Here is a 50,935-nt window from a genome sequence, read left to right as displayed (position 1 = left end):
TACATTCATGTCCGCAATCCACATCGCCGCATCCTTCATCTTCTATCTTAAAGAATGAGTCCTGAGCCTAGAACACAGGACCTCACCAGGGTCGTCAGAGTTTTTCGCGATCCACTTTCTACCTCTATTTTCAACCAATCAGAGCAGCGGCAGATTCTCATCCTGAGGCTACAGGATTCCCAGGTCGTCGGCGCCGCTTTTCTTCAAATAGCTTCAATCCGTGCGTAAAGATTGTCCTCCGGACGAAAGCGCCGATGCGGAGTGACGGATGCTCCACGAACTTGACGGCCGAACCCCAGAGATTTCACCGCACGCAGGCTTCATTGCCGAGAATACCACTCTAATTGGCTCGATCACTATGAGGGCTTACGCAAGCATCTGGTGCGGCGCTGTCTTACGCGACGACACGGAGGCTATTGTCATTGGTTAGGGAAGCGATACCCAAGACAACGCCGTCCTCCGTCTTACTCTGATGTTTCCTTACTCGACATGCCAAAGTGGCAATGGCTCAATGAGCAGCCCGCCGCTCAGTGCGTGCATAGGACACCACAATCTTTTTCGCCGTTTTCAAGGCTCTGATGTCCGAGCAGTATTTCAGGACTGACAACGCGCAAAATTATCACATAGAAACACAATTATTCTTGGAGTATACTTTTTAAAATAACATTCATTTTTGTATAATAGAATAAAAGTGTCTTTGCGTAAAAACGCCTCCCAATTCAAAAACTACCTTTTCAGAAAATCGCCGAAATCGCACACATCGCAATGGCGCACGTCAAGCGGTGAAAAAGTAGCTTAAGCCCATCGCTCTCAATGATCGACGGTAAGCGATTGAACTGCGATCAGCCATCACATGCGCTTCCAGAGCGATGTCGAGCGGGAGATTTTCAGGCTTTTGCGCTTCAACAAGCGCTCGATCTTCCTCGAATACGCGCCGATTGAACTCATAGACTGCATCGACAGACTGATCCGTATCGAAATTCCTGCAAATCGGCGCGAACATTCTCGTCATGCGCGCGGAGACAGGCGATGCCGCGTTCATAATGACCAATCTCCCGTCGCGAGGGAAATGTATCTCCAGCGTGGCGGTGAAGGGCGTATGCAGACGAAAATGCCGCAACCATTCAAATCCCGGCAATCGCCAATCGGAGTGGCCGATCGGGTAATTGCCCACGCTGCTGCGGCACTCGGCCTCGAACCCGTCCTCTGTCAACTTCGGTGTATATGACGGCACGACAGGGTTCTCCGGGTCGGCAAACGTCTCCGTATGGACGAAGGCGAAATGCGCAACGTCGAGAAACCCCTCCACCTGTCGCCCCGCAAAGCCTGCGATGTCGATCGAGGGGCAGGTAATCCGCTGGAACCCCTCATCCTCCCAATGCGGCATTGGAGGAATAGTCGCGACACCTTCATGCGCAAGGCAGGTCCATATCAGCCCGTAGCGCTGAACAGCAGGGTACGTCTTCAGATTCAGCTTCTTCGGGATGCCGCTGTCTGGATGCGCCGGCACGCGAACGCAACGCCCCCCCTCCCCAAACCGGAACCCGTGATAAGCGCAGGCTACGGTTTCCCCATCGCCGACGCCCATACTAAGGGGCACGCCGCGATGTGGGCAGAGATCGTCGGCGATCACGATTTCCTTGCCGGCCCTATAGACCACGAGGGGGGCATCCAGCAGGGTCACACCCAGCGGCTTGGCTCCGATGTCACGAACCAGCGCTACGGGATGCCAGCAGCCGGCGAGTATGCGCCAGTCGGCTGGCTCGAAAGTGCAGCCTCTCGGCAACAGAGGCGCACTCGACGGCGAGGACTGAAGCGTTGCTGACATTGGCGCCCCCTGAGGATATCGGCCTGCCTTGTTGATCGTTACGGTAGTGATCGTAGCAGAAACTTGCCCACTTCATGCCAGAAAGAGAAGAGATCTTACAGAAAAGCTTTCCACCTTGCTCACTGTCGAAAATACTTATCTATAAATTTGGGCCGCAGTAAAAATATAGACCATCGAGATTCGGGGGAGGGCCGCAGACCCTGCTCAGGGGCGCGATTGACAGATGTCCCGACAAACGAATTGTTGCATAGACACGCCGCCAGCCCGACGCTTTAACCTGAACAGCTGCCCCATTCGGGCGACGCCTAAACAGGTGACCAATTCTACAGCCCATCACCCGCAGTAGCGCAGTAAGAGAGGAGTTAATTTTATGGCGCGCTTCGACGCCGTGTCACCGAGCAATCCCGCTCCGTTAGCACATGATATTCTCGCTGGCCGTTGACTGCGGTTTTTCGCACGCAGCCTTTCGAGACGAACGACAGCGTTTCAAAAGAACGACCACCATGGAGCCACAGATTTTGCCCTCGTCACCTGAGTCCCCACTATCCCGACGTGAACAACGTCGCATCGAAACGCACGATGCGCTTGTAGACGCCGCGATGTCCCTGCTCTCCAGTCAGGGCTTTGATGAGACGACTGTGGATGAAATAGCAGCCACAGCGGGAATTTCACGACGAACGCTGTTTCGGTATTTCCCGACCAAGGCAGACATCGTCACCGCCTGGACGTTGCAGATGACGTCGGTTCTGGCAGCCACGGTGGACGCCTGTCCCGACGGGTGTTCCGCTCAAACGTTGATAAGGCATGCGCTGGAAGCTGTGATTCCTCACATTGCGCCTACTGAAGCGAAGGCGCTGGCTTTCGTCGTGCTCATCGAACACACGCCTGCGCTTCAGCCTGTCAGCCTGAGGAAATACGCGCAGTGGGAGGACAGCCTCGCCAATGCCCTGTCTCGACGGCTACCGCCATCAGACGACCGGGCGCTCTCGGCGCGTGTCGCCGCACGTTCAGGGATAGCAGCCTTTCGAACTGCACTCGACGAGTGGATTCGCATCGACGGGAAGCAGCCTCTTGTTCCGATTCTTCGGTTGGTAATGGAACTGCAATCCGACTTGCTATCACCCGCATAGAGCGTTTGCTGACCAAAACTTCCGCCATCTACGATTTTATATAAATACGAAGGAAATTTTCTCGCGGCGACGATCAGTAAAAATAAAGAGAAAATATATCCACGCGATTTGATAACAAGTGCGCACTGTCGTCCAATTGTTCGCGCAAGAGACAACTCTTCACAAATTTTCATAGAATTTGTAAGGAAAATCACAAATTCGGCAATCAACTTTCTCAAAGTCAGTTCCCGCAAAAAAATCTCTGATCAAAAGATATACGAATCACCATGCACACGGCTGCACAGTGACGTCACAATCACGAGCAGGATCATCACCAGCCATCAGCTAAGAAGTTCGGCGACTACGTTCCCCCGCGAGAGCCCTTCCTGCTGGCAGAAGCGAGTTATCTGGCGCGACGACGTCAGTTCAATCGTCGGCGTGGATACCCCCGCCAATATAGACCGATAGCGTCTCCTGTTTTCTCTTCCTGCACCGGCGATATGACGAATCATATCCCATTTGACGCTGTCCGCCCCACCATCCAGTCCACCAATACGATCGCGCTTCCCCCATGATCGACGAAGATAGCGGACCAGACTGGTCACAGTTGAAACATCAAGCAAAATCACCCCGGTAGAACGGGCAAAACGCTGCTGCATGCACCTGGAGTAATTTCCATCCATGACCCAACGCTCATCAGCGATTGCCGCATCGTGAAGGGTCACGAATTCTTCGACAGGCCTCGGGCGCCAATCCGTATTAAGCATGTGATAAAGTTGATCAAGATGAATTGGCGCATGTCCCCGAGAGCGGGCGATCATGTCCGCGAGCGTCGATTTACCGCTATTGGACGGTCCCAGAATGCATATGCGCGGACCAAGATCGCCAAGCGTGACGGGCACGATAGAACCTCAATCTTCGATTGAACCTGCGCGACATGCGCTTACGCTCGCCATTACCACAGTACCGAAAGCTACAATACGGAAATACACTCATTGTGCCTGTATCGATGCAAACACAAAAAGCAATGCGGCGTTCCGCCAGTCAAACCGGACGAAAATCTACACGAAGCGCGCAGAATTACGAAGGTTGGCTTGAGTTTGTCACTGTGAAATTTGGCAAAACGCTGCGACTCAAGCCTTTGATGGCTCTCTCTAAAACTTCATGGGTTTAAAACGTGAGTATCACCTCACCCATCAACATTTTTTATTCTTATCAACTACCCTAAAATGATCCGCTCAACCCAACCCATGCGCGGCATAAAGCCTGTTGGCTAAGAAAATTCTGCCCAACGCCTTACTAAAATAAAAACAGAGACGGCTTCTATTGCGAGGCAAGTAACTCTGGGGCTCGTTTTTTCGGCGAGGGACCAGAAACAACCGCCGAAAGCGCGCTCCGGCCCTCATATGAACCTATTCTCAGTCGCCCCTGTTTCGCATGGCGACGCGCACGGCCTCATCAGCAGCACGGAACAGAGCGCGCGCCTTGTGCTCTGTCTCCTCACGCTCCAGCTTCGGCACGCTGTCCGCGACGACGCCACATCCGGCCTGAACGTGCATCTTCCCGTCCTTGACCACCGCCATGCGCAGGCCAATGCACGTATCCATGTCCCCGCCCGCACCGAAATACCCGATGCAACCGGCATAGGTCGCACGTCGTGAGCGCTCGACCTCGTCGATAATCTCCATAGCTCTGATCTTCGGCGCCCCAGTCAGAGTCCCTGCCGGAAACGCAGCGACCAGCGCATCGAGCGCCTCCAGTTCGGGACGAAGCACGCCTTCGACCGTCGATGATATGTGCATGACGTGACTGAAACGCTCGATCACGAAACTCTCCGTGACCTTCACCGATCCTGGCGCCGCGACACGTCCAACGTCGTTACGCCCAAGGTCGATCAACATCAGATGCTCCGCCCGCTCCTTCTCATCAGCGAGCAGATCCTGTTCAAGGCGCAGATCTTCCGCGGCGTCCGCACCGCGCGGGCGGGTTCCCGCCAGTGGACGCACCGTCATCTTGCCGTCGCGCAGACGAACCAGAATTTCCGGCGACGATCCAACCAGAGAGAACCCGCCAAAATCGAGGTGGAACAGAAACGGCGCCGGATTGACGCGCCGCAACGCGCGATAAAGCGACAGTGACGGCAGCCCGAATTCCGTAGTGAAGCGCTGACTAGGCACAACCTGGAACGCATCGCCGGCAGCGATATATTCCTGAATACGCGCGACGATCGCCTCAAATTCCGCCGCCGAAAACGTCGAACGCGGCGGCTGGATGGCGCTGACATGCGTATCTTGCGGCGGCGTCAGAGGGGCGGCGAGACTGGCCCGCGCGCGGGCGATCAGACCCTCTGCGCGATCAAATGCGGCTTCGGCCGTCGAACCATCGGTGGGACGAATTGGCGCTGCGAGGATCAGTTCGTCAGTCACCGAGTCGAAGATCGCAAACAGACCCGGCCGCATGAGGATCGCCTCGGGCAATCCGAGATCGTCGGGCGGCGCGTCAGGCAGCCGCTCCATCTGGCGAACCATGTCGTAGCCGAGATATCCGAACAGCCCCGCCGTCATCGGGGGCAATCCGTCCTGCAACTCAAGACGGCTCTCATGGATCAGTGCTCGAAGACTGTCCAGCGGCGCGGTCTCCAGCGGCGCGAACGCCTCCGGATCGACGCCCGGCGTCCGATTGATGGAGGCTTTTCCGTCGTGGCAGCGCCATACGAGATCGGGCTCAAGCGCGATCACGGAATAGCGCCCGCGCGATACGCCGCCTTCAACCGATTCAAGCAGCAGCGTGTTGCGTCCGCCCTGCCGGTTCAATGCGACAAGACGCATGTAGGCGGCGACCGGCGTCAACAGGTCCGCCGCTTCCACGGCGTAGATCACCGTGGCCTCGCCTCGTCCCCAGGCCTCCGCGCACTCGACACGGGTGGGAGAAGAAAAGCTCGTCAAACGCATCAGGAGCCGTCTCCAAAGCCCGCCATATCAAGCGCCGCCTTCACCCCGGCGGGAGCAATCTTCGCCTTGTAACGCTCGCCCAGCGACCTGGTCAGCACCCCGGTCAGATCTGACGTCAGCGAGTCGGTCAATCCGTCGCGAACGCGCCCGAACCCGAGTGAGTCGGCGGCGGGATCAGGATGCTGCACGGCCGTCGCGGTCACGACGATGTAGCTTTCCGCATCTTCTCCCATGACGCTACGCCCGGCAGGCATTCTCAGCACCGTCTGCGCCAAATCCTCAGGCAGTCCTTCCGGCGGCCGCGCGCGCGACGCGAAGACACCCTTCTTGAGGTCGGCGCCCGTGGGCGCCACGGCTGCAATGCCGCCCTGCTGCTGAGCCGCCAGATAAAGGCCCGTAGCCTGCTCGTCTGCCGCATGCCTGCGCGCTTCGTCACGCCACGTTGCAAGAACACGAGCGCGGGCCTGATCGAACGGCACCGGCTGGCTCGCCGTCACGTCGTCGACTGAGACGGCGTACCAGCCAAGCGACTGGCCCGGCTGCCCCTGCTTCGCCGGAGCGGTCGCTTCCGTCAGTGTGGGAGGCGCGCCTTTCGCCTGCGAGAAAATGCGCGCCACGACGGCGTCCCGAAGCGGACCCGACGCGGGCAGAGGCGCAGGCTCGCCGTCCTTCGTCATGCCGGTGGAATCCAGCGTGCCCGCAGCGGCGGCCGCCCCGAGGTCGGAAGGAATCGCGTCGAGTCCGCCTCCGGCAATCGCGTCCTGCAGCTTCTTCACGTTGGCGTTCACCGTCTCCGGCGCGCGCGCCTTGACGATCTGATCTTTCAGAGAAGCCTTTGCATCGTCAAAGCTCGTATCCTTGGGCGGCGTGACCTTGACCACATGGAAGACCACCCAGCCGGTATCGACCTTCACAGGCCCCTGCACCGTGTCGGCCGGAGCCGAGAAAACCAGCTTCTGCAGAGCCTCCGACGGCAGGCTGCTTTCGCGCGCATCGTCGAACTCCACGGCGGCGCTGTCCTTCGCCGCCGTCTGTACCTGCGCCCAGGTCGCCCCCCCGCGCCATACGGTGGCGATCGCCTGCGCCTGCGTCTCGTCGGGCGCCGTCACCAGTTGAACGCTGCGTAGCTCCGGCAGATGGAACCGCTCTTTCTGGGCGTCATAGAGGCGGTGCATTTCCTCATCGGTCGCAGACACGGTGGACGCAACCGTGTCGGGCGACAGGACGACAACTCTGGCGTGACGGAGTTCCGGGCTCACGAACAGCCACGGATGGTTCGTATAGAACCGCCGCAGAGTAGCCTCGTCGGGGTCCTGCGGCGTGGGTTCGGACGCGAACGGAATGTGAAGCACGTCCAGAACACGCGTCTCCGTCTCAAAGCCATATGTCCGGCGCACCAGCACGTCGGGGACATGAGCGCCGGAGAGAGCAGCGTCGAGCACGCCACGACCGGCGAGGTCGTCGCGCACGAGACCGATCAGGCGCTGCTCGGTCATGCCCGCCTGCGCCATACGCGAGTCGAACAATTTGCGGTCGAACTTTCCATCTTTGCCCTTGAAGTAGGGCATCGCGAAAATTTCCTCGCGGACGGCGGAATCGGGGACCACGAGACCCATCGCCGCTCCTGCTTCCAGCACCTGCGCCTGACCGATCAGCCGTTGCAGCACCTGCTGCGCCATCTGATTACGGAACTGGGGCGGAAGGTTTTTTATGTCGGGCGCACCCATGCGCTGCGCCATCTGCGGCAGTTCGGCCTGCAGCGCCGTCGCCAGTTCGCGAGAGGAAATCTTGCGCGACCCTACGCTGGCGGCGACGGACGGATCATCTCCGAGATTGCTGATCACGTCGCCCACACCCCAGGTGACGAATGCGATGAAGATCACCAGAGCGAGGACCCGGCCGACCCATGAGTCGACGACGAAACGGCGCAGGAACGAGATCATAAGGGAAGCAGTCCGGGCGGTTTGACGTATCAAGGATGCCGGACGGCTTGCGATGACGCGAAGCGTCCGGGCGGCGCACCTTATTCATCCCTCGCCCCGTTGACCAGAAGCGGGGCTTATGATCTGCGCCACAAGTTCAGGCGGCGCGCATTTACCCCCGGCTTGCCCGATCGCGCCGCAGTGGATTACGCATTGTCGAACAAACGTGACGCGCGGAAAAACGGAACGCGGGAAAGACAGGCGTGCCAGAAAACGAGCGCGCGGAGGGGAGACGTCGGATGAGCAGGCCACTCGTTGTCGGGAACTGGAAGATGAACGGCCTGCGCGCCGACTCCGCCGCCCGCGTCAATGCGCTCCTGGACGGATTGCGCGAGAAACCCGCCGCTGGCGTTGACGTCGCGATCTGCCCGCCCTTCACCCAGTTAGCGTTAGTCGGCTCTCAGCTTGAAGGCGCGCCCGTCGCTCTGGGTGCGCAAGATTGCCACAAGGCGGAGCGCGGCGCGCACACGGGCGACACCTCTCCCGAGATGCTCTCGGACGCGGGCGCCTCTTACGTTATCCTCGGGCATTCGGAGCGTCGTCGCGATCATGGCGAGATCGACGAGACAGTGCGCGAGAAAGCCGTCGCCGCCGCCAAGGCCGGGCTGACGCCAATCGTCTGCATCGGAGAGACCGAAGATCAGCGACAGAGCGGGGAGACGGAAAGCGTCCTCGGCTGGCAGATCAAGGGTTCGCTGCCGGACGGTTTCACCGGCGTCGTCGCCTATGAGCCGGTCTGGGCGATCGGCACCGGCCTCGCCGCGACCAGCGAAGATATTGAGGCGACTGTGGGCTTCATCCGCGCTGAACTGGTGCGCCAGTTCAACGAGAGTGGAAAAACTCTCCGGATTCTGTATGGTGGTTCGGTCGATGCTGGGAACGCCGGATCGATTCTGGCTATCCCCAACGTAGGGGGCGCGCTTGTCGGCGGCGCCAGCCTGAAGCCGGACGCGTTCCTGTCCATCATCCACGCCGCGCCGGGCGCCTGACGCCCGTCGGCCGCAAGGCCGTGCGGACCGTTTAATTTCGAACCGGATACTCCATGACCACCGCCCTGCTCGTCCTGCATCTTTTCGTCACCATCGCCCTCATCGGGACGGTGCTCATTCAGCGTAGCGAGGGCGGCGGTCTGGGCATCGGCAACTCGCAGGGCATGGGCGCCTTCATGTCAGGACGCGGCACGGCCAACCTGCTGACGCGATCCACCTCCATTCTCGCGGCGCTCTTCATGGTGCTGTCCCTGACGCTCGCGGTCATCAACCGCGGCGCGGTCACGGGCGGCGGTCACGACATTCTCGCAACTCCCGCACAGACCACGTCGACCCAGGCGACGCCTGCGTCGAGCGCTACCGTCCCTGCAGCGGCGTCTCCTGCGACCACCGCGCCCGCTACGCCTGCGCCCGACGCCACGCAGCACTGAGCGCCCGACGCTCATTCCGTACTTCCCTCTCCCTACCCTGTCGGTGTAGGGAGAGCGTCCATGACGCGGTTCGTATTCATCACCGGCGGTGTGGTGTCCTCTCTCGGCAAGGGAATCGCATCTGCGGCTCTTGCCGCCCTCCTTCAAGCTCGCGGATACTCGGTTCGGCTTCGCAAGCTCGACCCGTATCTGAACGTCGATCCGGGTACGATGAGCCCGTATCAACATGGCGAAGTGTTCGTCACGGACGACGGCGCAGAGACCGACCTCGATCTCGGTCACTACGAGCGTTTCACCGGCGTCAACGCCACGAAATCAGACAATGCGACGACAGGGCGGATTTACTCCGACGTGATCGCCCGTGAACGGCGCGGCGATTATCTCGGCGGGACCGTGCAGGTCATTCCGCACATCACCGACGCCATCAAGGAACGCGTCGTCGCCGACACCGAGGGGCTCGACTTCGTTCTGGTCGAGATCGGCGGCACCGTCGGCGACATCGAGAGCCTTCCGTTCCTTGAGGCCATCCGCCAGCTTCGCAACGATCTCGGCGTCGAGAACACCATGGTGGTGCATCTCACGCTGCTGCCGTGGATTCCCTCGGCAGGAGAGTTGAAGACGAAGCCGACGCAGCATTCGGTCAAGGAATTGCAGAACGTCGGCCTTCAGCCGCAAATTCTGCTGTGCCGTTGCGATCGCGCGATTCCCGACAACGAGCGGCGCAAGATCGCGAATTTCTGCAACGTGCGTCCGGAAGCCGTCATCGCTGCGCGCGATGTCGACACGATCTACGCCTGCCCGCTGTCTTACCATGCGGAGGGCATGGACACGGAAGTACTCCGGTACTTCCATTTGCCCTACGAGGACGAGCCGGATCTTTCGGGCTGGAAGCGCATCGTAGACGCCATCCGCGAGCCGGAAGGCGAGGTCCGTATCGCCGTAGTCGGCAAATACACGGCCATGCTCGACAGCTATAAATCGCTGAACGAAGCGCTGCTGCATGGCGGCATCGCCAACAAGGTCCGCGTGAAGCTCGACTGGGTCGAATCCGAGACGTTCGAGAGATCGGGCGAAAAATCGGGCGTGTCCCTCGATCGTCTCCGTGAAGCGCACGGCATTCTGGTGCCCGGCGGCTTCGGAGAACGCGGCTCCGGCGGCAAGATCGAAGCGGTGAGGTTTGCGCGCGAGAACAAGGTGCCGTTCCTCGGCATCTGTTTCGGAATGCAGATGGCGGTCATCGAGTGCGCCCGCAATCTTGCCGGATTGCCTAAAGCGTCTTCGACCGAGTTCGGCCCTACGGATGAACCCCTGGTCGGGCTGATGACCGAGTGGGCGCGCGGCAACGAGTTGCTTCGTCGCCGCGAGGGCGGGGAACTTGGCGGCACGATGCGCCTTGGCGGCTATCAGGCCAAGCTGGCCGAAGGCTCGCGCGCGGCGGAAATTTACGGCTCGACTTCGGTTCGTGAGCGGCATCGCCACCGCTACGAGGTAAACGTCCACTACAGGGACCGTATCGAGGCTGCCGGGCTGAAGTTCTCCGGCATGTCGCCCGACGGCATTTTGCCGGAAGTCGTCGAATACCCTGACCACCCCTGGTTCGTGGGCGTTCAGTACCATCCGGAACTGATCTCGCGCCCCTTCGCGCCGCATCCGCTGTTCTCCGGCTTTGTCGCCGCTGCGCTACAGAAAGCACGCCTCGTATGAACACGGAGAACACGTCCACCCCACGAGTGGTCAAGGTTGGCGACGTCGGCGTCAGCAACGCGTTGCCGTTCGTTCTGATCGCCGGTCCCTGCCAGATCGAATCAGCCGACCACGCGAACGATATGGCTTCCGCGCTGGTCGAAATCTGCGCCCGGCTGGGCGTCGGGCTGATCTACAAAAGCTCGTTCGACAAGGCGAACCGCAGCAGCCTTGGCTCCCAGCGCGGCGTGGGCATGGCGAAGGGGCTGGAGATTCTCGCAGGCGTGCGTGAACGTTTCGGCGTTCCGGTGCTGACCGACGTGCATTCGGCCGAGCAATGCGCGCCAACCGCCGAAGCCGTCGACGTGTTGCAAATTCCCGCATTCCTATGTCGCCAGACCGACCTCCTTCTGGCGGCGGGCGAAACGGGCGCTGCGATCAACGTCAAGAAGGGGCAATTTCTTGCGCCGTGGGACATGACCCATGTCGCCGCGAAGATCGCCTCGACTGGCAACGAGCGCATCATGCTGTGTGAACGTGGCGCCAGCTTCGGCTACAACACGCTGGTCAGCGACATGCGCAGCCTGCCGATCATGGCCCACACAGGCTATCCGGTGATCTACGACGCCACGCACTCCGTGCAGCAGCCGGGCGGACTTGGCTCGTCTTCTGGCGGCCAGCGTGAGTTCGCGCCTGTGCTGGCGCGTGCGGCTCTTGCGGTCGGCGTCGCCGGCGTCTTCATGGAAACGCATGAAAACCCGGACAGCGCGCCGAGCGACGGGCCCAACATGATCCCGCTGCGCGAAATGGAAACGACATTGCTGACGTTGATCCGTGCCGACCGGGTGACGAAACCATACTGACGAGGCCTGTCCCGGAGGCGTCACTCCGGGACGATCGTCGCCACAGGCGTCTCCCCGAGACGTGCTTTCATCCCGGCGATATCTCCGGCCAGCGGCCTGTCGTCGGCATACCGGGCGACGCCGCTTCGAACGAACTCAAATATCAGACGAGTGCGCGGAGCCAAGGCCTCTGCACACCCGACCAGGTCGCAGGCCTGCGCCGCTGCTAGCAGTTCGATCGTCAGAATCAACGCGGTTCGATCGAGAATCGCCTGAGCTTTCATGACGGCCGCGGTTGCGTGACACAGCATGTCTTCCTGCAATGCCGACGTGACGCCTCCGTCCAGACTGGCCGGGAGTCCGTCGCGACGATTGGCCGAAACAAGCGCAGAGGCCGTGTACTGCGCGATCATGAAGCCTGATTCCGCACCAGACGCCCCCGCCAGAAAAGCGGGCAGTCCACTCAGCAGCGGGTTGAGCATCCGATCAAGACGACGCTCCGACATCATCCCCAGTTCCGCAATAGCGACGCCGAGTTGATCAAAAGCCAGTCCTATATCCGGACTGACCGCGTGCGCCTCTGACATGGCGAACGGTCCATCGGCGCCGTCAAGAAGCGCCGGATTGTCCGTGACGCTCGCCAGTTCCCGATCCACGCAATCCGCCGCATTCGTCCAGACGTCCCTGACTGCGCCATGAAGGTGCGGAATGGTCCGTAAGCTGAGCGCATCTTGTGTGCGCTTGCCGCGGGCTGCCTCGATCCGCACCGAACCCTCCAGAAGCTTCGCCATGCGCGCGGCGACAAGTTCCATGCCGGGGCGCACGCGCAAAGTCGTGGATTCAGACCGAAAAATTACGTCCTGCCCTTCCAGACACTCGAATGTCAGGGCCGCAATAGCGTCCGCCCAGTCGAGCCACCGCTCCAGCCGCGCCAGCAGAAGCGCGCCCATCCCCGTGGCGCATGGCGTGCCGTTGACGAGCGACAGCCCTTCCTTCGCCTCCAGGCACAACGGTTCCCTGCCGATCCGCGCAAGCGCGGCGACGCCCTCCGTTTCCCGATCTTCGCCGGGCAACACAGCCGCCCCCTCCCCCACCAGTGTGAGAGCGATATGCGCCATGTGGGTCAGGTAACCGACCGATCCGTCTCTCGGGACCGACGGCGTGCAGCCTGCGTTCAGAAGGTCGAGAATCTGCGCAACGACAACGGGGCGGACACCTGATCGTCCGTGCGCAAAATTATTGACCGCAGCGACCATGATCGCTCGCGTTTCGACAGGCGGCAGTGGCGCGCCAACGCCCACGGCGTGGCTACGCAGGATGTTGTGAGACAGCGCGCTTTGAGCTTCCCGCGAGACGACGACTTCGGACAACGCGCCGACCCCTGTCGTGACGCCATAAACCCGGTCGCCGCTGGCGACGATGGCGCGACGGCGGTCGTCTCCGGCAGTCACGCGTGCGAGCGCTGCCGCTGAAAGGATCACGCGCTTTCCCTCTGCGACCGCGGCGACGTCGCGCCAACGCAGACTTTCCCTCAGTTCGATCACGCCATCGGACGATGCATGGGTGTGCGGCATGAGAGGAATTCCTTGCAGGCGTCAGAGTATTATCCGAGCGAACGGAATCATTCAGTCGGATCAGGATGCTCGCCAAAACGATAAGCTGGCGCCATGTCCGTGAATGGTTACGGCTCCAGACGGCGTTCAGAGGGCTGCGCGAAGTTCTCGATGCAGCACAGGATAGCAGAACGGAATCGCAAGTCCGGCAACCACGGCGGCCATCAGCGCCAGAGTCAGAAAGCTGCCGTGATCCACGACCAATCCGCCGAGCGGGGCGCCCAAAGCGAATCCAAGCCTGTCCATGCCACTGCACAAGGTCCCCGCCTTGCCGGTGTCATCAAGAGAGGCGGCGCTCCCCAGCAGATAAGCGTAAGACAGCATCGAAAACACCCAGAATCCCGTAATGGCTATGGCGTAGCTCCATGGGCCCCAGGCTGCGCAGGAAAAGAAACAAGCCGCCGCGACGCCCACCAGGCTGGTAAGCAACACGACGGAACGCGGCAGCATCGTCGCGATGACGGCGCCGCCGAAACTGCCAAGCACGCCAGCGATGATTCCGACAGATGACAGGGTGACGATGAATTTTTCACTCAACGCCAAATGGGCGCCGACACGCCCGGCGAACGACCATGCAACACTTTGACCAAGCGACGACAGTGTCCACATGACGACCAGCGCCACTCCGCCCGCGCTAAGACGCAGCCGAGCGCGTTCATGGGCCGCCGCCGCGTGCGGGGCCTTGCGGAGCATCAGCAGTAACGGCGTTGCGACCAGCATTGGTGCGCAAAAAGCGAGAAAAGCCCCTAAAGGACCGCATAGATGCGTCGCCAGAGGCACCAGCGATATCGCCCCGACTATGACGATCAGGCCGCCGCCGCTAGCAATCGAATACACGCGATCGACATTGCGCGACGCGGAGACTGCCTGAATATAAGAGCGCGCCAAAGATCCTGATGCGACGCCGATCAGAATTGCGCACCCCCAGCAGGCGAGCGTCGAGCGCGCAACACTGAAGAGCAGTATGTTCGCGATTGCGCCAAGGGCCGCTCCGGCTACGGCGGTCACGACCGGCGGGAGTGGGCGATGCAGGCGCGACAGGGCGATCATCGTCAGCGACAGAGCGATGATCTCAAAAAAACCGAACCATCCTGAGTCCGTCGCTGAAAAATTGACGCCCGTCATCAACGCGTCGACCTGAAACGGCATCGCCGAGGAGACGAGATGCGCCGTGCCTGAGCCGATACAGGCGCCAATCAAGACCGGCAGCGGCAAAACAGCCCCCGCCGGGGAGTCAGCCGAAGCGTTTACAGAGGTCTCAGAGAGAAACTCCGCATAACTATCCATCGTCATGCGGATATCACTCCCGAGTTAGCGGTAAGAAAGTCGATTTTCTGCGGAACACGGGCGCGATCGATCACGCCCTGTCTGAATGCGGATCGACTATCAGAACCCAGTGCTGAAGGTCGCCAGACAGGCGAAATTTGGCGCAGCGAGAAGCTGCGCTGTGCCAGCGGTCGTCCCCGGCGAATACACGCCCGACAGATAATGGTGATCGGCCAGATTGATAATATTCAAACGAATAGAAGGAGACTTCATGAACCCGATCTTCTTCATCCGCGCGCCGATCATCATGTCGACCTGCTTGTAACCCTTGATCTGCTCGTCATTCGTGTAGGTGCTGTATTGCTTGTCGACATAGCGAAGCGTCACACTGCCGAACATCGTGCCGTCGTCATAGTTGAGCGCGACGGACGCCTGCCAACGCGGCGCAGACGGCGCGATCTTTCCCTTTGTGTTCAGATAAGTTCCGTCAGAGTCGGGAATGTTGTTATCGGTCGTAGCGTAGAGGTACTCACCGGAGGCGTAAGGCGAGAAGTGATGCCATGGACGCAGGCCCATTTGGGCGTCCACGCCTCGGATCGTCATGCCGCCGACGTTCATCGCGACAGGGAGGGGGTTCGCGCCGTTATAGGCGTTCACCTGATGGTTGGTGAAGTTGTAATTGAACCCGGTGATGGATGCGTTTCCAAGGCTGCCGGAATACCGCGCGCCGACTTCTTCGACGATGCTGTATTCGTTTTTCAGCTTTGTATTGCCTGTGGTGATCTGCGATCCATTCCAGGGATTGTCGTAAGCGTTATACATCGCCGTTCCGACCGGCGTGCGAAAGTTGGTGTTGACGCTGGCGAAAACCATGACATTCGGATTGATGTGGTAATCGATCGACATCCGCGGCAATGGCTCTGCCGTATTGTAGCCCACCTTGTAATACCCCTCGACAGGCTGCCCGAACGTGCCGTCACGCGAGATCATCGCTTCCTTGAAACCTGCCGAAATATGCAGGCGATCATTGAGGAGCGTCACCTGATCGCCGATATAGAGCATATTGGTCATGGTGATCGTGTGGTACGACTGCTCGCTCAAAAGCGTGCCGTCTGTCAGCTTCAGATTGTAGCGACCATCGAAGTTGGCGGCCTGACCGGTCGCAGTCAGCGCGGAGAAAGGCTCGAGAGCCTGCATATCGGTGTAACCGAACCACCAACCGAACGTCAGCTCGTTGTGTTTGGTCTTGTATTTCACCGACGAATTAAGGCCAGCATACCCTTCGGTGCCGAGCCAGTTATACATTGCGTTAATGGCTTCGCCTTGCGCGGTGCTATAGGTAGCAGCGTTGCCGGTCGCGATCGACGCGCCAGTCGTGCCGGTTCCGTTGTAGTTGGAGCCATTGATCGCCAGCAGACCACCGTAATCGCCTGCGCCGTTCGAAAGGCTGCCGGCGCCGAACGGGTAAGCGCCGCTTCCGTGATAGACATACGGCGAAACGTCGAAAGTCAGCTTCGGGCTCGCCTCGAAATGCATCGGTGCGCTGATCAGAATGTCAGCCCAGTTGGTCTGATAGAACTTATAGTAGCTGTTCAAACCGTTGTAGCTGGCGTCGTTAACGTTATACGTGCCCGAGAAATTGTGGCTCAATCCCTCCTGATTCCACTGACTGACGGAATCGTAGGTCGGATAGTAGGCCGTGTTCTCATTGTTGTAGGATCCAGCGACAGAAATGAAACTGTTGCCCCACTCCTTGATCGCTTTGAAATCCATGTGACGTCGGTTGTTTCGCCCGGGACCACGCCACGCCTTGCCGGAAAGATTGGAGTAGGATGCGAACGCACGAACGCCGCTATGGCCGATTTCACCGGTGTCATAACGGATGAACTGTCGATTAAGCTGATGCGTGCCGTAGCTGACGTCGAGTTCGCCGCCATGCTCGTATTTCGGATTGCGCATATTCACGGCCATGATGCCGCCAGCAGAGTTCGTGAGGGGAGAGTTCAACTCGCCCGACCCCTGCTGCAACTGCACATTGTCCATGTTTTCGGAATCGATCCATTCCGAGGAATTCGGCGTGTAATCGTCGGGATCGTTCATCGGCGCACCTTCGAAGGTGTATCCGATCTGCTGCTGGTTCATGCCGCGCACGGTGATCATCGATTCATCGCTGACGCCGAACGGATCGCCCATGGCTACGTTCGCGCCCGGGGCCATTTGAATCAGCGCCAGAGCATTGGATGCGGGAGACTGCTTCGCGATATATTCGTGCGTAACCGTGCTGACCGCCTTCGCCGCAGTTTCCGCGCGCATCATGCCCCCGCCCGAGACATGCCTGTGCCCAACGGCCGCAACGGCCTCTGTTCCGGCCGCGTTAAAAACGGTCGGCGCCCGCTTTACCGGCGCCGCTGCAGCCCCATTGCGCGGAGAAGTTACTGAACTCGCCGCCGCGCCAGCGCCTGATGACCCGCGATGATGGGCTCGTGTGGCGGCTCCCGCCGTCCCTGCGAGCGCGATCGCCAAAATCGCTGAAACCGCCACGCAGCCGGTAAGGCATGTCGTGTGTTTGATCATCTCGCCGCAACTCCTCACCACGACGCCCCAATGCGCCAGTTATGTCCTGCCGCATGCGGCGTCGCAAACGTCGCCCCGAAAGACGCTAACCATTATTGATTATGGTTGCATATACGGAATGTGGGCGACAAGCCAAATTCAAAACATTTTCGGAACAAAAATTGAATGTTGCGATCTTACAACACTCACCAAAATCCCCGCGAGACGCGGGACGTTCAGCAGCCGACGACGCCGGGCCATACTCGCCTTTTTGAGCCGGAAATCAGCCCACGCAATTGAACTCAAATTGGATGGGATAAACGCCGACGATCACCACAAATCACTCATCGCATTGTATATACAATACTACGTTCGCGATTATGGAAGCTCGGCAATTACGTCCACCTCAATCAACCATTCTGGCCGAGCAAGAGCCACGACGACGAGCCCAGTGAAAACCGGAAATACGCCCTTCATCCACTTGCCAAGCACACGGTAGGTCGTTTCGCGATGGCGGATATCGGTCAGATACACTGTCACCTTGCAGATATGCGCGAGTTCCGCTCCACATTCGCGCAGCAGCAACTCGATATTCTGCATCACCTTCTCCGCCTGCCCCTCCGGATCGCCCACCGCGACATTTTCGCGCGTATCAAGATCCTGAGGAACCTGCCCGCGCAGATAGATGGTCTTGCCAGCCACCACCGCCTGGCAGAGATCGTTATCAAGGCTCTGCTCCGGGTAGGTGGCTTTCGTATTGAACGGACGGATGCGTTTGTGAATCATACTCTTGTCTTTCCCTGACAGTGACGCTCTCATCAGGAACGCCTTGCCTAAACCTGAACAGTCTCAGACGCAGCCCGGCAAGCGAGCCTGACGAAGCAGTAACCACCGCCTCCGTCACAGCCACGGTGTCCCGGCGATACGCCGCCAACGCGCGGGCGTGACGCCCGGAACATCCGAACAGTAGGGTTGCGCATCGTTCTGACCAAGCAAGGACTACCGATGCCTATCATCAGAAAATTCGATGTAAATTTCGAAATAACAATTTTTTACAAAATTCATTCATTCGTCGCCGGGCACCCCATAGGACGGGGCGCCCAGCGGATTCAGCGCGCGACTAAGATAATCGCGCATTTGCGGTCGCCACAGCTCCCACAAGCCGCGCAGATCAGCGACAGGCGCCTCTGACCAGTCGATCCGCAAGTCCACCAACGGCCACACCTCCCCCTCGACGATCTGCAATCCCGCCGAGTGCACGGGGCCTGCTTCGCCGCCCGCAGCCAAGCCAGCCTCCAAAGCAAGTAGAACCCTTTCAGCCAACTCCTGTTCAGGGTCGGACGCGACAAAGGCCGCAACGATCGCTGCCGGGACGCCGTCATTCGCCAAAAGGTTACCTGCGGACACGACGTTAGACGCCAGAGCTTCCGCGTTCACGCCAAGGGTCCGCCCCCCCGACCATATCGCCCCCTCGCCATTTCCATCCACGATGGTCACCTGCCTGAATTCAGCATAGGTCGCCGCCGCAGACACCCGATCGCGGGCAGCGGCCGCCGACAATCCCTCTGCGATAAAATCGAGAGCTTTCGGCCCCAGGCGTGGATCGGTGACGTTCTGGGTCGTCACGGCGCCAACTCCCGCGCGAGCGAAAGCGCATCGCGCCGCGACCGCCGGCGATGACGAAACGACGGCGACGCCGAATTGACCCGTACGCTCACATCGGGCGACAATGGAAAACGTCATTCTCTATACCTCTCTATTGACGGGTGTCGGCATGCCCGATGGACCGTTCGGAGCAACTCCATGCGGTTCACCCTGAGACAAATTGAATATTTCGTGGCGGCTGCTGAAACTGGCTCGATCACAGCAGCCTCGCGACAGGTCAACATTTCGCAGCCGTCCATATCCGCAGCCATTTCCCAACTGGAAGCGGCTTTCAACATTCCACTTTTTATCCGCCATCACGCCGCCGGATTGTCGTTGACGCCGGAAGGCCAGAGCTTTCTTCGGGAAGCGCAAAGCCTTCTGCTTCATGCACAGGAATTCGACGCCGAAGCAGCTGGTCTGTCCAACCGGATCAATGGTCAGGTCGAAATCGGCTGCATGACGACGCTGTACTCGCTGATCGTCCCGGAACTGTTGCAGTCGTTTGAAAACCATCATCCGGCCGCACGGCTTCTCGTCAGCGCCGGGCACCATGCCGAACTTGTGGACCGTCTGCGACGAGGGGAAATTTCCGCATGCCTCGCCTACGATCTCAACACCCCGCCGGACGTTCAGTTCGAACCGCTGGCCACCCTGCCCCCCTTTGTCATGGTGTCGACCACACACAGGCTTGCGCGCCGCAAATCCGTTTCGCTGTCTGAACTGATCGACGAGCCCTTTCTCCTTCTCGACCTGCCTCTGTCGCGTGACTACTTCCTCGGCCTGTTCAGTCAGCAGACTCTGTCGCCGAAAATCGCCGGACGTTTCGGCAGTATCGACGTTGTTCGCAGCCTTGTAGCGCGCGGCGACGGTTACGGACTGGCGAACGCCCGACCACGCAACAAGGCGGCGCTGGACGGGAGAGCGCTGGCCTACCTCGCCCTGAAAGACGACGTCCGCCCGCTGCGCTACGGCATAGCGACGATCTCCGGAGTGCGACGGACCGCCCGTTGCCGCGCTGTTCTCGATGTGTGCCGCAAGCTGCTCGCTGGAAAAAAATTGCCTGGCAGCGACTGACGCGTTTCTTTCAGACAAGCGCATCAACAAGCTTCGACAGGAACCTCTCGCACCCGGCCAGTTCGCCACGCGTGACGTATTCGTCCGCCTTGTGCGCACGATCTATCGACCCCGGACCACATATGATCGTGTCCAGACCAAGTTTTTCCTGAAACAGCCCGGCTTCCGTCCCGAATCCCACAGTTACGACGTCATTACGTCCTGCAGCGGCCAGCACAAGCGCGCCTGTCGCAGAGCCCGTCTCGGCCTTGAGGCCCGGGTATGCGTTAATGACCTCGATCTCGATTCTACCGCCCGGAAACTCGCACTGAACGCGCTCTGCCTGCCGCCGCAGACGCTCGATCCAGACGTCTGATGCGTCTCCGGGCAAAAGCCGCATCTCGAAGTCAACGTTACACAAATCGGGCACGATATTCAGCGCCACACCGCCGGATATAAGCCCAACCTGCGCGGTGTTGTGCGGCGTCTCGAACATGGCGTCCTGCCTTCCGTTCGCGATCATATCCGCCTGTATCGCCTCGATTTCGGAAATCATGTGCGAAGCCATAAGAATTGCGTTGCGACCCAGTGCAGGATTGGCCGAATGCGCAGCCTGTCCATGACACGTAATCCGCGCCGCGACTTTCCCCTTGTGCGCGACAGCGACCCTTAACCCGGTCGGTTCGCCAACCACGCACCCGGCGGCGGCGAACTCCCGCTCCCGCAATCGTCGCAACAACGAATGAACGCCGACACAACCGATTTCTTCATCATAGGAAACGGCGAGATGCAGCGGCCGAGCCAAGGACGGTCGCGCCGCCGCGTCGCGGATCGCCGTGACGGCGCAGGCTAAAAACCCTTTCATGTCGCTTGAGCCGCGTCCGAACAACTTGCCGTCGGCCTCTGTCAGACAGAACGGATCGGTGGTCCATGGCTGCCCTTCGACGGGCACCACGTCGCTATGAGCAGACAACACGAGGCCATCCGGACGATCAGGACCGACGCTTGCGATAAGCCCCGCGCGCCCCGGTTCGTCCCCCGGAACGATTTCCACGCGCGCGCCCGCCTCCGTCAGCGTGGCGGCGAGCCAGTCGATCAATTCCAGATTATCGTGACGACATACAGTCGGAAACGCGACGAGACGTTCCAGCAACGTCACCGTTCCTGCCGCTGTGTTCCGATCCGAGTGCTCCGTCTCCATCGCGCCGCCTCACATGACATCATTGGCGCGCCGGAGCCCCGACGCCCGGTGCGGCCATAGCCGCACGGGGCAGAATGCACGCAACCCCCATTGCCCACGCATCGAAACTTCCGAGGCGGAGACACGCCTGCGCCTAGCCAACGCCGCCAAAATAAGCGCCAACGCCTACGAAACGATCAATCCTTGTTCAAGGCTTTAAATCGCGGAAAACGAGCAGGTTCCGATCTTCATTTCTATAACAGCAAACGATCCGGATCAGGCAAGGGCATTTCCGCATCGTCCAAATGTTTGGCGCGCTCGCCACTCTGACGACGTCGCCCATTACGGCCCGATTGGCGCTGTCACGATAAGCTTATACAACCAAGGCCACATACGAGCCTGAAATGCGGATCGCTCAGGCTCACGCAGACCCCGGAGAGCGGGCGCGACGCACGCAAGGGGCTTAAGCTTTATCTTCGGGGAACACAGGCATGACGCTCGACCTGGCCCTTCTCAACGCCACGGTTCATACAGGATCGCACACCCTGCCCCTGATCGGAGCTGCCGTTGGGATATCCAATGGACGCATCGTCCATATCGGCCCGACGGAAGAGATCCGCGCCTTATGCCGCCCTGAGACGACTATTCGAAATCTGGACGGCATGTTCCTGATGCCCGGCTTCATTGACGTGCACGTTCATGTGTTAATGGCGGCGGAATACCTCTCTGCGGTAGGTCTTCGCGACGCCCGTAGCATGCAAGAGATCGTGGAACGTGTTGCGGCGCGCGCCGCCGCCACTCCGGACGCGCCCTGGATATACGGGCTCGAATGGAGCTACGGCTACCCTGACCTGCCCGGCGGTGTCTTCGACCGTGCGATGCTGGACGCGGTCTCTCCCAACCGGCCGGTCCTGCTTGTTTCCGCCATGGCGCACGCGGCCTGGGCCAACAGCCGCGCTCTCGAAATTGCGGGAATCACCGCCGAGACTCCCGATCCGCCGAACGGCGAGATCGTCCGCCGCCCTGACGGTTCCCCCTCGGGCTGGCTCAAGGAGCACGCCGTTGATCTGGTCCGCCGCCACATGCCCGCTGCAAATGAACAGGATCGGCGACGCGGCCTCGATTTAGCGTTTCAGGAAGCGGCGCGTTGCGGCGTGACCCGGATGCAGAGCGCAGCCTTCGACGAATCGCTCCTGCCCATGCTGCACGATCTGGAGTTGTCCGGAAAACTCCCTATCCGGATTGGCATGATGACGGAAATCGCGCCGCCCTCAATGGCGGAAGCGAGACTGCGCGACGCAGTTGCGCTGCGCGCAGCCTATGACACGGATATGCTCCGCATCGACGGGCTGAAATTCTTCCTCGACGGCGTGCTTGAATCCCATACCGGATCCATGCCGGATGGCTATGCTGATCGACCGGATCTGACCGGCTCACTGCTGTGGGAGAAAGAACCCTATATCGACGCCGTCCGTCGCGGCATGGAAGCAGGCTTCACCACATGGACCCACGCCATCGGTCCCGGCGCCATCGCCCTTTCTCTGGACGCCATTGAAGCCGCCGGGCCGCTATCGCATCGTCTGCGGCCGCGCGTAGAGCACGTCGAGTTACCCTACCAGAATGATATTGATCGCTTTTCTCGCATCGGCGCCATCGCGAGCATGCAGCCTGTCATGATCGCGCCATCCGACGTCTGGATGGGCATGGAAGGTGTGTGGGAAGCTCGCGTCGGAGCGCAACGCCTGCAAAACGCCTTTCCGATGCGCGCCCTTCTGGATACGGGGGCCAGGCTCGCATTTGGCACCGACTGGCCCATAGTGCCGCTTGATCCGAAGCAGGGCATCCGTAAGGCAGTGCTGCGTCGTCCGCTCGGAGCGCCCGCCGACGCCGGGTGGGTGACACGGCAGGCGATAACATTCCCGGAAGCGTTTCACGCCTATACCGAAGGCGCGGCCTACGCCGCGGGACGCAACCGGGATGAGGGGCGGATAGTCGAGGGCGCCTACGCCGACCTTACGGCGCTTTCCGCGAACCCGTTCACAGTTGATCCCGACGACCTCCCTTCACTTCAGAGCGTCCTGACCATCGTGGGAGGGCGCATCACGCACGAGACGTTGTGATTTTCTGCCTACCAAGAGCGTGATTTTCACAATTTACGCCGTCATTTTTTATACAGTAACCAACCAAGAGCATTCACTGATCGGACGCAAAGGCTCTCAGCGACCAAGTATAAGGAACTTTGTCCATTAACCGGCACGAGTGGATAGGAATTAGTTTCTATAATGAAACACTCCCACTCATGAGTGGCAGCGTGCGCAGTCATTCAAACGATCTTTCAATCGTCGGAGCAACATCTCGGAATAAAATGAAAAAAGCTACAACCGGCAATAAATTTTCAAAAATATCATTACCGATAAATGCGCCACCATACAAAATCAAATCGCAAATAAGCCGCGCTCGGCAACGGTTAGCGCGGTGAGCATCGCCCTTCGCCTCACGGACCACCAAACAGGCGCTCCAGCCCCTCCTGCAGCGCCAGCGGCGTGACGCCCAAACGCTCGCGCATCTCCGTGACGTTGAACGCCTTATCTTCAAGCAGCCTTCGGACTTCGGCTCCGCCGATATCCGGCGCACCGGGAATTGCCCGCGTCACGCCTGCCAGGGCGATCAGAGGCGCAGCGGGCACGGACAGCACTGGTCGACGCCGGACGCCCGCCGCGTCCGCCACCATCCGGACGAAGTCGCGATAGGAAACAGGCGCGGCGCCCGCGATCACGATGGCTTTCGGCCCGCGCCAGTCGATGTCGATCGCCGCCAGAACGCTCGCCGTGACGTCACTCTGATGAATCGGCTGCACCAATGCTCGCCCGCCAGCAGGAAGCGGCACAACAGGCAAAAGCCGCAAGAGCGCGGCGAGACGCTGCACGTTGTTCTCGCCTTCTGCTCCATAGATCATCGTCGGGTGCAGGATGACACCGGGACGGCCAGACTCCAGCAGTGCTCGTTCACCGCGCAACACCCCATCGCCATGAGCATCAGGCCAGCGGGTGAACTTCCGCGTGCTGCCAAGACACACCAGTTGCGCACGCTCAGGCATGCAGGAAAGAACGACCGGAACATTACGCGCATGCGCGGTGCAAACGACAGTCGTCGCATCGGCAAGCGCACGGCGCAACGGCGGAAGAGACGCTTCGAGATCCGCGAACCGAGCCTCTCGCAGCACGCCCTCACCCGCCGGGGCCACGCCCGCGCGCGCTAACCCGCGCCGATAGCGCTCGTCGTCCCGGACCACGGGCACAACGGCTCGCCCCTGCGCGAGCAGCGCCTTACATAGCGCCGCGCCAGAACGCCCGCCCGCGCCGATGACATGAACCGCTCCTCCGTTCATGGACGCGGCGCCGCCTTGGACGGTGCGGAAAGCGCATCGGGCGGAACCTCGTCCGTGGCGTCGGCCGCGTCGCCATCGCCGCCCATCGTCGCGTCCGGCGCCTTTTCCCCCTTACCGCTACCTGTGGGCGCGTGAACCATGAGTCCCATGGATTGAACCAACTCGGAGGACCCGCCGGACGAAAGCGCCATCGGCAGCGCAGCAATGACTGCGATCAGCGGCAACGGCTGAGGCGGCGCCAGCGATATCCGCAGCGTTCCCTTGTCCGGCGACTGCAGGTATTGAGCCAACTGCGCACCCATACTGTCCGGCTCAGCCCCGGCTGGGGCCAACGAACGCTTCAGCGCCGAGAGATAGGCGTCCGGATCGACGCCCTGAGCCACGGCCGATCGAGTGATCGCCCGATTCACCAGCCCCTCGTCGCGCCAGCCAATATCAAGACGGTTAACCTTCGCGCCTGTCACGCCTGCGCCCCCAAGGTCGAGGACGCTCGGCATATCCATCTCGCTCAGGTCTTCACTGATAGTAAGGCGCCCGGCCCCCGGCGCGGTCAGGTCGAAATTCTTGACGTTCGCCGTACGCGCACGACTGTCGATAAGCACGTTCGCAGCGATCGAAGCGTCCAGCGACGAATAGCCCAGTTCCTTCAGAATCTCGAAATGGGGCGCCGACGGCCAGATCAGCAGGTGATCGACCGTCACCCTGGCGTTGCTCTTCAGGCCGTTTGTCCTTGCGTGCTCGACCAACCGTTTCAATGAAAGAAACGCCTGCATTTTACCCGGGACGCCGTCTGCTTCTCCGTCCAGCTTCAGGTCGTCCAGACGCAGGCCGCTGTCGCCCTCGTGGGGCGGAAGTCTGGCGCCGAGGCCGCCATTGACGCGCGACGCGATATCCTGGCCATCCACTGCGAGATGCGCGAACGTGATCTGACGCGCGGGCGTCGCGTATCCGTGGAATACGAAGTCGGCGATATCCAGCCGCGATGTCTTACCAACGCCAAAATTGTCGATCGACGCAGCCTTGATAGCGAAGTCAGCCAGCACCCCGGCGGGCTTTATCGACAACTCGGACAACTCCCCATGCCCGAAAATCAGCTCCTCCAACGACTCATCCTGCATCGGCGTCTGCAACTGGTCGACCGCAAGGCGCTTGAACATGACTTCCAGAGACGGCGCCTTCAGTCGCCCGTCGTAAGCGATCAGATGATCGAATCGCGGCGGCGCTTTCGTTCCAGCGTCAGGCGCGGAAACGCCGAGCGCCTCCAGCGTGGACGCGGTGAAAATCCCCCCCCCTTCCCTGAGTGTGACATCCTTCAATCGCGCGCCATGCCCGAGAGGCAGTCCCGTGGCCTGCCGGTAAGTCAACTCGCTCCCGGGGGGCAGTTGCGTGCGAAACTGCGCCAGAGCAGCGTCCAGCCGGGCGTCCGCAACACGCTGCGCCCATACCCAGGCTGCTCCGCCGCCGCCAAGCAAAACAACGGCGAGAACCGCGGAAGAAGCTATGAGGACGCGGGGTTGCATCATATCTGGTCCTTAAATGACGATTCGACGTCGACAACCCGCAAACCGGAATCGACACAGGCGCAAGCGAACCCCCCTAGGTAACAGCATGAGCGTCGACCGACACCCCGGAGAGGTTGTCATACGTTATAAAACAAGGCGCTGGGCTTCGGGATCAGCCTGCTGACGCCGTGGCGACCGGGCTTTTCCAGACAGGGACAGTCGAAACGGAAAAAGCGGTATCATGTTACCGCAATCAAAAAACCCTGAAAAACGGCGAACAAACCCAAAAAACTCCATCACTCCTTATGAACGTGCTTGACGAAGCCCGTGTCCGTGCGCATAACGCGCCACCCGAACCGATCAAGATTTCTGGACGGACATACGACCAATGAAGACCACCCTCTCGCTCAAGCCCGCGGAGGTGACGAAGAACTGGATCCTGATCGACGCCGAAGGCCTCGTTCTCGGTCGGCTCGCCGCCATCATCGCCCAGCGTCTACGCGGCAAGCACAAGCCGCAGTTCACCCCCCATGTCGATTGCGGCGATCACGTCGTCGTCGTCAACGCCGAGAAGATCAAGCTGACCGGCGACAAGGTTGGGCAGAAGCTGTTCCACTACCACACCGGGTATCCGGGCGGCATCAAGGAACGCACCATCACCCAGCGTCTGACCGGCAAGAACCCGGGTCAGGTCGTTGAGAAGGCTGTCGAGCGTATGATCACGCGCGGCCCGCTGCAGCGCGCCCAGATGCGCAACCTGCATGTCTACGCCGGAGCCGAGCACCCTCATGACGGGCAGCAGCCGGTGAAACTGGATGTCGCGGCGATGAACCGCAAGAACACCGCCATCGCGAAGAGTGGGGTCTGATCACTATGTCCGAAACTCTGGAACGCACCGGCACACTGGCCGATCTGAAGGACATCGCCCCGGCGACACTCGCTTCGGAAGCCCCCGTGTATGAAGTAAAGCGCGACGCGCAGGGTCGCTCCTACGCGACCGGCCGCCGCAAGGACGCCGTCGCTCGCGTGTGGATCAAGCCCGGCAAAGGCGACATCACCGTCAACGGCCGCCCGGTGGTCACGTATTTCGCACGCCCCGTGCTGCGCATGCTGCTGACCCAGCCCTTCCTTGTGGCTGACCGCTACAACCAGTTCGACGTCGTCTGCACCGTCACCGGCGGCGGACTGTCCGGTCAGGCTGGCGCGGTTCGTCATGGCATCAGCCGCGCGCTGACCCATTACGAACCCGGCCTTCGCGGCATCCTGAAGGCAGCCGGGTTCCTGACCCGTGACTCCCGTCAGGTCGAGCGTAAGAAGTACGGTAAGGCCAAGGCCCGCCGCTCCTTCCAGTTCAGCAAGCGCTGATCTGCTTCCGGCTCATATCGGAAGTTTCAGACAAGGCCGCCAACCTCCCGGGTTGGCGGCCTTTCTGTTTTCAAACGGCCATAAGAAGCCGAATGACACAGCTGCCTCGTTCGCAAACAAAAGGCCCCTCGAAACATGCGTTTCTAAGGGCCTTTTACTGTGATCTCATCAGGGAGATGGTTCAGCTAAAGCATTCAGATGCAGCTTAACCACATCCAGAACCGATAAAGATCAGGCGGTGATATCGAGCGCGGAACTATCGGCGCTGGACGCAGTCTTCGACGCGCCTGTAGTTGTTTCGGAAATAATGTCGCCCTGAGAATCCGTGACGGTTGTCGTGATGGATCCGTCAGCATTCGTCGTCACCGTCGTGGTGTCTTGTGACGAACTCGTTCCCGAACTGGATGATGCGCCTGAAGACGACGCCGAGGAAGATCCTGCGCCGTAGAGACTGCTCAACGCCGAACCGGAAAGACCAGAAATCGAGGAAGACATGCTGTAAGCTCCGAAGTGACGATACCGGTCGCATCGTCACTTCGAGCCATTAATAACGTCTTAGCAAAGACGTAACGAAGAGCAACGTTACGTCAACAACACCAGAAGACTTCACTCACTGCGCGCTTTGGGCGCGAACTTCCTCGATCAATCCAGGCAGGATCGAAGGGTCGGAAAGCGACGAAAGATCGCCAAGGGCTTCCGTTTCGCCCGACGCGATTTTCCTGAGAAGTCGCCTGACGATTTTACCTGAACGCGTCTTGGGAAGATCGGCGACGAGAAAGATTTTTTCCGGCGCCGCGTATGGCCCGACGCGCTCCCTGATCACATTCGTCAGCTTGGTTGACGGTGGCCTGACTTTATCGCTCCGCGCCACAACGAACACGACAATACCCTGCCCCTTCAGATCGTGATTGACGCCAACGGCCGCCGCTTCCGCCACGGAGTGATCCGTCGCCACAGCGTCCTCGATCTCCGCCGTGCCGATACGATGACCTGATACGTTGATGACGTCGTCCATGCGCCCGGTGATGAGGTAATACCCGTCAGCATCGCGGCGCGCGCCGTCGCCAGCAAAGTACAGCCCCTCGCTGAAGCTGAAATATGTCTGTCGGAAGCGTCCGTGATCGCCCCAAATCGTCCGTGCCTGACCGGGCCAGGACCCGGCAAAGCATAGACAACCCTCGGCTTCTCCGTTTCCTTCTATCAGTTCGCCTTTCTCGTTCGTCAGCACCGCCTTCAGTCCCGGCAAAGGAGTCGTCGCCCATCCCGGTTTCAGATGCTGCGCGCCCGCCACGGGCCCGAGCATGAAACCGCCCGTCTCGGTCTGGAACCAGACGTCAATGAAGGGGCACTCGCCACGGCCAACGACCTGATGGAACCAGTCCCATGCGTCCGGACTGATCGGCTCGCCAGCCGAGCCGAGACGGCGCAGCGACTTCAGCGAGTATTGAGTCGGCACGCCGTCGCCTTCACGCATCAGCGAGCGGATGGCCGTCGGGGCAGTGAAGAGCCCGGAAACATTGTGCCTGTCGATAATGTCCCACCAGCGCCCCGGTTGAGGGTAGGACGGAAGCCCTTCGTAAATCAGAGTAGTGCCGCCATTCAGCAACGGGCCGTAGACGACATAGGTATGCCCGGTGATCCATGCGATATCCGCCGTGCACCAGTGGGTCGTTCCCGGTTCCGGCGCGAAGGTGATGTCCATGGTATAGGCCGCCCACACCAGATAACCGCCGGTGGTATGCAGCATCGCCTTCGGTTTGCCTGTGCTTCCCGAAGTATAAAGCAGGAAAAGCGTATCTTCAGCCGCCATCGTTTCCGGAGCGCACTCCGTCGACGCGCCTTCAGTGATAGCAGCATATTCGAGATCGCGCCCCTCTTTCATCGGGACATCATCCCCGGTGACGCGAACGACAATCACGTTCCGAACGCTTGAGATCGTGCCTGCATGTTTCAACGCCGCGTCGATCGCCGTCTTATGAGGCACACGCTTCGCGCCACGGCGTCCGGCGTCGGCCGTCACGACAACGACCGTTCCACTGTCGACCAGCCGCTCACCAAGTCCTTCCGGCGAGAATCCTCCGAACAGAACGACATGAATCGCGCCGATCCGCGCGCAGGCGAGCATCGCCACCACGCCTTCGACCACCAACGGCAAATGGATCGCCACTCGGTCACCGCGCTGCACGCCGAGAGCACGTAGCGCATTTGCGAAACGACATACCTCTGCGTGCAGATCCCGATAGGTGAGAACGCGCGAATGGCTTGCGTCTTCGCTCTGCCAGATCAACGCCGCCTGATCCCCGCGCTCGCGTAGATGGCGGTCAAGGCAATTATACGACGCATTGAGGCGCCCATCCTCGAACCAGCGGATGGATACGTCTCCAAGAAACGAGGAATTTGACGCTTTTGTCGGCGTTTTTTCCCACTCAAGCATGCGCGCGCGCTCGAGCCAGAATTGATCCGGCTGGCCTTCCGCCTGCGCGCGCAACGCGGAAACACGCTCTACTTTTTCAGCGTCGAGGTCGTTCAGATTAGACGACACCAGGCTGAGCACATTGTCGAGCACCGACATTACCTCCGTTTGGGGTATAAGAGCTTTTCATTATTTTATTATATACCGCTCCGTACACACATTTTACGCGATTAGCTCTCCAAAATCTACCTCTTTCACCAGGCTAAAGCCACGCTCACGAAGTCGGCTTCTCAGTGCTCGCAGCCACCCAAGGTGGCGCACGGTTCTTGCGCCTCATGCCCGAACGCAACCAAATTCAGCATTAGGTAGAAATTTGATAAAATTATCATATTTATTGTTGTTTTTATAATCATATATATCGAAACGTAAATCGTTTCGCGCGCCTCCAAGGAAAAAAGCCAGCGAATGCGTCACCATGAACAACACCATCGAGCCGGGGATATTTTCGCTGAATTATAATAAAGATTTCTTGATGAATTTCGATCATTTTATGCCAAAGACACAGGATCACGCCACACACCCGCTGAACGGCAAAATGAATTTCAGCGCAACGAATCTGCAGCGGGGTACGTACCGTACATTTCTCAAAATGGAAACCATAGTCAAAGGCTTCGCATACGCGCCCCAAGCAGTCATACCTACGCAGTCAGCCCCCTCTACCCAACACATTCGGCAACCGACCAGAACTTAACATTGGGGGGAGAGAGTCTCTAAGACTCATGCATATCATATATATTTTCTGAATTATTATTTTCCCTCACTCGCAACGCCGATATCGCAGATTGCGGACAAAAATCCGAGCAATGCAGATCAATCGCACACCCCAACAACAAAACAAAAACCATTACTTACAATGTATGTAAATATTAAATCTCCGAAAAACGTGATTTTTCGCGACACTAACCATAAGGCGAAGATTCACATTGCCTATTACGAAATAACCACCATCAATACGCCTTGCTCATAGCGGAGAAGCGTAGCTCCGAGAAAGCATCGCCCTTCGACCATACCCTCCACTCACTCGAGATTTGGTCAACGGCGCCACCCGCGATACCCAAACTCATCAAACACCATACGCTCCACTCGCCGCCTTCAGGACACATACCAACCTCGCAGCGCACCACAGTTGCGACACGTGTTAGCCTATCCTCTTATTGATCCTATACTCATGGGCATGGCGCACGGTATAGCAAAGTGAGCGAATAAATGCGAGGATCAGAGAACGTTTTGCAAAGGATGCGAAGATGACCCGTCGCGCAAATAAGGTGTTCGCAGGTTCTCGAATACGCGAGTTACGTGGTCGTATCGGGCAGACCCAACAGGCGCTTGCTCAAGAACTCGGTCTTTCCGCCAGCTACCTTAATCAGATCGAAAACGATCAGCGCCCCATTCCGCCTCCGCTCCTGCTAAAACTTTGCAAAATTTTCGAAGTTTCGGAAGCCTATTTTGGCGACACCGACGAAATTCGCCAAATCCAGGCGCTTCGCGAAATTCTCGGCGATCCCCTCTTCAAATCTGCCTCTCTCCGTCCCGCGGAACTTCAGGCCGCAGTCCGGGCCGCGCCAGGCCTCGCCGATCGGTTCATAACCCTCTACCGTTCCTTCCGTGCGATGAGCGAGCATGCGGCGCCAGACAACGCCACCATCCCGCGCAGCCTCAAACCCAACGATCCGCATTCGCCTCCCAATGCCCAGCTTTCTCCCACACGCGCTGGGGCATCTGGTTCACCGTCCATTTTCTCCGACCGCCAATCTGGAAACGAAGACGCCAAGCCCGCCACGACGCCTCCTTATGAAGCCGTCGGCGACTGGGTGCATGACGAACACAATTATTTCGACGAGGCTGATCGCGCCGCCGAAGACCTCTATGAATCAAGCGCCTTTTCGAACGGAATGATGGCGGCCAATCTGGCCCGCTACCTGCGGGACCGACACGGAATACGCGTCGTGACAGACACGGACCTCGACCGCAAAGGCGTAGTCTGGCGCCTTGACCGGCGAGGCAAGAGGCTTTTCATCGCCGATGGCGTCCCGTCGGAAAGCGCCGTATTCTGGATGGCGCAAGCCGTGGGGCGCCTCGACTATGCCCGCGTGCTGGACCGGGCGATCAAGCGCGCACACCTGAACAGTTCGGACGCGCGCGGGTTGGCGCGCGTCGGCATGAGCAACTATTTTGCAGGCGCATTGCTACTGCCCTACGAGCGCTTCAGACACTCCGCATTGGAGAAGCGGCACGATCTGGACCAACTTCAGCGTCAGTTCGGCGTCAGCTTCGAGCAGGTCTGTCACCGTCTGTCGACCCTGCAGCGTTCCGGTGCAGAGGGAATCCCCTTCTATTTCATCAAGACCGACATCGCTGGCAATATCCTCAAGAGCCACAGCGCTACACGCTTCAGCCTTTCGCGCTTCGGCGGCCTGTGCTCGCAATGGAACGTCTTCCGCAGCTTTTCGGCGCCCGGCCAGTTGCATGTGCAGGTGTCGCGCACGACAGACGACGCCGTGTATCTCAACGTCGCCCGCACGGTCGGCCACGCGGGCGTTTCGTATTTCGACCGACCGCGCCTCGTCGCAGTCGTGCTCGGCTGCTCCATCTCGCACGCGTCGGATATCGTCTACTCCGCAGGCCTCAACCTAGACGACGAACGGATGATCATTCCAATCGGACCCGGTTGCCGGGCCTGCATACGCACCGACTGCCGCCACAGAGCCCTTCCGGCCGCCGGATTTCAAATCGACGCCGGCGGCGAGGAGCGCGGCGTGGTTCCCTACCATATGGTTCCGAATCCGGAATAATATTCCGTTACCCGTCTCCCGAAGTTGGAACGCCGAAATATTCCACGAACGCATTGATTGGCGACTTTCAGCCCTGTAAAGTCGAACGCTGCAAAGCGTCGGTCGCACCATTTCTGAGGGAGGATGAAGCGGACGCGCATTGGTGTTCGAGCATTTCGCTCCGGGGGGAGTCATGATTCACCATAATGCAGGGCCGCGCCGCGGACCTTCAGCTATATCCTTGCTCACATGCACAACGGGCCTCGCCTGCGCAGGTTTCGTGTGGGTCGGCTGCGCCGACGCTGCAACGTCGACAAGCAAGAGTCACAAACGACACATCGCGACGCCGCATGCCGCCGCGAGGAATCCGGCGGCAGCCGTCGCGCCAGCGCCCCATCGTCCTGTACACGTCGTCGCGAAGGGATCGGAGTCCGTCAGCGTGTCCGTTTCCCGTCATGCGCGGGAGGTCGGCGGCGGCATGATGCGGGTCGAGACCAGCGCCAACAACGTGCAGACGGTCAGCAAGCAGTATATCGACATGATCTCGCCCACGGCGACCATCCTCGATATCGCGAAGAACACGCCAAGCATGAACATTTCTGTCGCGGACACGTCGGGAATGCAGGGCGGAAATATTCAATCGCGTGGCCTGACGGACTCTGACATCGGCCTGCTTCTGAACGGAGCGCCCGCGACGTCCGCCAATTACCTCAACGAGGACGCGGACGCAGAAAACGTTGAGAGCGTTACGATTACGCCCTCCTCCTCGCGTGTCGAAATGCCTATCACCGCCGCCGCAGGCGGCGTACTTGACGAAACGACCCACACCCCCACCGATAAATTCGGGGGCATGGTGGATTTCTCCTACGGCACAAACAACATGTCGCGCGAGTTTATCCGCCTGGAAAGTGGCGAGATCGGTCATAGCGGCGTCAAGGGCTACTTCTCGTTTTCGAACACCCACGCCCGCTCCTGGCTCGGGTCTGGTATCAACTGGCGCAAGCATATCGACTTCGGCATGAAGAAGACGTGGGCCAACGGGTCGACCAACGACATCTTCATTTCGTGGAACTATGAAGACTTCACCATCGACCACAAGCCGACGGCGGCTGAGTTTTATGATCTGAAACATAATGGCGTTAATTACAACAAGATCAATACCTGGGATCCCACGTCGGACGACGCCAATCGTTACTGGAAGAACAATATCGATCACTGGAACCAGCTTTTCCTGTCGGCGCCACAGCATTTCGTCCTGACGAAACATGTGTCGTTCGACCTGCTTCCCTATTTCAATCTTGGTCGCGGATGGGATGGAAACGGCGCGACCAGCAGCCGGGTCGGCGGCACTGCGGGCGCTACTGGATACTACACGTCCAATGGCACGCCCATTACCGACCCCAACACATGGTTGACGTCGTACTACCAGCAATACGCGGACCAGAAGCTGGGCGTGACGGCGAAACTTGGCGTTGACGTCGACCGCCACAATCACCTGACGTTCGGGTACTGGTTCGAGCACTACACCACGACTTACGGCATTCCCTCCAGCTACACGAGGGCGGACGGCTCGAACCCAAGCCCGAACACGGAGACGTCCCAGGCATTTACGTTGGTCGATGGTCAACTCAGGCGCGTCAACAGCTATTACACCAATCCAGGCTATGATCTGCACGCGCTCTTCATCGAAGACGTAGCCAAATACCTGCAAGATCGCCTCGTGATCAACGCAGGCTTCAAATACATCATGACCAATTACTGGGACCCCTACAGTGGCGTGGGCGTCAGCGGCGGCTCCGGATACAGCTACTCAGGTCGCTACGGCATGAACCTGACATCCCCACTGCCGCATCTGTCGATCAGCTATCAGTTCAATCCGCATCACCAGATTTATGTGAATGCGCAGGGCAATTTCCGGCAGCCCAGCCCGGACGCCCTGTCGCCGAACTATCAGGGCACACTGCCCAAGCCTCAGTACTCCATCTCTGAGGAACTCGGATACCGTTACAACGACGATCATTTCATCGTTGATCTCTCCTTCTTCAATATGAACATCACCAATCGCCTGATGTCCGTGGCGGTCAGCGACACGCAGACCAGCACTGTCAATGTAGGCAACCAGACCACGCGTGGCGTCGACCTGATGCTCGCCACCCACCCGTGGCACCACATCAGTCCGTTCATTGGCTTTGAGTATTTGAGCGCAAGGCTTGACAGCAACGTGCCTTACCAGAGCACGTATCTGAACACCAAGGGCAAGCAGGCCGTGGGCGCCCCGCACGTGACGACCAGCTTCGGCCTGACCTACGACGACGGGCGTTTCTTTGGCAATTTCACGCTGAAATATGTCGGCCCACAATCTGTCACGCTTGTCGGCGACGAACGGATGCCCGGCTATATCACTGACGCAATCTCGCTCGGTTATCGCTTCAAGCCCTGGCGTTACCTCAAAAGCCCAACTTTCCGTTTGAATTTCAGCAATCTTACGGATTCCCGCGTACGTAGCGGCGCTTATGGGTTCGGCACCAACAATCACTCCACCACGTTGATGGACGGCACGACGCTGGCTGGCGGCAACGGTGCGACGTATTGGCTTGTGCCCCGCTTTACAATGACAGGCACGATATCGACTGGGTTCTGAGTCCCTTAAATCCCCTCCCCTCTTTCACTAGCGACCGTCGTTGCTGGAGGAAGAGGGGAGAATACGCCGAAATGGCGACTGTATTATTTTGTATGTGATATTTCTCAATTATTATTGATTCGCGCACTTTTTTATAAATACGCTCATGATCTGGTCGCATTCACATAAAATCAAGCAAGCAGGCAGGCAACGCTCCAACATTTAACGCCGCCTGCATTGAAAAAGCATTTCAATGCTTCCCTCTATTTGAAATATCTCTTTTCCAAAACGATCCACGATCAAACAATGTCATCACGATCCACGGACATACCGGGCACCTTCAATCAAATACGCACTTCTTTCCATCGGACGTCCTTACGGGCACGCCAAATCGTCAGTTCCTGTGAACACGATGCCCTCATGACCTGCTACCGGTTTCGTGGACAGCAGGCTGTCGCGCCCCCTTTGGCCCCGAAACTCGGCTCAACGGCGTTCCATCATGTGGTCCAGACGATCACGCACGCGAACATCCGCGCATCTTCTCTCCGCCCCACAAAGGACCCCACGCACGCAGAGACGGCGGCTTGGGCGGCCGAACCTTAACTCGATCAAGGCCCGGCGCAGTCTCCAAATGAAGCCGTCGCGACCGCGTCGACGCCACCACTTCGCAGTTGGAACGCACGTCGGCGCTTCCAGCATAACGGCACCGTCAGACCGCTCCGGCTTGCGTTCACGCGCAAGTCGAACCAAATCAGTGTGCGTACGTGCTATCAGCGACACGGAGATCTGGCATGAACATCGTGGTGAATGACGAAGCGCGGGTGGTGAACGCCCGAACGCTCGCAGCGCTGATTGACGAACTGGGCTACGGCGACGCGAGAATCGCCACCGCCGTCGATGGCGAGTTCATCCCCGGGTCCCGCCGCTGCGGACTGGACATCGTTGACGGTATGCGCGTCGAAATCGTCGCGCCGATGCAAGGCGGCTGATCTTATGTTATTTTATGGAACGGAATTGGCGTCGCCCCTCATGCTGGGCACAGCCCAGTACCCGTCGCCGGAAATTCTCGCCGACTCCGTGCGCGCGGCCGACGCCGGTCTCGTCACCGTCTCCTTGCGCCGGGAATCTGCCGGCTCGCGAGCAGGTCAGGCTTTCTGGTCCCTGATCCGCGATCTGGGAACGCCTGTGCTGCCCAACACGGCGGGATGCCATACGGTCAAGGAAGCAGTGACCACCGCGCATATGGCCCGGGAAGTGTTCGAAACCGACTGGGTGAAACTGGAGGTGATCGGGGAGTCCGACACGCTTCAGCCGGACGTGTTCGGACTGGTCGAAGCAGCCCGCATCCTGTCGTCCGAAGGGTTCAAGGTTTTCCCCTACACGACAGAGGACCTCGTCGTGGCGGAACGATTGCTCGCCGCCGGGTGCGAGGTGTTGATGCCGTGGGGCGCGCCGATCGGGTCCGGCAAGGGCCTGAACAATGTCTTCGGCCTTCGCGCCCTGCGCGCGCACTTCCCGGACGTCCCCCTCGTCGTCGACGCGGGGATCGGCTTGCCCTCGCACGCCACACAAGCGCTCGAACTCGGCTACGACGCCGTGTTGATCAACACGGCCGTCGCAAAGGCTGGCGACCCCGTAGCTATGGCACGGGCGTTTCGTCTGGCCGTCGAGGCTGGACGTCTTGCCCGGATCGCCGACCCGATGGAGGCCCGCGACATGGCCGCGCCTTCGACCCCGCTGCTTGGAAAGCCCGCCCTGTCATGATGACAAGAAGACTGCCGCAAGAAATCTATTCAGTCGTCGATCGCGCTTTCTGGGTCGAACGTCTGGGCGGCGCGGGAGCGCGCTTCATCCAGCTCCGCGTCAAGGATATGGACGACACCGCGCTGCGCGAGGAAATTGCGACCGCACTGGCTTCCGCGCGAAGGCTTGGCGTGACGCTCGTCATCAACGACTTTTGGCGGATCGCGATTGAGACCGGCGCGGATTACGTGCATCTTGGGCAGGAAGATCTCGATACTGCGGACCTTGGCGCTTTACGGGCCGCTGGCATACGTCTTGGCGTCAGCACGCATTCCCATGAAGAATTGAACCGGGCGCTAGCTCTGCGCCCCGATTACGTCGCCCTCGGGCCTGTGTGGCCCACGCGCCTGAAGAAAATGGCGTTCGGACCGCAGGGCGTCGCGCGTATAGGCGAATGGCGGGAGCTGGCTGGCGACGTTCCGCTGGTGGCGATCGGCGGCGTCACGCTGGCAAGAATGCCGGAATGCCTCGCCGCTGGGGCGGACTCCGTCGCGGCCGTATCGGACTTCATTCTTGCCGATGACCCGGAAGGGCAGGTTCAGGCGTGGCTGCAGGCTGCGAAGGGAGCACAGCTTCCGAGCGCCTGAAGCGCGATATCACCGCGCTTAAATGTTCCTCAATAGGCATGACCGATCATGTCCATATCTGATCCGGGCTGAGAGTCGTGCCGCATTTGTTTCGTCGCATTTCGTACTTGAGAAGCCTCGCACTTCTCCCGCCAGTTCTGTGTCTGGTCGCAGCCATGTGCAGGGCGGCGGCCGCCGAACCCCTGAATGCGAAAGACATCATGATCGTGGGACAGGCTCTGCACTTCGTTGAGCCGCCACTGCAAGGGGCGATCCGCGTCGCAGTCGTCTACAATCAGGCCACACCTGGATCGGAGAGGGAAGCCAACCAGATCGTGGACCAGTTCGACGGCGAGCTCACGGTAGGCAGCCTTTCAATGCGCCCGGTCGCCGTCAGCCTCGCGCAGATTGCGCAGACCCCTTTCGACGCACTTATCTCTGCTGACGGAGCCGGGACAGCGACGCTGCGACAAGCGCTCATGCAGCGCCACGTCCCGTGCGTCACAGGACACCGGGAACAGGTCACGGACGGGTTTTGCCAAATCTATCTCACGTCCCAACCCAACGTGGATATCCAGTTGAATCAGGCGGCAAGCGATGCGGCGAGCGTGCATTTTGCGACTGCATTTCGCATCATGATCCACACTCTGTAGACGACGCAGCCCAAGCTGCAGCCACAAGCAGAACAAACTCCCGATTGGAGACCTTGCCGGTATGCCCGCTCAACAGCCCGCATTGTCGAACAAGTAAGTCCCCCAATGATCGGTGAGCGAGGCGGTCTTAATGCCCGCCGTCGTCCTTGACGCCATTTTCAGCCTGGAACCGCTTAATCTCGCCCCTCAGATTGCCTATCGGGGGGGCCGACACCGTGTCCTGATAACTACCGCCACGCCAGACCCAACGGTCATCCCCGTCCACAATAATGTCGTACATGCCGCCATGACTCTGCGGCAGTATGCTGACGGCGCCGCTAATGGAATCGAGCACCTTGATCCAGTCATCGCCCCGATGCAGATAAACATCCGTCGAGCATCCTGCCGACCCGCAGAGTGCTGCGGACTGAAGCTGCACAAAAAGCGCAATCTCACCCTTGCGCGTAGACAACGGGGCTGAGCCAATCAGAACCAGCGGCGGCTGATGATGTCGCAGTGAGGTTGCTATATCGTCCGCGTTGAGCAGGCGCGCCTGCTTGTCGAGTTCGCTCCCAGGCTGCTGGCTAAGGAGCACCGGCTTTCCCGACGCAGTCGGAGCATTTTTCGCGGCACCTCGACTATGATGGTGAACGGCCGCTGCAGCCGTCCCGGCGACCATCGCTCCTCCACCGGGCGCCCAGCACAAGACGGTCGCGCAAAGGAGGAGCCCGCGACGAATGTCAAACTTGCGTCCACCTTGGGCGTCTGGACGATGCGCGAGAGGAGACGATGTTGTGGAAGGGCGCGATGGGAGGTCTGACAACGTCTTGAATCTCCGGTGACGGCAATGTCTCGCGCCGCCACGGCGCGGCGCCAACGCTACAATAGCGGTGTTAACGTATAGGAGCGATTTGATTTTGCAGGAAGAACTCTTGGCGCCGCCAGGGCGGTACCGTCACTACAAGGGCGGCTTCTACACCGTGCTCGGCGTGGCGCGGCACAGTGAAACCGAAGAACCGCTTGTCGTCTATCGTAGCGAGACGCAGGGCGGCCTATGGGTGCGGCCTCTCTCAATGTGGCTGGAGACGGTCGACGGACAGCCCCGTTTCGCCTTGCTTGAAGAGACTGGCTCTGGAGAGAGCTCCCCCTGAACTCTGCAGAAAAAAGCCGACCGTGCGGAAATGCGTTGCGTAACGCGTCGGCGCGCTGTCTGCTCCACTGCGCGCCGATTTGAGGAGAGACCAACGTGCCCTCGACTCTACCGACTTCAGACGCGCCGACACGCTATCCGTCGACGCTGATCCTGCTTCACTGGCTGAGCGCCCCCTTGGTATTGGCCGTCATGGCGCTGGGCTGGGTGGCCGCTGCGACGCCGGACGATCAGACCGGCTTCATGACGCATCCGCAATTGATGTTCTGGCACAAATCGGTCGGCCTTCTGATACTGCTTCTGACCTTTCTGCGCATCGGCGTTCGCATCTCGCGGCGCGAGCCGTTCGCCGGGGGCGGCGGCCGAGTTCTGGAAATTGCCGCCATGATCTCGCACTGGCTGATTTATATCGCGCTGCTGATCATGCCATTGAGCGGCTATATGATGGCGGCGAACGGTCGCCCGATGTCGTTTTTCGGAATTGTGCCGCTTCCGTCCTTCGCTAAGGACGAGGCGCGCGGCGACATCGCGTGGAATATCCATTCGACGGCGCAATGGGTGCTTTATGCACTGCTTTTGCTGCATCTTGGCGCTGCAATCTGGCACGCAGCGATACGCAGGGACGGCGTTATCTTGAGAGTATTGCCTCGTCAGAGCCCTTAGGCCCAAGCGAGACACGTCTCTGCCGCAGCACCTCAAAAAGGGTGCTGCGGCAGAGAAACCTGATCTCAGATCAGGGAACGCGAACGGGCGAGAACGACCGTGCACAGCTTACCCTGCGCCGGCTGATCCAGACCCGTAAGGGTGGACGCCTTGCCGCCGACCAGGAACTGTCCCGCCGTGCCGATGGCGTAGTCCATGTTGCCAGCGTGGTCGGTCGGCACCGCGTTGGTCTTGGCGTTCAGCGCGGTCTGCACGGCGTCGCCGTCTTCATGCGAAACCTGCTCGGTTTCAACGCAGTAGTTTAGAAGTCCCGCGACGTTGGCCGGAGAAATCTCAGCGACCTGAGCAGCCGTGGCGGCTGCGAGGTTCGTGCCGGTCGGGTTCTTGTCGCTTGTCGCAGTCTCACCACCCTTTGAAGCAGGGGCGGGCTGGTCGGCGCGGGCCGCCGGGGAAACTGAGGCCAGTCCGGCGGCGACGGCGAGCGCCGCGAGAACATGCGTGGATAGACGGGTCATCAGAGGCTCCTGTTGTCTCGCGCGTAATGTGCTCAAATCATACGTGAGACACAACGTTGCGCCTGCGCATGACGTTAATACCGCAAATTGTCGAGCCGGGGGGGGCGGTGGTCGCGAAGGCGGCCATATCAGCGTGTCGCTGGAGCGGGTGAAGGGAATCGAACCCTCGTATGCAGCTTGGGAAGCTGCCGTTCTACCATTGAACTACACCCGCGTTGGCCGATCTATAGCCACGCCCGCCGTGGATGACAATCGTTCTCGACGCGGAGGAACCTCCTTGCCGGAGACACGATTGCAACGCCTCCCGATCCATGCCGGGCCCGCACTTATCACGGGATGTTGATCGATACCCGTCTCAATTCGGCGACTCAGAAGATCAGGACTGGCGTTCTTGACGCGTTTCTATCTCCCGCCCCCGGCAGAATCATTTTTCCAGCCCGGCGCGCGCGTCTGCCGACGAGGCGCCCGCAACAGAGCTCCTCGCCCGACGCTTTTCGATCTGCCCCAAAAAATATCCGCTCCGTTCTCTTGCGGACGATAACGCCTCCTTCTCCGTCCGTATGCGCAGCGCCGACAATGACGCTCAATTCGGAATGGCGCGTCAGGCAGGCTCCCGCGCCGCCGCGCCCTGATTGCGCGCTGGAGACCGACGAATGGCATACGCCGCCCCCAAGCACGGCGTGATATCGCCACGGCAGCTATGCTCACCCGGCCCCTTAATCCGGTTGACGGACCGAAGGCTGATCCGCGATAAGGCTCGTCCCTCCCGCCCATGGCGCAGAGGGCCTCGCGATTTGTTAGGCTGGCTTGCGGCGAGGCTAAAGAATCGCGCTAAAGAGGCGTTGGCGGGCAAGTGCGTCCGACAAGGTTTCCACGGTCGACGATCCGCGTGGGGGCGACAACGCGTCAGGTTCCCTCACCCGTCCCGCGCGGAGGACAGGAAAGAACCGAGACCGCGATGAGCACATCAGACACAAACGGGTCCCCTGACGTCTCGCAGGAATGGCGCGAGGCGACCCGCCTGCTGCACGCCAATGTCGAACGCTCTCCCTACGGAGAGACGAGCGAGGCGCTGTTTCTCACCTCCGGCTTTGCCTACGACAGCGCCGAGCAGGCCGCAGCCACGTTCACCGGCGACGCCGTTCATTATCAATACTCCCGCTTCGGCAACCCAACTGTGGACGCTCTGCAGCGTCGCCTTGCCGACCTTGAAGGCGCGGACGCCTGTATCGCCACGTCGACCGGCATGGGAGCCGTATCTTCCGCCCTGCTGGCGCACGTGAAAGCTGGCGACCGCGTCGTCGCTTCTCGCGCCCTGTTCGGCTCCTGCCACTGGATCATCGCCAATCTCCTGCCGAAATACGGCGTCGAGACGGTGTTCGTCGATGGCGGCGATCTGGACGCATGGAGCGAAGCCCTGCGCCAGCCGACTGCCGCCGTGCTGCTTGAAAGTCCGTCGAACCCGATGCTCGACGTCCTCGACCTGCGCGCCATCGCCGATCGGGCGCACGCAGCGGGCGCCATTGTAATTGTCGACAACGCATTCGCATCGCCCGTCTATCAGAAGCCCCTGACTCTGGGCGCCGATGTGGTCGTCTATTCCTGCACTAAGCATATCGACGGACAGGGGCGCGTACTCGGGGGGGCTATTCTCGGGTCAAAGCAATGGATCGAGGAGGTTGTGCAACCCTTCACCCGCAACACCGGCAATGCGCTGTCGCCGTTCAATGCGTGGGTGATGCTCAAGAGTCTGGAGACCCTCCGGTTACGTGTCGACGCGATGACCCGCAACACTGCGATCGTCGCGGACTGGCTCGCCAGCGCGCCCGGCGTGATCGGTGTGCGGTATCCGGGTCGCAAAGACCACCCGCAGCACGAGATCGCAGCACGACAGATGACAGGTTTCGGCTCGCTGGTGGCGTTCGAAGTCGCGGGCGGGACAGCGGGCGCTTTCGCGTTCCTTAACGCCCTGCGCGTCGTGCTGATCTCCAACAATCTGGGCGACGCCCGCTCTCTGGCGACGCATCCGGCGACCACGACCCATATGAAAATCGGCGCGGAAGAACGCGCGCGTCTCGGCATCTCCGACGGCGCCATCCGGCTGTCGGTTGGGCTTGAAGATGCGGACGATCTCGTCGCCGATCTCCAACGGGGCGTTGCGGCGCTCGGACAGGCGAGCCATACCGCCTGAACGCGGAACGCATCCCCTTCGGCTACAGTGAGCGGAAGGGGATAGGAACGTTCTGCAAGCAAAGGGTTGGAGCGTAGTCGTCGAACCTGAGTTCGATGGCCCCGTTTCAATCGCAACCCCTATCGGGCTCGCGACAGCGTCCGAAAGTCGTCATCAGGGAGGAAGCAGACATGTCCGGTCGGCCGCCAATGCCCCCGAAGCCGTTTGCCGAGGCCGAAGCTGCGCTGAACGAGGCGATCGCGGCGCTCCCTGCGTACGAGGCGACGACGCAGGGCCTGCGTGTACAGGTGCGTGCTTTCTGGCTTGATGATCAGTCCCAGCCTGAAGACAACAATTTCTGCTGGGCGTATCGCATACGAATAGAAAACCACGGCGCTACGTCGGTGCAGTTGCTCGAACGGTCTTGGGAGATCATCGACGGACGCGGCAACGTCGAGCACGTGCGCGGCGAAGGCGTGGTAGGCGAGCAACCCGTCATCGAATCCGGCTCGGGTTTCGAATATACATCCGGTGCGTCGCTCGACACGCCAAGCGGCATCATGCGCGGCGCCTATCACATGGTTGAGGTCGCGACCGGGCGTGGTTTCGAAATTTCCATTCCCACCTTTAGTCTGGACAGCCCCTATCAGTCGGGCCTCATTCACTGAGCCTTCGCTCCTAACGTCCCCAATTTTTCCCCTTCATACAGACGCCGCAGCGCCTTCCGCTGTGAAGAGAATTTTCCGAAAGAAGTTGCGCCAATGGCCGATACGTCGTCCCCCGCCCCGAACACACGCCGCCCGACCCGCGAGGAAGCTGAACAGGCTGTCCGCGTGCTCCTCAGCTGGGCCGGAGAAGATCCGGAACGCGAGGGTCTTCTGGATACGCCCTCCCGGGTAGCCCGTGCGTACGAGGAGTTTTTTCAGGGTTACGCGGTCAATCCCGAAGACTTGCTGCAGCGCACGTTCTCGGAAGTCGAGGATTACGACGAGATCGTTCTGCTCCGCGATATCCGCTTCGAAAGCCATTGCGAACACCACATGGCGCCGATCATCGGCCGCGCGCACGTCGCCTATCTGCCGCGCCGCCGCGTGGTCGGAATTTCCAAGCTGGCGCGTCTGGTGGACGCCTACGCCCGTCGCTTTCAGATTCAAGAACGGCTGACGGCGCAGATCGCCAACACCATCGACTCTGTGCTGCAGCCCCACGGCACTGCCGTGATCATCGAAGCCGGACACCAGTGCATGACGACGCGCGGCGTCCACCGCCCCGGGGTGTCGATGGTCACCAGCCGGATGCTCGGCGTGTTCCGCGAGAACTCGGACACGCGCAAGGAACTGATGGCGATGCTCAACCGCCCGACCATTGGCGAACTGTCCGCCTGAGACCCGGACACTCGCAAGAAAAGACATCCGGCATATCGGAAAAACCGCTCCGCTCGCGCGTGTCTGGGCAGAGTGGCGAAGAAATAAGGCCTGGCGTCTTCCACGCAAGTCAAGAAACTACGTCAGATAGTGAGAGCTCTGTCCGACCAGCCAGACAGCAGACCGTCTAGCCTCTGGCTCTGCGTTATAATCGAGAGCATTTCCACAGAACTCCGGTTCAGTAGAAATGCTCCATCTCATTATTTCAGAACGCCTCATCCCCCTGAACAAGCGAATCCATGTGAAGGGGGGCGCTTTGACCACCCAAGTTGAGTCCGGGCGCGGCGGGGCTTAATCGCCTCGCCCGGAAGCTCGCCTATTTCGGCGTCGGCGTACACTCGGCGACCACCGGCCGGTCGTTCATCACCGCCTCGGTGAAACCTGCAGAATCTTTCAGCGACGCCAGCAAGGTCGGAGAGTGCGCCAGCCCCTTGTAAAGATGCGCCTGCACTGTCGAGCCCGCTGCGCACGCGTCATGAACGAGCGCGAGTTGCGACGCCGGGGAGACGTCCTTGTCTGCGGTTCCGGTTCCGATGAACACCGGCTGAGCCAGCTTGAGCGTCGGATACGCCATCGCGCGGAAAGTTGGCGCCAGGGCCTGCGCGAATCCCGGCGTGAAGGCCGTTGCGGGCGTCAGCCCCGCCGCACCGACCTGCTTGAACAGAGGATCGATGCACATCTGCGACGCGGCCTGGAACGAAGGCATAGCCGCCGGGGTAAACGCTGTCTCCGGCTTGAAGTCGGGATCGAGCGCCGCCTGCGACGCGCCGAGCAACAAAGCGTAGACAACTGTTGGGTCACCCTCGCCCGACGGCGAAACTTTCCCGTGACCGCCGTTGGCCGCCTTGCTCTTGGCGTGTTGCGCCTTCGTGATGTTCGCCAGCATCGCCTGAACGATCTGGGGACTCATATACGGTATTCCGGTCGCGACTGTCCCCTTTACACCGAGCGTAGGTGCATAGGTGGGCGCATAGGCCGCTGCGGCGAAAGCAGCCCCAGCCCCCTGCGACTGCCCGACAATCATGACCTTGTTACTCAGCCCCTTGACGCCTGAAAGGGCCGCCCGCACTGAATCGAGCACGCTGTAAGCTTCGGCGCGCGCGTTCAGATACGGATGGGGGCCGGGTGTTCCCAGACCCTGGTAATCGGTCGCGACGATCGCGAATCCGCGCTGCAGCCATGCGGAAAGATAGGCCTGATTCCGAGGCGTGACCGGATTCTGCGAAGGCGCGCACGAGTCCGCGACGCCTACGGTGCCATGCGCCCATGCGACGATGGGCCACCCCCCTGCGGGCGGCGCCCCTGACGGAATGAACACTTCCCCAGTTACAGGGACGAGACCGGAGCCGGTCACGCCATCGGTGGAAAGATAAGTGATGCGCAACGACGTCCCTGCCTCGGACAGCGCATCCGCAGCCGGAAGCGGCTCGGAAGACGTCAATTGACCAGCTACCTGCGGCGGAGACTTGGGCGCTTCCGGCAACCCGGAGCAGGCGGCCAGCGTCAGCGCGACAGCAGTCGTCGCGACGTTGAGCAAACCGGGCGGAGTTTTCATATGCGATGGGGGCGGACACGAGCGTGGCATCGTTTTTCCTTACGCGTCAGACGCGCCGTCTTGAGAGCGGCGTCGCCCGCCATAAAACAGACTCCGCGCTCCCCCGTGAAGCGAAATGTCCGAAATCGGCGCCCGCCGCAGTTTGACAATATTTTTGCAGCACATTTATCGTTTCGAGATCGAATGTAACTCGAGGGAACGTCGTGCCCGCATAATCCCCCCCCCCTAACCGCCAGACCTGCCAGCTTCCGGCCATCGACACCCGACCAGCCATCCGCGCGTCGCTGTGGCCCGCTCGGACAGGTCAGCGCCGCTCTCCAACCATCGCGACGAAGCTGCGGAGCCAGCCGTCAATGAGCGGGCGGGCGGCATATCGTCTTCACATTCTCCAGCCATTCCCGGATACAGTTCATGAAAATACGCACGATATTAAAAATTCTTCTGGCGACGCAGGCGCTTCCCGTTGCCGCGCTCGCCGCGCCGACTACCGGCCTATTTCCGGATATGCCAGAAACTTTCAAGGTCGATTCTTCAAGTTTCAATTACGTCCGGCGCGACGTCATGATTCCGATGCGCGACGGCGTAAAGCTGCACACGATCATTATCATTCCCAAGGGCGCGCGCGACGCCGGTATGCTGATGACCCGCACGCCCTACAGCGCGGACAAGATGGCGGCGCGCACGCCGAGTGGGGACGAAGCGTCGAGCCTCCAGGGTTATGACAACATGCCCGACGTCATCCTCGACGGCGGCTATATCCGCGTGCTGCAGGACGTGCGCGGAAAATACGAGTCCGAGGGGCGTTACGTCATGAACCGCCCGATGCGCGGCCCCTTGAACGCTACGTCGGTCGATCATTCGACCGACACCTGGGACACGATCGAATGGCTGATCCACAACGTTCCCGAAAGTAACGGCAAGGTCGGCGTGATTGGCGTGTCCTATGACGGCTATACCGCTCTGACCGCACTTGTGCACCCTCATCCAGCGCTGAAGGTTTCTGTGCCGATGAACCCCATGGTGGATGGGTGGATGGGAGACGACTGGTTCCACAACGGTGCGTTCCGCGAGGAAATGCTGCCATATGTCTATGAGCAGGACGGCACGCCAAAGAACACCGTAAAATGGTGGGCCAGCCAATACGACGGGTACGATCTCTATCTGAATGGCGTTTCGGCTGGCGCCGTTGGCAAGTCACGCGGAATGGAGCAGATCGGCTTCTTCCGCGCCCTGCTCGCCCATCCTGCTTACGATTCCTTCTGGCAGGCTCAGGCGATGGACAAGATTCTCGCCAGCGAAGGCCTGAAGGTCCCCACCATGCTGGTGCACAGCCTCTGGGATCAGGAGGATATCTACGGCGCACTTGCGACTTATTACGCGCTCCATCGATCGCCCGCGTCGAGCGCCAACCTCTATCTGGTCATGGGACCGTGGAACCACGGAGGAGAGATCAGGGCGGCGAGCACATTGGGCCCGGTGGCCCTGCGTTCCGACACAGGTTATTATTTTCGCAAGAACGTTCTTGAACCTTTCCTTGCCCACTACCTGAAAGACGCCACGACGCCTCTGCCTGCTCGCGTCACACGTTTCCGCACCGGGGACAACGTATGGGAGACAACGGACGCGTTGCCGCCAGCTGCCTGCGCCTCCGGTTGTGAAGCTTTGCATTTTCAGGCGAACCACGGGCTGGGCTTCAGCACGCCGGGTTCGGACGCCAGTCCCGTGAACTACGTCGCCGATCCCGCGCACCCGGTTCCCTATATTCCACGGCCGATCCGCCCCAAGGGCGTGGAGGGGTCGCCCTGGCCTTACTGGCTGGCGACCGACCAGCGCAACGTTACAGCGCGAACAGACGTCGCCACCTTCACCTCTCCGGTGTTGACGCAGCCTGTCACCCTTCGCGGCGAACCGCTCGTGCATCTGACGGCGTCGACGACGGGAACCGATGGCGATTTCGTGGTGAAGTTGATCGACGTCTATCCTGACGAGGTCGCGGACCAGCGGGAGATGGGCGGTTATCAGTTCATGGTGAGCGCGGACATCCTGCGTGGCCGGTATCGGAACGGCTTCGACAAACCGGAGGCCGTCCCGGCGAATACCCCGCAATTGTACAAATTTCCGTTGCCTATGACGAACCACACGTTCTTGCCTGGCCATCGGATTATGGTGCAGGTCCAGTCGAGCTGGTTCCCTCTCTACGACCGAAACCCGCAGACTTATGTGGACAATATCTTTCTGGCGTCAGAAGATTCTTACAAACCGGCGACCATTTCCATTGATGTGAAGGGAAGCTGGATCGAGGTCCCGGTGCAGAAGTAAGCCTTGACAAGGAGGCGTTCGAGCCTCGGGCGGACGTGAACGCTTCCTTAAAAACTCGTTCAGAACGCCCTGAATGAAAAGAATAAATTTTCTTCAGATAGAAACACGACGACGTCGCGCGGAATCAATATGCCGCGCGACTGCGTATTACTAAATGTTTAGTAAATCATACTCAGTTCGCCCAGAAACATGCGACCTGCGGACGGCGTAACGCGGTTAGAGAAGAGGCTCTGATAATTCAAGCGATTGGCGAGGTTGTAACCATTCATTGAAATTTTCCAGTGCTCGTTGAAGCGATGAGAAATGACGGCGCTGAAGTCAAGATTTGCTGGCGCGCGCACTGTATTGGCCGCATCGAGCCATACATGCTGACGCCAGGTCACGCCTCCGCCGACCATGAAATTGTACGGCTTGCTGGAGAACGCGTTATAGGCGGTCCAGAGCGTCGCCTGATTATGGGGAACATACTGGACGTTCTTGCCTCGATTGGCGGCTGTGGCTGATGACGTCGTGTCGCTATCGTACAGCGCATACGTCGCCGTCACGTTCCAACCCGGCAGGATGACGCCTCCGGCAGAAAGCTCGAGACCCTGGTTACGCTGCCTGTCAGAGGAACTTTCAATTTGACCTGTCACAGGATCCGCATTGAGAGCATTACCTTTATCCAGACGGAACAATGAAGCCGTAAAGCCCATACGATCATGGAACAGGCTGTACTTCGCGCCAATTTCGTAAAGCTGCGCTTTTTCCGGACTGGCGAATGAATTCGTGCCCGGCCGGATCGGAACGGAGCCATTGGTGACGTACATCCCCATCGGCGTCGTCGAACTGGCCCACGTAAAGTAATAAGTCTGGTGGCTGTCAGGAGTGACGATCAGGCTTACGTTGGGATTGAATACGCCGCTGACGTCATGAAAATGCTTGTCGGGGTATTTTGAGACATCTCCTCCGGTGACATTGTACGTAGTCTGCCAGCGGTCCCAACGAAAACCACCTTTGACCGAAAGCCAGTCGGTGAACCAGATTTGGTCAAATAGAAATAATCCGGTGTCAAAGCCATAGCCGTTGCTGTTGGCCTTCGCGCCGATTCCGCCCAGATTTACTAATCCACCGGGGTTGGAATCGCCCGATACGAGGCCAAGATTTCCTACATAAGGATTAGGGCTGACCAGACTCGCATAGGGTTTGGCCTTCAGATATGTCGACTGTTCACGTCGGTCGCTGACACGCTCGAGATCAAAGCCCGCCACGAGTTGGTGTTTCAAAAATCCAGTTTTGAAATTCGCGACCATCGAGGCGACGTTTTGAACGGACCAGCTCTGTTGTTGGTAGGGAAGCGGCGCCATATACGTGCCCGCGCCAGCCCCATTACCAGCGCCGTTGGGGCCCGAACGAGCTACAAGAGCGCTTGCCGCATTTCCATCAAAATAATTATCTACGCAAGTCGTGTCGCACGTAGCTTTTGACGCTGCAAAGGTGCGATAGTACTGACCACCCCGAAGATCATCATAAAACGTAATATGGTCGTTTAATTTATAGGTAAAGCGAGCCGTCTCCATATTGTCGTTTGTGGCGTTTTGATCATTGTTCGTTCCATAGAAATTCGTTCTGCGAATACCATATGCAGTGATCGGTTGACCGTAGGCCGCTCCAGGCTTCGTGACCACCGGAACACCGAAATCCGGAACCGAGTTTTCCGACTGATGCATATACTGCAGCACGAGTGTTGCACGTTTACCCAATCCAAAGGCAATGGATGGCGCTACGCCCCAACGGTGCGAATAAATATAATCGCGGCCAACGACGTTGTGTTCGTCGCCCATGCCTGAAAGTTGGAAAGCCGTGGAATCATTTATCTTCTGGTTGACATCCAGCGTTCCCCGATAATAACTGCCCGACCCTCCGGAAAATTCTGCAGCGTAACGGTTCGCCAGCGTGGGTGACTTCGTGATCATATTAATGGCGCCGCCGGTGGTGCCGTTGCCGAACACCTCCGACGAAGGTCCCTTTATAACGGACACCGTCTCAAGGCTAAATGAATCTCTTGAATATACACCAAAATCCCTCAATCCATCTTCGTAGATATCGTTCTGGGCCTGAAAACCTCTGATAAGAAACTGATCGCCGTTCATCCCACCGGCGCCTTCGCCGATCGATGATGTCACGCCCGGCACATTGCGCAGCGCCTCATCCAAAGATTTCACGTTCTGCTGTCGCATCAGCTCCTGAGGCACCACGTCGATCGTCTGCGCCGTATGAAGCACGTCCTGCGGCATTCTGGACAGGCCGAGATTCTGATGCATGGTGTTGAAACCATGTCCTTTGACGGTCAGGTTCTCTACATCCCCGCTTTCGAAATTGCGTCTGGCACTGGGCGCTTTCTGATTTTTCTTCTCGTGCAACCTGTCGGCAGGGGCGTCCTCTCGTTCGGAAGCGCCGATGGTATCCGAAGCATTAGCATGGCTCAGGGCAAACAGAGTCCCCGCGACAGACAGCGGCGCGACGCAACGTCGGATTAAATCACTCATCGGAAACTCGGCCCTCTCTCTTGAACTCGCACAAAACACCTACGAGGCAATGTTTCTGAATGTGACTTACGTCACGGCGCCGAAGATGTAAATGCGAATTGGTCGCATAAAATGACTCGAGAGTTGTTTGCTGCTATCAACCGTGCATTAGATTGCTTGCTCGATAAATCAAAACACAACGAAAATACGACTATGCCCGACAGGAGTAAGTCGAGAAAATTCGACGAATTTCTTCAAAATTATTTTGAAATTATTATGAATAACAAAGAAATATACCGAGTTTCACCCGCATATGACGGAGACTGATGCACCACGGGACTAGGGCCTGTTAGGTCTTGAGATGATCTGCCGTTGCTGCAATGCA

Annotated in this window: 41 protein-coding genes, 1 tRNA gene and 1 riboswitch; of the genes, 22 read left to right on the top strand and 20 right to left on the bottom strand. The window is 59.6% G+C overall.

What is annotated here, in order from left to right; all coding sequences use genetic code 11:
* Positions 1–775 precede the first annotated feature (775 nt).
* A complete protein-coding gene (locus HK28_RS09865) occupies positions 776–1,828 on the bottom strand; it encodes an aromatic ring-hydroxylating dioxygenase subunit alpha (RefSeq protein WP_086644410.1) in 1,053 nt (350 codons plus the stop codon).
* A 503-nt stretch (positions 1,829–2,331) separates the two neighbouring features.
* On the opposite strand from HK28_RS09865, the gene HK28_RS09860 reads away from it, so the two are divergent.
* Positions 2,332–2,958 (top strand): TetR family transcriptional regulator, encoded by a 627-nt coding sequence (locus HK28_RS09860; RefSeq protein WP_086644415.1) that lies wholly within the window; start codon positions 2,332–2,334, stop codon positions 2,956–2,958.
* A 320-nt stretch (positions 2,959–3,278) separates the two neighbouring features.
* On the opposite strand, the gene HK28_RS09855 is transcribed toward HK28_RS09860, so the two are convergent.
* The 3 genes from HK28_RS09855 to HK28_RS09845 all read right to left on the bottom strand — a co-directional run bounded on the left by HK28_RS09855 (position 3,279) and on the right by HK28_RS09845 (position 7,831).
* Positions 3,279–3,758: an AAA family ATPase gene (locus HK28_RS09855; protein WP_198945856.1), complete on the bottom strand. Its 480-nt coding sequence runs from the start codon at positions 3,756–3,758 to the stop codon at positions 3,279–3,281.
* A 597-nt stretch (positions 3,759–4,355) separates the two neighbouring features.
* Positions 4,356–5,888, bottom strand: coding sequence for an anthranilate synthase component I (trpE, locus tag HK28_RS09850; protein WP_086644408.1), 1,533 nt, complete (start codon positions 5,886–5,888; stop codon positions 4,356–4,358).
* Positions 5,888–7,831: a peptidylprolyl isomerase gene (locus HK28_RS09845; RefSeq protein WP_086644407.1), complete on the bottom strand. Its 1,944-nt coding sequence runs from the start codon at positions 7,829–7,831 to the stop codon at positions 5,888–5,890. The genes trpE and HK28_RS09845 overlap by 1 nt, the downstream gene beginning before the upstream one ends.
* Before the next feature lie 278 nt (positions 7,832–8,109).
* Between HK28_RS09845 and tpiA the strand changes: the two genes are divergently transcribed.
* From tpiA to kdsA, 4 genes are read left to right on the top strand one after another with little or no spacing between them, the layout of a single operon-like run.
* The gene (tpiA, locus tag HK28_RS09840; protein ID WP_086644406.1) at positions 8,110–8,859 is read left to right on the top strand and encodes a triose-phosphate isomerase; all 750 of its coding nucleotides are present in this window, start codon (positions 8,110–8,112) and stop codon (positions 8,857–8,859) included.
* Positions 8,860–8,912: 53 nt separating this feature from the next.
* Positions 8,913–9,290: a preprotein translocase subunit SecG gene (gene secG, locus HK28_RS09835; RefSeq protein ID WP_086644405.1), complete on the top strand. Its 378-nt coding sequence runs from the start codon at positions 8,913–8,915 to the stop codon at positions 9,288–9,290.
* A 60-nt stretch (positions 9,291–9,350) separates the two neighbouring features.
* Positions 9,351–10,994: a CTP synthase gene (locus HK28_RS09830; RefSeq protein WP_086644404.1), complete on the top strand. Its 1,644-nt coding sequence runs from the start codon at positions 9,351–9,353 to the stop codon at positions 10,992–10,994.
* Positions 10,991–11,836, top strand: coding sequence for a 3-deoxy-8-phosphooctulonate synthase (kdsA, locus tag HK28_RS09825; protein WP_086644403.1), 846 nt, complete (start codon positions 10,991–10,993; stop codon positions 11,834–11,836). The genes HK28_RS09830 and kdsA overlap by 4 nt, the downstream gene beginning before the upstream one ends.
* A 20-nt stretch (positions 11,837–11,856) precedes the next feature.
* On the opposite strand, the gene hutH is transcribed toward kdsA, so the two are convergent.
* From hutH to HK28_RS09800, 5 genes are all read right to left on the bottom strand, one after another.
* Positions 11,857–13,389: a histidine ammonia-lyase gene (gene hutH / locus HK28_RS09820; RefSeq protein WP_086644402.1), complete on the bottom strand. Its 1,533-nt coding sequence runs from the start codon at positions 13,387–13,389 to the stop codon at positions 11,857–11,859.
* Between the two features lie 126 nt (positions 13,390–13,515).
* Positions 13,516–14,721 carry an MFS transporter gene (locus HK28_RS09815; protein ID WP_086644401.1) on the bottom strand — a complete coding sequence of 402 codons (1,206 nt, stop codon included), beginning with the start codon at positions 14,719–14,721 and terminating at the stop codon, positions 13,516–13,518.
* A gap of 93 nt (positions 14,722–14,814) precedes the next feature.
* Positions 14,815–17,268: a TonB-dependent receptor gene (locus tag HK28_RS09810; protein ID WP_086644400.1), complete on the bottom strand. Its 2,454-nt coding sequence runs from the start codon at positions 17,266–17,268 to the stop codon at positions 14,815–14,817.
* A gap of 357 nt (positions 17,269–17,625) precedes the next feature.
* On the bottom strand, positions 17,626–18,033 hold the full coding sequence (locus tag HK28_RS09805; protein WP_026397145.1) for a RidA family protein: 408 nt from the start codon (positions 18,031–18,033) through the stop codon (positions 17,626–17,628).
* 279 nt (positions 18,034–18,312) lie between these two features.
* Positions 18,313–18,990 carry a DUF1028 domain-containing protein gene (locus tag HK28_RS09800; protein ID WP_086644399.1) on the bottom strand — a complete coding sequence of 226 codons (678 nt, stop codon included), beginning with the start codon at positions 18,988–18,990 and terminating at the stop codon, positions 18,313–18,315.
* Between the two features lie 60 nt (positions 18,991–19,050).
* On the opposite strand from HK28_RS09800, the gene HK28_RS09795 reads away from it, so the two are divergent.
* Positions 19,051–19,968, top strand: coding sequence for a LysR family transcriptional regulator (locus tag HK28_RS09795; protein ID WP_026397143.1), 918 nt, complete (start codon positions 19,051–19,053; stop codon positions 19,966–19,968).
* Positions 19,969–19,978: 10 nt separating this feature from the next.
* On the opposite strand, the gene argE is transcribed toward HK28_RS09795, so the two are convergent.
* Positions 19,979–21,148: an acetylornithine deacetylase gene (argE, locus tag HK28_RS09790; RefSeq protein ID WP_086644398.1), complete on the bottom strand. Its 1,170-nt coding sequence runs from the start codon at positions 21,146–21,148 to the stop codon at positions 19,979–19,981.
* Positions 21,149–21,618: 470 nt separating this feature from the next.
* Here argE and HK28_RS09785 point away from each other — a divergent pair, with 470 nt between their 5' ends.
* Positions 21,619–23,247, top strand: coding sequence for an amidohydrolase (locus HK28_RS09785; RefSeq protein ID WP_086644397.1), 1,629 nt, complete (start codon positions 21,619–21,621; stop codon positions 23,245–23,247).
* Positions 23,248–23,446: 199 nt separating this feature from the next.
* Here the strand turns inward: HK28_RS09785 and HK28_RS13805 are convergent, their stop codons facing one another.
* The 3 genes from HK28_RS13805 to HK28_RS09775 are packed head-to-tail and all read right to left on the bottom strand — an operon-like array spanning position 23,447 to position 26,038.
* The gene (locus HK28_RS13805; RefSeq protein ID WP_143217391.1) at positions 23,447–23,632 is read right to left on the bottom strand and encodes a hypothetical protein; all 186 of its coding nucleotides are present in this window, start codon (positions 23,630–23,632) and stop codon (positions 23,447–23,449) included.
* Positions 23,622–24,515 (bottom strand): NADH-ubiquinone oxidoreductase, encoded by an 894-nt coding sequence (locus HK28_RS09780; protein ID WP_086644396.1) that lies wholly within the window; start codon positions 24,513–24,515, stop codon positions 23,622–23,624. The genes HK28_RS13805 and HK28_RS09780 overlap by 11 nt, the downstream gene beginning before the upstream one ends.
* Complete coding sequence (locus HK28_RS09775; protein ID WP_086644395.1) at positions 24,512–26,038, bottom strand: hypothetical protein; 1,527 nt, start codon at positions 26,036–26,038, stop codon at positions 24,512–24,514. Before HK28_RS09775 ends, HK28_RS09780 begins: the two co-directional genes overlap by 4 nt.
* 367 nt (positions 26,039–26,405) lie before the next feature.
* Between HK28_RS09775 and rplM the strand changes: the two genes are divergently transcribed.
* Positions 26,406–26,885, top strand: a complete 480-nt coding sequence (gene rplM / locus HK28_RS09765) for a 50S ribosomal protein L13 (RefSeq protein ID WP_026397138.1) — start codon at positions 26,406–26,408, stop codon at positions 26,883–26,885.
* 5 nt (positions 26,886–26,890) lie between these two features.
* Positions 26,891–27,382 carry a 30S ribosomal protein S9 gene (rpsI, locus tag HK28_RS09760; RefSeq protein ID WP_035376228.1) on the top strand — a complete coding sequence of 164 codons (492 nt, stop codon included), beginning with the start codon at positions 26,891–26,893 and terminating at the stop codon, positions 27,380–27,382.
* Positions 27,383–27,613: 231 nt separating this feature from the next.
* Here the strand turns inward: rpsI and HK28_RS09755 are convergent, their stop codons facing one another.
* Complete coding sequence (locus HK28_RS09755; protein ID WP_084440377.1) at positions 27,614–27,877, bottom strand: hypothetical protein; 264 nt, start codon at positions 27,875–27,877, stop codon at positions 27,614–27,616.
* Positions 27,878–27,992: 115 nt separating this feature from the next.
* Entirely contained in the window at positions 27,993–29,954 is a 1,962-nt protein-coding gene (gene acs, locus HK28_RS09750) for an acetate--CoA ligase (RefSeq protein ID WP_086644393.1), read from the bottom strand.
* A 1,145-nt stretch (positions 29,955–31,099) separates the two neighbouring features.
* On the opposite strand from acs, the gene HK28_RS09740 reads away from it, so the two are divergent.
* From HK28_RS09740 to HK28_RS09710, 7 genes are all read left to right on the top strand, one after another.
* Positions 31,100–32,647, top strand: coding sequence for a short-chain fatty acyl-CoA regulator family protein (locus tag HK28_RS09740; RefSeq protein WP_086644391.1), 1,548 nt, complete (start codon positions 31,100–31,102; stop codon positions 32,645–32,647).
* A 220-nt stretch (positions 32,648–32,867) separates the two neighbouring features.
* On the top strand, positions 32,868–35,267 hold the full coding sequence (locus tag HK28_RS09735) for a TonB-dependent receptor (RefSeq protein WP_233140473.1): 2,400 nt from the start codon (positions 32,868–32,870) through the stop codon (positions 35,265–35,267).
* Between the two features lie 399 nt (positions 35,268–35,666).
* Entirely contained in the window at positions 35,667–35,849 is a 183-nt protein-coding gene (locus HK28_RS09730) for a hypothetical protein (RefSeq protein ID WP_086644390.1), read from the top strand.
* Between the two features lie 188 nt (positions 35,850–36,037).
* Positions 36,038–36,235, top strand: a complete 198-nt coding sequence (thiS, locus tag HK28_RS09725; protein ID WP_086644389.1) for a sulfur carrier protein ThiS — start codon at positions 36,038–36,040, stop codon at positions 36,233–36,235.
* A 4-nt stretch (positions 36,236–36,239) separates the two neighbouring features.
* A complete protein-coding gene (locus HK28_RS09720; RefSeq protein WP_086644388.1) occupies positions 36,240–37,010 on the top strand; it encodes a thiazole synthase in 771 nt (256 codons plus the stop codon).
* Positions 37,010–37,636, top strand: a complete 627-nt coding sequence (locus HK28_RS09715; protein ID WP_086644413.1) for a thiamine phosphate synthase — start codon at positions 37,010–37,012, stop codon at positions 37,634–37,636. The genes HK28_RS09720 and HK28_RS09715 overlap by 1 nt, the downstream gene beginning before the upstream one ends.
* 77 nt (positions 37,637–37,713) lie before the next feature.
* On the top strand, positions 37,714–38,268 hold the full coding sequence (locus HK28_RS09710) for a hypothetical protein (RefSeq protein ID WP_143217390.1): 555 nt from the start codon (positions 37,714–37,716) through the stop codon (positions 38,266–38,268).
* A gap of 127 nt (positions 38,269–38,395) precedes the next feature.
* Here HK28_RS09710 and HK28_RS09705 read toward each other — a convergent pair whose 3' ends face one another.
* A complete protein-coding gene (locus HK28_RS09705; protein WP_086644386.1) occupies positions 38,396–38,926 on the bottom strand; it encodes a hypothetical protein in 531 nt (176 codons plus the stop codon).
* Between the two features lie 238 nt (positions 38,927–39,164).
* Between HK28_RS09705 and HK28_RS09700 the strand changes: the two genes are divergently transcribed.
* Both HK28_RS09700 and HK28_RS09695 read left to right on the top strand, forming a co-directional pair.
* Positions 39,165–39,398, top strand: coding sequence for a DUF1653 domain-containing protein (locus tag HK28_RS09700; RefSeq protein ID WP_086644412.1), 234 nt, complete (start codon positions 39,165–39,167; stop codon positions 39,396–39,398).
* Positions 39,399–39,493: 95 nt separating this feature from the next.
* A complete protein-coding gene (locus HK28_RS09695; RefSeq protein ID WP_086644385.1) occupies positions 39,494–40,060 on the top strand; it encodes a cytochrome b in 567 nt (188 codons plus the stop codon).
* 65 nt (positions 40,061–40,125) lie between these two features.
* Here the strand turns inward: HK28_RS09695 and HK28_RS09690 are convergent, their stop codons facing one another.
* Both HK28_RS09690 and HK28_RS09685 read right to left on the bottom strand, forming a co-directional pair.
* Positions 40,126–40,575: an alcohol dehydrogenase gene (locus tag HK28_RS09690; RefSeq protein WP_086644384.1), complete on the bottom strand. Its 450-nt coding sequence runs from the start codon at positions 40,573–40,575 to the stop codon at positions 40,126–40,128.
* 140 nt (positions 40,576–40,715) lie between these two features.
* A tRNA-Gly gene (locus tag HK28_RS09685) sits at positions 40,716–40,789 on the bottom strand.
* Between the two features lie 562 nt (positions 40,790–41,351).
* Positions 41,352–41,431, top strand: a riboswitch (SAM riboswitch).
* Between the two features lie 102 nt (positions 41,432–41,533).
* Here HK28_RS09685 and metZ point away from each other — a divergent pair.
* From metZ to folE, 3 genes are all read left to right on the top strand, one after another.
* Positions 41,534–42,766, top strand: coding sequence for an O-succinylhomoserine sulfhydrylase (metZ, locus tag HK28_RS09675; protein ID WP_086644382.1), 1,233 nt, complete (start codon positions 41,534–41,536; stop codon positions 42,764–42,766).
* A 170-nt stretch (positions 42,767–42,936) separates the two neighbouring features.
* Entirely contained in the window at positions 42,937–43,413 is a 477-nt protein-coding gene (gene apaG / locus HK28_RS09670; RefSeq protein ID WP_086644381.1) for a Co2+/Mg2+ efflux protein ApaG, read from the top strand.
* A 93-nt stretch (positions 43,414–43,506) separates the two neighbouring features.
* Positions 43,507–44,130 (top strand): GTP cyclohydrolase I FolE, encoded by a 624-nt coding sequence (gene folE, locus HK28_RS09665; protein ID WP_086644380.1) that lies wholly within the window; start codon positions 43,507–43,509, stop codon positions 44,128–44,130.
* A gap of 355 nt (positions 44,131–44,485) precedes the next feature.
* On the opposite strand, the gene HK28_RS09660 is transcribed toward folE, so the two are convergent.
* Positions 44,486–45,724 carry a lipase family protein gene (locus tag HK28_RS09660; protein WP_086644379.1) on the bottom strand — a complete coding sequence of 413 codons (1,239 nt, stop codon included), beginning with the start codon at positions 45,722–45,724 and terminating at the stop codon, positions 44,486–44,488.
* A gap of 411 nt (positions 45,725–46,135) precedes the next feature.
* On the opposite strand from HK28_RS09660, the gene HK28_RS09655 reads away from it, so the two are divergent.
* Entirely contained in the window at positions 46,136–48,043 is a 1,908-nt protein-coding gene (locus HK28_RS09655; protein WP_086644378.1) for a CocE/NonD family hydrolase, read from the top strand.
* A gap of 158 nt (positions 48,044–48,201) precedes the next feature.
* On the opposite strand, the gene HK28_RS09650 is transcribed toward HK28_RS09655, so the two are convergent.
* Positions 48,202–50,571, bottom strand: coding sequence for a TonB-dependent siderophore receptor (locus HK28_RS09650; RefSeq protein ID WP_369823640.1), 2,370 nt, complete (start codon positions 50,569–50,571; stop codon positions 48,202–48,204).
* Positions 50,572–50,935 lie beyond the last annotated feature (364 nt).

The sequence above is a fragment of the Acetobacter sp. DsW_063 genome (assembly GCF_002153745.1).
Lineage (GTDB): Bacteria > Pseudomonadota > Alphaproteobacteria > Acetobacterales > Acetobacteraceae > Acetobacter.
The sequence above is the reverse complement of the archived record's forward strand: the minus strand, read 5'-3'. Positions and strand labels throughout refer to the sequence as shown.

What these genes read in the sequence shown, in the direction of transcription:
- HK28_RS09865 (WP_086644410.1), bottom strand. Translation starts at nt 1,828, where the DNA reads ATGTCAGCAACGCTTCAGTCCTCGCCGTCGAGTGCGCCTCTGTTGCCG.
- HK28_RS09860 (WP_086644415.1), top strand. Translation starts at nt 2,332, where the DNA reads ATGGAGCCACAGATTTTGCCCTCGTCACCTGAGTCCCCACTATCCCGA.
- HK28_RS09855 (WP_198945856.1), bottom strand. Translation starts at nt 3,758, where the DNA reads ATGATCGCCCGCTCTCGGGGACATGCGCCAATTCATCTTGATCAACTT.
- trpE (WP_086644408.1), bottom strand. Translation starts at nt 5,888, where the DNA reads ATGCGTTTGACGAGCTTTTCTTCTCCCACCCGTGTCGAGTGCGCGGAG.
- HK28_RS09845 (WP_086644407.1), bottom strand. Translation starts at nt 7,831, where the DNA reads ATGATCTCGTTCCTGCGCCGTTTCGTCGTCGACTCATGGGTCGGCCGG.
- tpiA (WP_086644406.1), top strand. Translation starts at nt 8,110, where the DNA reads ATGAGCAGGCCACTCGTTGTCGGGAACTGGAAGATGAACGGCCTGCGC.
- secG (WP_086644405.1), top strand. Translation starts at nt 8,913, where the DNA reads ATGACCACCGCCCTGCTCGTCCTGCATCTTTTCGTCACCATCGCCCTC.
- HK28_RS09830 (WP_086644404.1), top strand. Translation starts at nt 9,351, where the DNA reads ATGACGCGGTTCGTATTCATCACCGGCGGTGTGGTGTCCTCTCTCGGC.
- kdsA (WP_086644403.1), top strand. Translation starts at nt 10,991, where the DNA reads ATGAACACGGAGAACACGTCCACCCCACGAGTGGTCAAGGTTGGCGAC.
- hutH (WP_086644402.1), bottom strand. Translation starts at nt 13,389, where the DNA reads ATGCCGCACACCCATGCATCGTCCGATGGCGTGATCGAACTGAGGGAA.
- HK28_RS09815 (WP_086644401.1), bottom strand. Translation starts at nt 14,721, where the DNA reads ATGACGATGGATAGTTATGCGGAGTTTCTCTCTGAGACCTCTGTAAAC.
- HK28_RS09810 (WP_086644400.1), bottom strand. Translation starts at nt 17,268, where the DNA reads ATGATCAAACACACGACATGCCTTACCGGCTGCGTGGCGGTTTCAGCG.
- HK28_RS09805 (WP_026397145.1), bottom strand. Translation starts at nt 18,033, where the DNA reads ATGATTCACAAACGCATCCGTCCGTTCAATACGAAAGCCACCTACCCG.
- HK28_RS09800 (WP_086644399.1), bottom strand. Translation starts at nt 18,990, where the DNA reads ATGACGTTTTCCATTGTCGCCCGATGTGAGCGTACGGGTCAATTCGGC.
- HK28_RS09795 (WP_026397143.1), top strand. Translation starts at nt 19,051, where the DNA reads ATGCGGTTCACCCTGAGACAAATTGAATATTTCGTGGCGGCTGCTGAA.
- argE (WP_086644398.1), bottom strand. Translation starts at nt 21,148, where the DNA reads ATGGAGACGGAGCACTCGGATCGGAACACAGCGGCAGGAACGGTGACG.
- HK28_RS09785 (WP_086644397.1), top strand. Translation starts at nt 21,619, where the DNA reads ATGACGCTCGACCTGGCCCTTCTCAACGCCACGGTTCATACAGGATCG.
- HK28_RS09780 (WP_086644396.1), bottom strand. Translation starts at nt 24,515, where the DNA reads ATGAACGGAGGAGCGGTTCATGTCATCGGCGCGGGCGGGCGTTCTGGC.
- HK28_RS09775 (WP_086644395.1), bottom strand. Translation starts at nt 26,038, where the DNA reads ATGATGCAACCCCGCGTCCTCATAGCTTCTTCCGCGGTTCTCGCCGTT.
- rplM (WP_026397138.1), top strand. Translation starts at nt 26,406, where the DNA reads ATGAAGACCACCCTCTCGCTCAAGCCCGCGGAGGTGACGAAGAACTGG.
- rpsI (WP_035376228.1), top strand. Translation starts at nt 26,891, where the DNA reads ATGTCCGAAACTCTGGAACGCACCGGCACACTGGCCGATCTGAAGGAC.
- HK28_RS09755 (WP_084440377.1), bottom strand. Translation starts at nt 27,877, where the DNA reads ATGTCTTCCTCGATTTCTGGTCTTTCCGGTTCGGCGTTGAGCAGTCTC.
- acs (WP_086644393.1), bottom strand. Translation starts at nt 29,954, where the DNA reads ATGTCGGTGCTCGACAATGTGCTCAGCCTGGTGTCGTCTAATCTGAAC.
- HK28_RS09740 (WP_086644391.1), top strand. Translation starts at nt 31,100, where the DNA reads ATGACCCGTCGCGCAAATAAGGTGTTCGCAGGTTCTCGAATACGCGAG.
- HK28_RS09730 (WP_086644390.1), top strand. Translation starts at nt 35,667, where the DNA reads ATGACCTGCTACCGGTTTCGTGGACAGCAGGCTGTCGCGCCCCCTTTG.
- thiS (WP_086644389.1), top strand. Translation starts at nt 36,038, where the DNA reads ATGAACATCGTGGTGAATGACGAAGCGCGGGTGGTGAACGCCCGAACG.
- HK28_RS09720 (WP_086644388.1), top strand. Translation starts at nt 36,240, where the DNA reads ATGTTATTTTATGGAACGGAATTGGCGTCGCCCCTCATGCTGGGCACA.
- HK28_RS09715 (WP_086644413.1), top strand. Translation starts at nt 37,010, where the DNA reads ATGACAAGAAGACTGCCGCAAGAAATCTATTCAGTCGTCGATCGCGCT.
- HK28_RS09705 (WP_086644386.1), bottom strand. Translation starts at nt 38,926, where the DNA reads ATGGTCGCCGGGACGGCTGCAGCGGCCGTTCACCATCATAGTCGAGGT.
- HK28_RS09690 (WP_086644384.1), bottom strand. Translation starts at nt 40,575, where the DNA reads ATGACCCGTCTATCCACGCATGTTCTCGCGGCGCTCGCCGTCGCCGCC.
- metZ (WP_086644382.1), top strand. Translation starts at nt 41,534, where the DNA reads ATGAGCACATCAGACACAAACGGGTCCCCTGACGTCTCGCAGGAATGG.
- apaG (WP_086644381.1), top strand. Translation starts at nt 42,937, where the DNA reads ATGTCCGGTCGGCCGCCAATGCCCCCGAAGCCGTTTGCCGAGGCCGAA.
- folE (WP_086644380.1), top strand. Translation starts at nt 43,507, where the DNA reads ATGGCCGATACGTCGTCCCCCGCCCCGAACACACGCCGCCCGACCCGC.
- HK28_RS09660 (WP_086644379.1), bottom strand. Translation starts at nt 45,724, where the DNA reads ATGAAAACTCCGCCCGGTTTGCTCAACGTCGCGACGACTGCTGTCGCG.
- HK28_RS09655 (WP_086644378.1), top strand. Translation starts at nt 46,136, where the DNA reads ATGAAAATACGCACGATATTAAAAATTCTTCTGGCGACGCAGGCGCTT.
- HK28_RS09650 (WP_369823640.1), bottom strand. Translation starts at nt 50,571, where the DNA reads ATGAGTGATTTAATCCGACGTTGCGTCGCGCCGCTGTCTGTCGCGGGG.